Source organism: Acinetobacter sp. AR_0276 (assembly GCF_003000705.1).
Taxonomy (GTDB): Bacteria; Pseudomonadota; Gammaproteobacteria; order Pseudomonadales; family Moraxellaceae; genus Acinetobacter; species Acinetobacter nosocomialis.
In genome coordinates, this window is record NZ_PSQO01000004.1 from 403701 (window position 1) to 461371 (window position 57671).

General features: G+C 38.9%; 54 protein-coding genes and 1 pseudogene (2 of these 55 cut by a window edge). 30 read left to right on the forward strand and 25 right to left on the reverse strand.

Annotation, left to right across the window (positions count from 1 at the left end; translation table 11 throughout):
* The 8 genes from CSB87_RS02755 to CSB87_RS02790 all read right to left on the reverse strand — a co-directional run.
* Nucleotides 1-35: the beginning of a sensor histidine kinase gene (locus CSB87_RS02755; protein WP_031952799.1), read on the reverse strand. The gene continues 2620 nt to the left of window position 1, outside the view; the window shows 35 of its 2655 coding nt (coding positions 1-35); the start codon lies at nt 33-35; its stop codon lies beyond the left edge, outside the window.
* Nucleotides 36-73: 38 nt separating this feature from the next.
* Nucleotides 74-679: a potassium-transporting ATPase subunit KdpC gene (gene kdpC / locus CSB87_RS02760; RefSeq protein WP_031952801.1), complete on the reverse strand. Its 606-nt coding sequence runs from the start codon at nt 677-679 to the stop codon at nt 74-76.
* A gap of 13 nt (nt 680-692) precedes the next feature.
* Nucleotides 693-2732, reverse strand: a complete 2040-nt coding sequence (gene kdpB / locus CSB87_RS02765; protein ID WP_079377786.1) for a potassium-transporting ATPase subunit KdpB — start codon at nt 2730-2732, stop codon at nt 693-695.
* 8 nt (nt 2733-2740) lie between these two features.
* On the reverse strand, nt 2741-4450 hold the full coding sequence (kdpA, locus tag CSB87_RS02770; protein WP_106105026.1) for a potassium-transporting ATPase subunit KdpA: 1710 nt from the start codon (nt 4448-4450) through the stop codon (nt 2741-2743).
* Nucleotides 4451-4708: 258 nt separating this feature from the next.
* The gene (locus CSB87_RS02775) at nt 4709-5146 is read right to left on the reverse strand and encodes a 2-amino-4-hydroxy-6-hydroxymethyldihydropteridine diphosphokinase (RefSeq protein WP_031952805.1); all 438 of its coding nucleotides are present in this window, start codon (nt 5144-5146) and stop codon (nt 4709-4711) included.
* Nucleotides 5103-5483 (reverse strand): dihydroneopterin aldolase, encoded by a 381-nt coding sequence (folB, locus tag CSB87_RS02780; protein WP_000338781.1) that lies wholly within the window; start codon nt 5481-5483, stop codon nt 5103-5105. The genes CSB87_RS02775 and folB overlap by 44 nt, the downstream gene beginning before the upstream one ends.
* Nucleotides 5484-5498: 15 nt before the next feature.
* Nucleotides 5499-6797 (reverse strand): ABC1 kinase family protein, encoded by a 1299-nt coding sequence (locus tag CSB87_RS02785; RefSeq protein ID WP_031952806.1) that lies wholly within the window; start codon nt 6795-6797, stop codon nt 5499-5501.
* 58 nt (nt 6798-6855) lie between these two features.
* On the reverse strand, nt 6856-7632 hold the full coding sequence (locus tag CSB87_RS02790; protein WP_004708084.1) for a HesA/MoeB/ThiF family protein: 777 nt from the start codon (nt 7630-7632) through the stop codon (nt 6856-6858).
* Between the two features lie 169 nt (nt 7633-7801).
* Here CSB87_RS02790 and CSB87_RS02795 point away from each other — a divergent pair, with 169 nt between their 5' ends.
* Entirely contained in the window at nt 7802-8380 is a 579-nt protein-coding gene (locus CSB87_RS02795; protein ID WP_004708082.1) for a flavin reductase family protein, read from the forward strand.
* A 44-nt stretch (nt 8381-8424) separates the two neighbouring features.
* Here the strand turns inward: CSB87_RS02795 and CSB87_RS02800 are convergent, their stop codons facing one another.
* The 3 genes from CSB87_RS02800 to CSB87_RS02810 form a co-directional block, all read right to left on the reverse strand.
* Nucleotides 8425-10068, reverse strand: coding sequence for an AMP-binding protein (locus tag CSB87_RS02800; protein WP_031952807.1), 1644 nt, complete (start codon nt 10066-10068; stop codon nt 8425-8427).
* Nucleotides 10069-10288: 220 nt separating this feature from the next.
* On the reverse strand, nt 10289-11425 hold the full coding sequence (locus CSB87_RS02805; protein ID WP_004708077.1) for an acyl-CoA dehydrogenase family protein: 1137 nt from the start codon (nt 11423-11425) through the stop codon (nt 10289-10291).
* 18 nt (nt 11426-11443) lie between these two features.
* Complete coding sequence (locus CSB87_RS02810; protein ID WP_031952809.1) at nt 11444-12214, reverse strand: 3-hydroxyacyl-CoA dehydrogenase; 771 nt, start codon at nt 12212-12214, stop codon at nt 11444-11446.
* Nucleotides 12215-12380: 166 nt separating this feature from the next.
* Here CSB87_RS02810 and CSB87_RS02815 point away from each other — a divergent pair, with 166 nt between their 5' ends.
* From CSB87_RS02815 to CSB87_RS02825, 3 genes and pseudogenes are all read left to right on the forward strand, one after another.
* The gene (locus CSB87_RS02815) at nt 12381-13406 is read left to right on the forward strand and encodes an AraC family transcriptional regulator (RefSeq protein ID WP_031952811.1); all 1026 of its coding nucleotides are present in this window, start codon (nt 12381-12383) and stop codon (nt 13404-13406) included.
* Between the two features lie 242 nt (nt 13407-13648).
* Nucleotides 13649-14623 carry an aliphatic sulfonate ABC transporter substrate-binding protein gene (locus tag CSB87_RS02820; protein ID WP_031952813.1) on the forward strand — a complete coding sequence of 325 codons (975 nt, stop codon included), beginning with the start codon at nt 13649-13651 and terminating at the stop codon, nt 14621-14623.
* A 3-nt stretch (nt 14624-14626) separates the two neighbouring features.
* Nucleotides 14627-15466 (forward strand): annotated as a pseudogene (locus CSB87_RS02825) (ABC transporter permease).
* A 2-nt stretch (nt 15467-15468) separates the two neighbouring features.
* Here the strand turns inward: CSB87_RS02825 and prmC are convergent.
* The 3 genes from prmC to CSB87_RS02840 all read right to left on the reverse strand — a co-directional run bounded on the left by prmC (nt 15469) and on the right by CSB87_RS02840 (nt 18497).
* Nucleotides 15469-16284 carry a peptide chain release factor N(5)-glutamine methyltransferase gene (gene prmC / locus CSB87_RS02830; protein WP_031952815.1) on the reverse strand — a complete coding sequence of 272 codons (816 nt, stop codon included), beginning with the start codon at nt 16282-16284 and terminating at the stop codon, nt 15469-15471.
* Nucleotides 16284-17372 carry a peptide chain release factor 1 gene (prfA, locus tag CSB87_RS02835; protein WP_002049300.1) on the reverse strand — a complete coding sequence of 363 codons (1089 nt, stop codon included), beginning with the start codon at nt 17370-17372 and terminating at the stop codon, nt 16284-16286. The genes prmC and prfA overlap by 1 nt, the downstream gene beginning before the upstream one ends.
* 285 nt (nt 17373-17657) lie before the next feature.
* Nucleotides 17658-18497 (reverse strand): type 1 glutamine amidotransferase domain-containing protein, encoded by an 840-nt coding sequence (locus CSB87_RS02840; RefSeq protein ID WP_031952817.1) that lies wholly within the window; start codon nt 18495-18497, stop codon nt 17658-17660.
* A 119-nt stretch (nt 18498-18616) separates the two neighbouring features.
* Between CSB87_RS02840 and CSB87_RS02845 the strand changes: the two genes are divergently transcribed.
* From CSB87_RS02845 to CSB87_RS02870, 5 genes are all read left to right on the forward strand, one after another.
* A complete protein-coding gene (locus tag CSB87_RS02845; protein WP_031952819.1) occupies nt 18617-19528 on the forward strand; it encodes a LysR family transcriptional regulator in 912 nt (303 codons plus the stop codon).
* Between the two features lie 187 nt (nt 19529-19715).
* On the forward strand, nt 19716-20135 hold the full coding sequence (locus CSB87_RS02850) for a hypothetical protein (RefSeq protein WP_004708063.1): 420 nt from the start codon (nt 19716-19718) through the stop codon (nt 20133-20135).
* Between the two features lie 235 nt (nt 20136-20370).
* Nucleotides 20371-20868: a hypothetical protein gene (locus CSB87_RS02860; RefSeq protein WP_004708061.1), complete on the forward strand. Its 498-nt coding sequence runs from the start codon at nt 20371-20373 to the stop codon at nt 20866-20868.
* Between the two features lie 134 nt (nt 20869-21002).
* Nucleotides 21003-22007 (forward strand): LLM class flavin-dependent oxidoreductase, encoded by a 1005-nt coding sequence (locus CSB87_RS02865; protein ID WP_031952821.1) that lies wholly within the window; start codon nt 21003-21005, stop codon nt 22005-22007.
* A gap of 149 nt (nt 22008-22156) precedes the next feature.
* Nucleotides 22157-22720, forward strand: coding sequence for a hypothetical protein (locus tag CSB87_RS02870; RefSeq protein ID WP_031952823.1), 564 nt, complete (start codon nt 22157-22159; stop codon nt 22718-22720).
* A 35-nt stretch (nt 22721-22755) separates the two neighbouring features.
* Here the strand turns inward: CSB87_RS02870 and pgaD are convergent, their stop codons facing one another.
* The 5 genes from pgaD to CSB87_RS02895 form a co-directional block, all read right to left on the reverse strand.
* Nucleotides 22756-23220, reverse strand: a complete 465-nt coding sequence (gene pgaD, locus CSB87_RS02875) for a poly-beta-1,6-N-acetyl-D-glucosamine biosynthesis protein PgaD (RefSeq protein WP_002049238.1) — start codon at nt 23218-23220, stop codon at nt 22756-22758.
* On the reverse strand, nt 23217-24464 hold the full coding sequence (gene pgaC, locus CSB87_RS02880) for a poly-beta-1,6-N-acetyl-D-glucosamine synthase (protein ID WP_002049144.1): 1248 nt from the start codon (nt 24462-24464) through the stop codon (nt 23217-23219). Before pgaC ends, pgaD begins: the two co-directional genes overlap by 4 nt.
* Nucleotides 24464-26293 (reverse strand): poly-beta-1,6-N-acetyl-D-glucosamine N-deacetylase PgaB, encoded by a 1830-nt coding sequence (gene pgaB, locus CSB87_RS02885; RefSeq protein ID WP_031959338.1) that lies wholly within the window; start codon nt 26291-26293, stop codon nt 24464-24466. The genes pgaC and pgaB overlap by 1 nt, the downstream gene beginning before the upstream one ends.
* The gene (pgaA, locus tag CSB87_RS02890) at nt 26293-28731 is read right to left on the reverse strand and encodes a poly-beta-1,6 N-acetyl-D-glucosamine export porin PgaA (RefSeq protein ID WP_031952827.1); all 2439 of its coding nucleotides are present in this window, start codon (nt 28729-28731) and stop codon (nt 26293-26295) included. Before pgaA ends, pgaB begins: the two co-directional genes overlap by 1 nt.
* 387 nt (nt 28732-29118) lie before the next feature.
* Nucleotides 29119-29955: a pyruvate, water dikinase regulatory protein gene (locus tag CSB87_RS02895; RefSeq protein ID WP_000004354.1), complete on the reverse strand. Its 837-nt coding sequence runs from the start codon at nt 29953-29955 to the stop codon at nt 29119-29121.
* A gap of 147 nt (nt 29956-30102) precedes the next feature.
* On the opposite strand from CSB87_RS02895, the gene ppsA reads away from it, so the two are divergent.
* From ppsA to alr, 12 genes are all read left to right on the forward strand, one after another.
* On the forward strand, nt 30103-32490 hold the full coding sequence (gene ppsA / locus CSB87_RS02900; RefSeq protein ID WP_170318176.1) for a phosphoenolpyruvate synthase: 2388 nt from the start codon (nt 30103-30105) through the stop codon (nt 32488-32490).
* Between the two features lie 64 nt (nt 32491-32554).
* Nucleotides 32555-33310, forward strand: a complete 756-nt coding sequence (locus CSB87_RS02905) for an RDD family protein (RefSeq protein WP_002049111.1) — start codon at nt 32555-32557, stop codon at nt 33308-33310.
* 315 nt (nt 33311-33625) lie between these two features.
* Nucleotides 33626-34678, forward strand: coding sequence for a ubiquinol oxidase subunit II (gene cyoA / locus CSB87_RS02910; RefSeq protein ID WP_002049341.1), 1053 nt, complete (start codon nt 33626-33628; stop codon nt 34676-34678).
* 3 nt (nt 34679-34681) lie between these two features.
* Entirely contained in the window at nt 34682-36673 is a 1992-nt protein-coding gene (gene cyoB / locus CSB87_RS02915) for a cytochrome o ubiquinol oxidase subunit I (RefSeq protein WP_002049358.1), read from the forward strand.
* Nucleotides 36674-36677: 4 nt separating this feature from the next.
* On the forward strand, nt 36678-37298 hold the full coding sequence (gene cyoC / locus CSB87_RS02920) for a cytochrome o ubiquinol oxidase subunit III (protein WP_002049203.1): 621 nt from the start codon (nt 36678-36680) through the stop codon (nt 37296-37298).
* On the forward strand, nt 37298-37627 hold the full coding sequence (locus tag CSB87_RS02925; protein WP_000094534.1) for a cytochrome o ubiquinol oxidase subunit IV: 330 nt from the start codon (nt 37298-37300) through the stop codon (nt 37625-37627). Before cyoC ends, CSB87_RS02925 begins: the two co-directional genes overlap by 1 nt.
* Before the next feature lie 10 nt (nt 37628-37637).
* Nucleotides 37638-38516, forward strand: coding sequence for a heme o synthase (gene cyoE / locus CSB87_RS02930; protein ID WP_002049287.1), 879 nt, complete (start codon nt 37638-37640; stop codon nt 38514-38516).
* Nucleotides 38517-38697: 181 nt separating this feature from the next.
* Entirely contained in the window at nt 38698-39081 is a 384-nt protein-coding gene (gene rpsF, locus CSB87_RS02935; RefSeq protein WP_002049107.1) for a 30S ribosomal protein S6, read from the forward strand.
* Between the two features lie 11 nt (nt 39082-39092).
* Nucleotides 39093-39320, forward strand: coding sequence for a 30S ribosomal protein S18 (gene rpsR / locus CSB87_RS02940; RefSeq protein WP_000090661.1), 228 nt, complete (start codon nt 39093-39095; stop codon nt 39318-39320).
* A gap of 8 nt (nt 39321-39328) precedes the next feature.
* Nucleotides 39329-39775 carry a 50S ribosomal protein L9 gene (gene rplI / locus CSB87_RS02945; RefSeq protein WP_000382591.1) on the forward strand — a complete coding sequence of 149 codons (447 nt, stop codon included), beginning with the start codon at nt 39329-39331 and terminating at the stop codon, nt 39773-39775.
* A gap of 202 nt (nt 39776-39977) precedes the next feature.
* The gene (gene dnaB / locus CSB87_RS02950) at nt 39978-41423 is read left to right on the forward strand and encodes a replicative DNA helicase (RefSeq protein ID WP_002049228.1); all 1446 of its coding nucleotides are present in this window, start codon (nt 39978-39980) and stop codon (nt 41421-41423) included.
* Nucleotides 41424-41455: 32 nt separating this feature from the next.
* Nucleotides 41456-42526, forward strand: a complete 1071-nt coding sequence (gene alr / locus CSB87_RS02955; protein WP_031952831.1) for an alanine racemase — start codon at nt 41456-41458, stop codon at nt 42524-42526.
* Nucleotides 42527-42583: 57 nt separating this feature from the next.
* Here the strand turns inward: alr and CSB87_RS02960 are convergent, their stop codons facing one another.
* From CSB87_RS02960 to CSB87_RS02975, 4 genes are read right to left on the reverse strand one after another with little or no spacing between them, the layout of a single operon-like run.
* Nucleotides 42584-43318 carry a proteasome-type protease gene (locus tag CSB87_RS02960; RefSeq protein ID WP_002049189.1) on the reverse strand — a complete coding sequence of 245 codons (735 nt, stop codon included), beginning with the start codon at nt 43316-43318 and terminating at the stop codon, nt 42584-42586.
* A 16-nt stretch (nt 43319-43334) separates the two neighbouring features.
* Nucleotides 43335-44114 (reverse strand): transglutaminase family protein, encoded by a 780-nt coding sequence (locus CSB87_RS02965; protein ID WP_002049307.1) that lies wholly within the window; start codon nt 44112-44114, stop codon nt 43335-43337.
* 2 nt (nt 44115-44116) lie between these two features.
* Nucleotides 44117-44713, reverse strand: coding sequence for an alpha-E domain-containing protein (locus CSB87_RS02970; RefSeq protein ID WP_002049176.1), 597 nt, complete (start codon nt 44711-44713; stop codon nt 44117-44119).
* A gap of 22 nt (nt 44714-44735) precedes the next feature.
* Nucleotides 44736-46286 carry a circularly permuted type 2 ATP-grasp protein gene (locus tag CSB87_RS02975; protein ID WP_031952834.1) on the reverse strand — a complete coding sequence of 517 codons (1551 nt, stop codon included), beginning with the start codon at nt 46284-46286 and terminating at the stop codon, nt 44736-44738.
* 225 nt (nt 46287-46511) lie between these two features.
* Between CSB87_RS02975 and CSB87_RS19950 the strand changes: the two genes are divergently transcribed.
* Nucleotides 46512-47519, forward strand: coding sequence for a helix-turn-helix transcriptional regulator (locus CSB87_RS19950; RefSeq protein ID WP_002049181.1), 1008 nt, complete (start codon nt 46512-46514; stop codon nt 47517-47519).
* A 33-nt stretch (nt 47520-47552) separates the two neighbouring features.
* Here the strand turns inward: CSB87_RS19950 and CSB87_RS19835 are convergent, their stop codons facing one another.
* Entirely contained in the window at nt 47553-47702 is a 150-nt protein-coding gene (locus tag CSB87_RS19835; RefSeq protein ID WP_002049353.1) for a hypothetical protein, read from the reverse strand.
* 198 nt (nt 47703-47900) lie between these two features.
* Entirely contained in the window at nt 47901-49781 is a 1881-nt protein-coding gene (gene mnmG, locus CSB87_RS02985) for a tRNA uridine-5-carboxymethylaminomethyl(34) synthesis enzyme MnmG (RefSeq protein ID WP_031952836.1), read from the reverse strand.
* Nucleotides 49782-50013: 232 nt separating this feature from the next.
* On the opposite strand from mnmG, the gene CSB87_RS02990 reads away from it, so the two are divergent.
* The 8 genes from CSB87_RS02990 to CSB87_RS03030 all read left to right on the forward strand — a co-directional run.
* On the forward strand, nt 50014-50316 hold the full coding sequence (locus CSB87_RS02990; RefSeq protein ID WP_002049150.1) for a hypothetical protein: 303 nt from the start codon (nt 50014-50016) through the stop codon (nt 50314-50316).
* 155 nt (nt 50317-50471) lie between these two features.
* A complete protein-coding gene (gene prmA / locus CSB87_RS02995; RefSeq protein ID WP_017393569.1) occupies nt 50472-51377 on the forward strand; it encodes a 50S ribosomal protein L11 methyltransferase in 906 nt (301 codons plus the stop codon).
* Nucleotides 51378-51390: 13 nt separating this feature from the next.
* On the forward strand, nt 51391-52233 hold the full coding sequence (locus CSB87_RS03000; protein WP_002049309.1) for a zinc-ribbon and DUF3426 domain-containing protein: 843 nt from the start codon (nt 51391-51393) through the stop codon (nt 52231-52233).
* Between the two features lie 376 nt (nt 52234-52609).
* Nucleotides 52610-52879 carry a DNA-binding transcriptional regulator Fis gene (gene fis / locus CSB87_RS03005; RefSeq protein WP_001086304.1) on the forward strand — a complete coding sequence of 90 codons (270 nt, stop codon included), beginning with the start codon at nt 52610-52612 and terminating at the stop codon, nt 52877-52879.
* A gap of 88 nt (nt 52880-52967) precedes the next feature.
* The gene (gene purH / locus CSB87_RS03010; protein ID WP_004708032.1) at nt 52968-54542 is read left to right on the forward strand and encodes a bifunctional phosphoribosylaminoimidazolecarboxamide formyltransferase/IMP cyclohydrolase; all 1575 of its coding nucleotides are present in this window, start codon (nt 52968-52970) and stop codon (nt 54540-54542) included.
* Nucleotides 54543-54667: 125 nt separating this feature from the next.
* Nucleotides 54668-55954 (forward strand): phosphoribosylamine--glycine ligase, encoded by a 1287-nt coding sequence (gene purD, locus CSB87_RS03015; RefSeq protein WP_031952837.1) that lies wholly within the window; start codon nt 54668-54670, stop codon nt 55952-55954.
* Nucleotides 55955-56429: 475 nt separating this feature from the next.
* Nucleotides 56430-57302, forward strand: a complete 873-nt coding sequence (locus CSB87_RS03025; protein WP_017393565.1) for a MetQ/NlpA family ABC transporter substrate-binding protein — start codon at nt 56430-56432, stop codon at nt 57300-57302.
* Nucleotides 57303-57377: 75 nt separating this feature from the next.
* A protein-coding gene (locus CSB87_RS03030) for a methionine ABC transporter ATP-binding protein (RefSeq protein WP_002049347.1) crosses the window boundary here: on the forward strand, nt 57378-57671 show its 5' portion. 732 nt of this gene lie beyond the right edge of the window; the window shows 294 of its 1026 coding nt (coding positions 1-294); the start codon lies at nt 57378-57380; the stop codon falls past the right edge of the window.

The window sequence follows — 57671 nt, forward strand, 5'->3', positions numbered from 1 at the left end:
AAGGCCTCAGCCTGATTTTCGCGATTGCTTTGCACTTGATATCATCCGGTAAACTAACAATTTTATTTTCAAGTTAATGTGTAGATTGTAATTGATCTAAAGCGTTATTTAGCTCTAATACATTAACACGAGCTTGCCCTAGTACACCAAACTGAACTGGTTCAATATGCTTTTGAAGTAACTCTTCTACAACTTTAGGGTCTAAATGACGCGCTTGAGCTACTCTGGCAACCTGTATTTGAGCAGATTCAGGACTAATATGCGGATCGATACCACTACCCGATTTAGTCACTAAATCACTTGGAATAGGGTTATTACCTGTATGGTCTTGTTTTTTCACCGCAAGAATCTGCGCATCAATTTGTTTTTGCAGCTCTGGATTAGTAAGCGCTAAGTTTGTGGCCCCCATGGCCATCGGGTCATAAGCAACCGCTGAAGGGCGTGGATGAAAATAAGCTTCTCCAACAAATGGCTGAGCGACTAATTTTGACCCTAGAACTTTATGGTCTATTTCAATCAAACTACCATTTGCTTGATTGTGAAATAAAACCTGTCCCGCACCTGTAGCGATCGCACTATAAACAGCACCACAACCCACAAGAGTAAAAATTAGAAGTCCGAAAGATGCTCTTAAGGTCTGACCCAAATTTGCTTCTGAATTTTGTGCATAAGTTTTCATTTCAAACTCCAGATTACAAACCAAATAATTGAACAATAACAACATCAATCGCTTTAATGGCAATGAATGGTAGAACCACACCGCCCACCCCATAAATCAACATATTTCGACGTAGTAACTGAGTTGCAGTTGAAGGTTTAAATTTCACGCCACGTAATGCGATTGGAATTAATAGCGGGATAATAATCGCGTTAAAAATTAATGCAGATAAAATCGCGCTATTTGGACTAGCCAAATGCATCACATTCAATACTTGCATTTGTGGAATCGCAGCAGCGAACAACGCAGGCAAAATGGCAAAGTATTTAGAGACGTCATTTGCTAACGAAAATGTTGTCAAAGCACCGCGGGTAATTAGTTGCTGTTTCCCAATCTCAACCACAGCAAGAAGTTTGGTTGGATCTGAGTCTAAATCAACCATGTTGCCGGCTTCTTTTGCAGCTTGTGTACCCGAGTTCATGGCTAAGCCAATATCGGCTTGTGCTAGTGCTGGCGCATCGTTAGTTCCATCACCGACCATCGCAACTAAACGACCTTGTTGTTGTTCGGTGCGAATACAAGCGAGTTTATCTTCTGGTTTTGCTTCGGCAATATAGTCATCTACACCCGCTTCAGCAGCAATCGCAGCAGCGGTTAATGGGTTATCACCTGTGACCATGACAGTTTTAATACCCATTTCTCTTAAACGAGCAAAACGTTCTTTAATACCGTGTTTAATTACATCAGAGAGTTCAATCACACCCAATACATGATGTTGATTTGCAACAACCAACGGTGTCGCCCCTTTTTTAGCAACTTGTTCAACACGTGCTTTTAACTCTAGATCTTGAGAATAATCTTCATCTACAAATTTCAAGATTGCATCTAAAGCACCTTTACGAATTTGCTCACCATTCGGTAAATTCACACCGGAAATTCGAGTCGAAGCACTAAAAGAGATAAATTCGGCTTGCTCAGGTTCTTGCTGTTTTAAACCTTGTTCTTTTGCTAACTTAACAATCGATTTCCCTTCTGGTGTTGGGTCGGCAAGTGAACTTACCCAAGCAGCAGCTCTCAACTCCGACTCACTTACAGAAGTTAAAGGATAAAAAGAAGTCGCTTGACGGTCACCATAAGTAATGGTTCCTGTTTTATCGAGTAAAAGCACATCAATATCACCCGCAACTTCTACTGCTTTACCTGATTTCGCCAAAACATTGGCTTTGAGCGCGCGGTTCATACCCGCAATACCAATCGCAGGTAACAAGCCACCAATGGTTGTTGGAATTAAGCAGACCAACAGCGCAACGAGCACGACTGGATCAAGTTCAATATGCAAATAATGAGCAATAAACGGCAAGCTAATCACAACAATTAAGAAGGTAATTGTCATCACCATTAATAAGAAGCCAAGTGCAATCTCATTTGGTGTTTTTTGACGATTTGAACCTTCAACCAAAGCAATCATACGGTCTAAGAAGCTTTGACCAGATTCAGCAGTCACTTGCACAACAATACGATCTGTAAGAACTTTAGTCCCACCAATAACACCTGAACGGTCAGTTCCAGCTTCACGTAGCACAGGTGCAGACTCACCTGTAACAGCCGATTCATTAATGGTCGCAAAGCCTTCTACAATCTCACCATCTGCTGGAACAAGCTCACCTGCATGAACTTCAATATAATCATTTAAATGAAGTTCAGTGGCTGCAACTTGAGTTGCTTGGCGGTCTGTCAAAGAATTAAGTCTTCGAGCAGTCAAGTTTTCTCTTGCTGCACGTAATGAAGATGCCTGTCCACGACCTCTAGCCTCTGCAACCGCTTCAGCATAGTTAGCAAATAAAATCGTAATGAACAAAATTGCTGTGACAACCAAACCGAATACCAGTGTGGCATATCCCATTAAGGTACTTAGAGCAGTGATTACTGTTCCAAGCCATACAATTGCCATGACTGGATTTTTAATTGCATGCTGGGGTAGCAATTTTATAAAAGCATTTTTCCAAACTTCAAAACTTGGTACTGCCACAGTTGTTTTATGGCTATTTACATGAGTTTGTGTATTCATTTTCACTCGCCTCCTTAGCCTTTAACCAACAAAAGTTGATCGGCAATTGGCCCAAGGACAAGAACTGGCATAAATTGTAATAAGGTAAGCAATACAACAATCGTAATCAGCGTTAAGGCAAAGGTTGGCGTTTCAACCTGAAGGCTACCTGTTGTTTCGGGTGCTTTTCTTTTTGCTGCTAAACGTGTCGCAATCATTAATGGCAAAATTAATGTCGGGAAGCGTCCTAAAAGAAGAGCAAGACTACAGGTGACATTCCACCATACGGTGTTGTCTCCAAGACCTTCAAAACCTGAACCATTGTTGGCAAATGCAGAGACATATTCATAGAACACTTGGCTAATACCGTGTGGTCCAGGGTTTGTGATACCTGATAATCCCGGAATACTAAGACTCAAGGCTGTAAAAGCCAGAATAATAAGAGGCTGAATTAAGATAATAACTGCAAGTAGCTTGATCTCTGCTGCTTCAATTTTGCGTCCAAACAATTCAGGTGTACGACCTGTCATTAAGCCTGCAATAAATACAACGAGTAACAGATAAATCATAAACTGTTGCAGACCACAGCCCACACCGCCCCAAATGGCATTAATCAACATGTTAATGAGTTCAACCAGCCCAGTAAGCGGCGCAGAAGAATCGTGCATCATATTGACCGAACCGTTATTCACTTGTGTGGTCAGCGCAGCCCAAACTGCTGATGCTGCTGGTCCAAAACGTTGTTCTTTACCTTCCATTATTGCAATTTGAGATGCGGTCGATGATATACTTTCAGACCAGACAGCTGCTGCACCTGAAATAACCGACATTAAAAGCATGCTACCAAACACAAAGTAGGCAAATTTTTTACGTCGAGTAAAATGTCCCACCATAAAAACGACTGTAATTGGAATGAGTAAAATCGCTATCATTTCTAATAAATTAGATAGCGGCGTTGGATTTTCTAAAGGTACAGAACTATTTGGACCATACCAGCCACCACCGTTACTACCCAATTGCTTAACAGCAACCATGGGTGCAACTGGTCCTAAAGGAATTTTTTGAATTTCAACGCTATTGGCTTTATCAATAAGCTGTACTTCTGGCCCACCTTGGAAAGTTGCTGGCACACCTTGGCTGTTAAGCAACAATGACCAGACAAAACACAGAGGAAGCAAGAACCGGACTGTAGGGCGTATTACATCTGCCCAATAGTTACCAATTAAAATTTGATCTGGCTGTTCAGCAACATCGGCCGCAATATGGCTAGGACGTTGATAAAAGAAAGCTCTTAAGGTCGCAACAACTAAAGCTAATCCCATCATTGGTGTGATGACTTGCAAACCTACAATACCTGTCATTTGCGACAAATAAGACAATTGAGCTTGACCAGAATAATGCTGTTGGTTGGTGTTGGTTAAAAATGAAATAACCGTGTGTAATGCTAAATCCCAGCTCATATTTGGTGCATGATTTGGGTTTAATGGCAGCCATGCTTGTGTCATAAAAATAGCAAAAACGGCTACAGCTAAAAAAATACAGCTAACAACAAATGCTAAAGAATATTGTTTCCAGTTCATTTGTTGTTGCGGAGATATACCTAACAAGCGATAGACAGGATTTTCAATCCAACGAAATAATCCATCGCCCACCATCGGCTGATTTGCCATTACTTGGGATAGATATTTGCTAAGACACCATGCTAAAAAAATAGCAATAAATAAAACAAGGATAAGTTCCAACATGGCTATTCTCCTCTATACCCCTTGGCTTGATTTGCCAAAATGGAAATAAGGAGAGATGAAGAAATATCACTTTTTTTGAGTCCGCATAAGGCTATGCCAGACTGATGCAAGATGCGCATTTGAGAATTTATAAGCATCTTTATTGTCCTGAAGTAACACTAATTTAGTGGATTTCAGTATCGGTAAAATGCTCGTAAATTCTCTATTGAGGAACTCAAAGGCCGCGTAAATTTTGCGTAAAATTTAGTTTAAAAGACCTTAAAATTTAAAAGTAACAACTGGGTAAAGCGTACTATCAGCCTTTAGTCTTTCACAATGCCAAAGTTCATATAAAGGAATTTTTACATCGAGCGCCAAAGGTAATTTTTTAGAATTAAGTTGCATATGGTCGAGATCACTTCCCCATGCAATCAAATCTACATCTAAAGAAATATGATGCGATGGCCGAACACGTCCAGAATCTGACTCAAGTTTCTTTAAAAAAGATTCAATTTGTTCAGACGATAAAGTACTTCTTAACAGACATGCTGAATTCCAGTAATCATCTCCAATACCATCTCGGCATGGAATTTGATAAACAGATGAAAACTGCACTTTCCCCAAAGTTGCTAATTGCGTATACGCAAAAGTAAAGTGCTGATCTGCGTCTAAATTACTCGCTAGGGCGAGCGCAAAAATTGTTTCTGGTGCGTTCAAGACGAATTCCTACAGCATTAGCTTCTGCAATGATGGCTGGCTTACGGATGGTTATGGTAATTTTTTCAATTGTTGGAAAGGTTTCAAACAAACATTGCAAAACCAGATGAGCTGCATGCTCAATTAACTCAGGTTTGGCTTGCTGAATGGTTTGAGCCGATAACTCACAAATCTGCGCATAGTTGAGTGTATCCTCAAGCTTGTCAGACGCTGCAGCTCGGCTCAAATCATTATGGATGGTCAAATCCAACATTAAAGGTTGAATGATTTGTCTTTCCCAGTTGAAACAGCCAATCACTGTCTCAACCTTCAAGCCTTCAATAATAATGGCATCCATAAATTTAAACTGACCTTAGTGCTTTAACAACGAAGCAGGTTCCATATTTTGAACCATTTTCAAACGTTGGTCTGCATAAATATCAGTATATGGTGCGAGTACGCGCATAAAACGATCGAAATAAAGCATTTGCTTAAATAATAAGGCAAAATCTCGAGGGAATTTAATACCGTGGCGCTCACCTACACCCACCATATCCATCATAATGTCGTTTAAATCGGCAGGATTAGTAGACAAAATCTGCTGTGGATCGGCCATTAATACGCCATTAAACAAACGCTCTAAATCTTGAGCTAAAACCTGAACATCGACCTTGTTATGGGTCATACCCATTTTGAGCATGTTTTCAGCCATAGCCTGATAATCAGTCTTTTGCAAAGCATCCATAAACGCGATACACGCTGTCCAGACTTCTGGTTTTAACTGCCCCACAATACCGAAATCGATAAAACCAATTCGCCCATCTTCGAGCAGCATTAGATTTCCAGCATGTAAGTCAGCATGGAAACTCTTACAAAGCATAAGACTACCAAACCATGTATTCATGGCAGTAATGAGTACTTGTGATGGGTCTTTAGCATATTGTTTCACGACACTAAAATCTGTCAAAGACACACCATATAAACGCTGCATGGTCAAAACACGGCGTGTAGAAAACTGATGATAAACTTTAGGGGCCGTCGCAGCTTGGTTTTGAGAAATATTTAAATACTCAACAAAGTCATCTAAGTTCTGGGCTTCCTCAATGAAATCGACTTCACGCACCATACGAGTTTTGATTTCATCAACAATGTCAGAAAGAGCAGCAAACTTGATTTTAGGGACTGCACGTTCAAGCAGCTTTGCAGCCCAATGCACCACATTTAAGTCAGTGTATAAAATAGTTTCTACGCCAGGTTTTTGTACTTTGATAACGACATCTTCACCTGTCGTTAGTTTAGCTGCGTGAACCTGAGCAATTGAAGCAGAAGCTAAAGGTTTTTCATCGATATAACTAAAAATCTGGTTTAAATCACGCCCTTCAAATTCAGAGGCAAGTACGCCTTGAATATAGCTAAATGGCAGAGTTGGAGTCTGATCCAAACAACCTTGAAATTCTTCCACATATTCACGCGGAAATAGCGATGGTGTACTCGCGATAAACTGACCAAGCTTAATATATGTTGAGCCAAGCGACTCAAAAGTCTCACGCATGAGTTTGGCATTACTTGGCTTATCAGTTGCGTACTTAATACCAGCTTTAGCCGCAACTACTGCGGTTTCACCGATACGGGCAACTGAGCGCAATCCATCAAATAAAATATTTTTTTTCATATTTCTTTAGAACCAGAATATTCGTCTCAAGTTTAGCAAATTTTGCTTTATTTGCTGATTAGCTTGCCTGACAAAGTGGACAATTTATATCTTTATCAAAATTAACAATACGTTGTGACATATTTAATCCGTCCCAAAGTAACAGTTTCTGTTTCAGAGGAGTGCGATTAAGCCCTAAATAAAGTAAAGTGTGATGTGCTTGTAATGACGCTATCATTACAGGAGCCGTTGCAAGCACTCCTGACTCTGCACAGCGAAGGCCTTCATTGTCATGCTGTTCTTTTGGAAATAAACATTCATAACAAGCTGAATCACCTTCAACCATAAACATTTGCGCCTGAAAGCCAATTGCAGAAGCACTAATTAATGCGACCTGATGCTTTTTACAAGCACTATTCACTAAATAGCGAGTTGTAAAGTTATCACAACCATCTAAAACGACGTCTTGGTGTTCAACAAGTCTATCAATGTTATGTTCGTCTAAACGTTCATTAAAGTATTCAACACAGATATAAGGGTTAATTTTCTGTAACCGTTTTGCTAGAACTTCAGCTTTATAATGACCAATATCTTCATGACCAAACGCAATTTGTCGTTGTAAATTACTTATCTCAATGGTATCTACATCAATGAGTGTAATCTTCCCAACCCCTGCTCGTGCAAGTAGTTCTGCACTGCTACAGCCTATGCCACCAGCACCCACAATCAGCACATTGGCAAGTTTGAGTTTTTCCTGAGCTTCAATATCCCATCCATCAAGTAAAATCTGACGGCTATAGAGATGCATTTCTTCATCACTTAACTCTACAAAATCGATATCTTGAAGCTCGGTCACGCCTTAATCCTTTCACTTAGAAGCTAAATGATTTTATGACTAAGTTCGTCATTAGGAAAGCTATAAAATGGAAACAACTTTTTTATTCAGTTAACTCCCCATTACATTACTTCTCACACGCTTTCTGCAACAATAGAACGAACTAGTTTCTTTGTTACTTAGGCTAAATATGTCCCAATCATATATTGCACCAGTAGAGTTAGAAAAAGCTTATCGTTTGTTAAATCATGGTCCAACTGTACTAGTCTCTGCTCAGTATGGTGATGACCGTAACGTGATGGCTGCCGCATGGGCATGTGCCTTAGAGTTTAAGCCTGCCAAAGTATCCGTGGTTTTAGATAAAAGCACTAAAACCCGACAGCTTGTCGAGCAAAGTGGCTATTTCACACTGCAAGTTCCTTGCTATGCCCAGCTCAATATGACCAAACAACTTGGTACTATTAGTAAGTTGGATGACCCACAAAAACTTGAGCACTGCGGAGTTGAACTGTTTTATCAAAAAGATCTGATCAGTCCGCTTGTATCAGGTTGTATCGCATGGCTGGTTTGTAAACTTATTCCTGAACCGCATAATCAGTCAGCTCATGATTTATTTATTGGCTCTGTTGTAGGTGCGTGGGCAGATAGTCGCGTTTTTAGAGATGGGCACTGGCATTTTCAGGATGCACCAAAAGAACTTCGTAGCCTGCACTATATTGCTGGTGGAACGTTTTATTTAATTGGTGAAGAAGTGAAAGCCGACCTCTAATATAAAAAATAAAGGGAAATATTTAAATATTTCCCTTTATTGCATTAACTCGCATAAGCTTGCTGCATTTTTGCAATTTCTTGCTGCTTCAACAATCCTCTTTGAATTTTTCCACTCGTGGTTTTAGGTAGGCTATCCACAAACTCAATCTCTTTTGGATAAGCATGACGAGATAAACGGTTACGAACATATTGCTGTAACTTATCTTTTAATGTTTCACACGCTTGATAAGCAGGCTTAAGTACCACAAAGGCTTTGACTATTTCGGTTCGTTCCGGATCTGGCTTACCAATTACTGCTGACTCTAATACCGCCTCACACTCTAATAAAGTACTTTCAACATCGAATGGTCCAACTCTATAGCCCGATGTTGTAATGACATCGTCAGCACGTCCAACAAAATCAATACCGCCATGTTCATTTAAAGTGACCGTGTCACCTGTTAAATAATATTTGCCGACAAAGGCTTTGCGATTATTGCCACCATAGCCTTTAAACCACATTAATGGCGATTGCTCCGAGTCCATCGCCAAAATACCAACACCACCTGTTGGTAATTCTTGATAATTTTGGTCTAACACCGCAAAACGATGCCCAGGAATTGCAAAACCAGCTGAACCTACTTTTAATGGGTGCTCAAGCGCATGATGATTTGCAATCACCATCCCTAGCTCAGTTTGGCCATATTGATCAAAAATATTAACCTCTAAATCCTGCTTAAACCAGTTCACAACCTCAGGAGTTAATGGCTCACCTGCACTACTCACTACGCGTAAATGTTGTTTAATTGAAGGGTCAAATTTTTCCTTAAACCCAAAGAACATGCGAAATGCTGTTGGCGAACCAGTTAAATTACTTACTTTATATTTTTTTATTAACTCTATTGCCTGATCTACATTAAATGAACGCTCATCCATAATAATGCTATGCCCCAAGCTTAAAGGCCCGGTAATGCCATAATACAAGCCATACGCCCAGCCCGGATCTGCCAAATTCCAAAACATGTCATCTTCACGCAAATCGACAGCATGGGTCATATAACCTTTAAATGCCAAAATTGCTTTTAGTGGAACGGGTACAGATTTCGCAAGTCCAGTTGTACCAGAGGTAAACATCATTAAAAAGTCATCTTCAAAGCTACGATTTACTGGCTCACATTGCTCAGAATAGCGCTGTAAAGATTGCCAAAAATCGAAGTCATGCTCAGACAAAGGACCAGTCTGATGAACAGTGACAATAACCGGAACATTCAAAGTATTCAGTTTAGGGCGCTGTTCATCATTGGTCACAATCAATTTAGTTTGAGCAGTCGTAATACGGTGATCAATCGATTTTGCTTCAAAGGCAGTAAATAAAGGCTGATAAATAGCGCCTATACGCCACGTTGCCAAAATTGTAATTAATAACTCAGGCGTTCTTGGTAGAAGTCCTGCAATACAATCTCCAGCTTGAATTCCTTGTGCTTTAAAGAAGTTAGCAAGTTTTCCAGAAAGCTCAGCAAGTTGTTCGAACGTATAGTGCTCTGTCTGTCCGTTTTTTCCTTCCCAAATAAGCGCTGTTTTATTTTTTCCTACATAACGCTCACAGCACTCAACATAAGCATTTATTGCTTGGGAATGCCCAACAAGTTGCTCTTCAATGAGTTTTGCAAGATCAAATTGCTGATAAGCTTCTGCCAAAGTTTTCATGATGCTCACCTTCATTCCGTTGGATGATTGATTTTGTGTAAGACCACAAAATTTGTCCTGACTGTTATTGTTTTAGCTAAAGCTCGAAGAATATTTCTTCAACTTTTCCATCTATTTCAAATAAAACTAATAGCAAAAATGCATCATTTCAATTGCAAGAAACCGCACTTGATGTGCGGCTTCTTGCAGTTTTAAGTTTAAAAACTCAATACTTTATGACCTAAACTTGAGCCACTTCGCGAGCAATCACCAAACGTTGAATATCTGAAGCACCTTCATAAATCTGGCTTACGCGGACATCCCGATAAATTCTCTCAACAGGAAAATCACTGACGTATCCATAACCGCCATGGATCTGGATTGCATCCGAACATACTCGCTCAGCCATAGTTGATGCAAAGAGTTTCGCCATTGAGGCTTCTTTTAAACAAGGTAGCCCCGCATCTTTTAAAGTTGCCGCATGTAAAACCAGCTGATGTGCAGCTTCAATTTGGGTTGCCATATCGGCTAAGCGAAAACCAACCGCCTGATGCTGAACCAGCTCTACACCGAAGGCCTTACGCTCATTCGCGTATTGCACAGCAGCATCAAAAGCTGCTCTTGCCATACCAACAGATTGAGCCGCAATACCAATACGACCAGCCGCTAAATTAGATAGCGCAATTTTATAACCTTCACCTTCTTGTCCCACCAAATTTTCTAAAGGAATCCGGCAGTCTTCAAGCGTAATGGTTGCGGTGTCCGAAGCATGTTGACCCATTTTGTCTTCAATACGAGTGACCAAGTAACCTTGTATATTCGTAGGTACAAGAAAACACGAAATGCCTTTTTTGCCAGCCTGTTTATCTGTAACCGCAAACACCAAAGCCACTTGAGCATTTTTACCACTGGTAATAAATTGCTTTACGCCATTGAGTACCCAATGGTCGCCATCTCGCTCGGCTTTACATAAAATCGCGCTTGCATCGGAACCGACATGTGGCTCAGTTAAACAAAAGCATCCTAGCCATTCACCAGAGGCAAATTTTGGCAAATAGATTTGTTTTTGCTGATCTGAACCGTATGCCAGTGTAATACCGCAAACCAATGAATTTTGAACACTTACGATTGTCGAAATAGCACCATCACCTGCAGCAATTTCTTCAATTGCGAGTACCAAAGATACATAATCCATTCCAGCACCGCCCCATTCATCGGGCACAGTCATCCCCATAGCGCCTAGGGCGCCTAAGTCTTTTAATTCTTGAGCCGGAAATTCATGAGTCTTATCGCGATGTGCAGCAGTTGGTTTTAACTGATTTTGCGCATAGTTACGCATCATCTCCTGAACCATACTTTGTTCAGCATTTAGAATCATTTCAACATCCTTAATTTATTATTTTGCTGCCATACGAATTGCACCATCTAAACGAATGACTTCACCGTTTAAATATGAGTTTTCAGCAATATGGGCAACCAAACGAGCAAACTCTTCTGGTTTTCCTAAACGAGATGGATACGGAACCATTTGCCCCAGAGCATCTTGTACATTTTGTGGCATACCCTTAAGCATTGGAGTTTCCATAATTCCCGGTGCAATGGTCATAATACGAATGGCATGTCGCGCTAGCTCACGAGCAATCGGCAAAGTCATCGCCACAATAGCGCCTTTTGATGCAGAATAAGCTGCTTGTCCAATTTGACCGTCAAATGCTGCAACAGAAGCAGTGTTAACAATGATGCCACGGTCCTCTTCACCTTCTTCAACTGTGTTTTTGCTCATGGCATCTGCTGCAAAACGCAGCATGTTAAATGTACCTGTGACATTAATACTTAAAGTCTTTGCAAATAATCCCAAGTCATGAACACCCTCACGGCCAACTACTTTTGCAGAAGGGCCGATACCTGCACAGTTAACCAAACCATGCACATGACCATGTTTAACCAACACATCTTTAAAGAACTGTTCAGCAGCAACTTCATCGGTTACATCAAGTTTTACAAAGTCAGCTTTTGACCCTAGCTGTTTTGCTTGCTGTTCACCTGCTTCTACATTCATGTCTACTAATGTGACTGAGGCACCTTGCTTTACCAAATACTCAGCAGTTGCAGCGCCTAAACCAGAGCCGCCACCTGTAATCACGAAATGTTTTCCTTGAATTTTCATTATGTAACGTCCTATAGAAATGTTCTTTAACCTTAGTAGTGAGAGTAAAAGTTGTTTTTTTCCGATACAATTTCAAAAAACCTCAAAATGCTTGCAGCTTTTGATCAATCCAAATTTTGAATATGAAATATTTCATTTGAAATACGTAAAAAAATGAGTCTTTGACATGGTTGTCCAATCTTCTTTAAGTAAAGGAACAATTTCGATTGCACTGGTACATGAAGCATTAAGTGCGGCTTATGCCAAAGGGCTAAATACTCAAATTATTTTGAATAAAGCTGGTATTCCTACTGAATTACTCATGACATCCAAAGCGCGTGTTCCAGTAGCAACGTATGCACAATTATGGATAGAACTTGCCAATGCCATGAACGACGAATTTTTTGGGATGGATAGCCACCCTATGCGCCGTGGCAGCTATAAATTAATTACAAAACTCGTCAGTACGGCTGAAACTTTAGAAAAGGCTCTCTACGATATTTTGAATTTTTTTAATTTTGTACTTGACGATATACGAGGAGAACTCATTCGAGAACAAGAAAAAGCTTATTTGGTCATTCGTGATCGTGAACAACCTAAACGTATGTTTACTTACGCAACCTTTTTAATGTTAGTACATGGGCTTATGTGTTGGCTGGTAGATCAACGAATTGGCTTAAACCGTATTACGGTACGTTGTCCAAAACCGAACGATATTCAAGATTATTTGGTACGCTTTTGTGAAGATATACAATTTAATGCCGAGACAAATCAGATTGAATTTGATGCCCACTATTTAGATATTAAAATTAAAAAAGATAAAAAAGCGCTTTATGATTTTTTAGAGCAAACTCCACAAAATCTTTTAGTTCGCTTTAAAAATGAAAATGCCTTGAGCGTTCTTATTCGTCGTCATTTATTAAAGCTTCACCCTGCTCAATGGCCAGAACTCAAAGATGTCGCACAGCAACTCAATATTTCAGAAGCTACTGTTCAACGTCGCCTCAAACATGAAGGGGTGAGTTATCAACAAATTAAAAATGAAATTCGTTGTGATATTGCGATTGAACGCTTAAGCAAAAGTAATGATTCAATACAAGACATTAGTGAAGACCTAAATTTCCACGACCCAAGTGCTTTTCACCGTGCTTTTAAAAAATGGACAGGTGTTAGCCCCGGTGCTTATCGAGATAATTTAACTACACACAAGTAATAAAAATGGACTTAACGAAGCTTGAATTCTAGACTTAAACTTATGATATTTATGTATTTTAAATTCAATATTTCAGATAAATGCATCATTTAAAGCTTAATAATATTCACAAAAACAGAGATTTATAATTTTATTCAATCTTTTATCTTTCAAACTGATTTACAAATCAAAATAACTAAGTCTATAGACCACTCAACACGTGAAAGGATGATCCATTATTTTATTTCGGTTCTATTTTTATCATGTCTTTAAAATCAAAATTTTCTCTACCAAAGACTTTGTTGGCATCAACATTGGGGTTCGTATTTGCTTCATCTACTTTTGCAGCAATTCCGACTACACTTAAACTTGATTACGCTTACTACGCACCGACCAGTTTGGTGGTAAAAGATCAAAAACTTCTCGAAAAAGCACTACCCAATACCCAAATTAAATGGGTTTTTAGTCAAGGTAGTAATCGTTCATTAGAATATCTCAACAGTAATAGTATCGATTTTGCTTCTACTGCTGGATTGGCTGCGGTATTAAGCCGAGCGAATGGTAGTCCAATTAAAACTGTTTATGTACAAAGCCAACCGGAATGGACCGCCCTTGTTGTCGCAAAAAACTCACCAATTAAAAGCCTAAAAGATTTAAAAGGTAAGAAAATTGCAGCTACTAAAGGAACAGATCCTTTCTTATTTACACTACAAGCATTAGAAACCGTAGGCTTAAGTAAACGCGATGTACAATTGGTTCATTTACAACACCCAGACGGTAAAACTGCATTAGAGCGTGGTCAAGTAGATGCTTGGGCTGGACTTGATCCATTAATGGCTTCAGCTCAAATTCAATCGGGCGCGAAATTACTTTATCGTAATGTTGGATTTAATAGCTATAGTGTATTGAGCGTTAAAGAAGACTTTGCAAAGCAAAGCCCTGAAGCGGTAGAAGCTGTGATTAAAGCCTACGAGCAAGCTAGAAAATGGGCAAAAGCCAATCCAGATAAAGTAGCAGTACTTTTAGCACAAGAGTCCAAACTCCCTCTACCTGTGGCTAAACTACAACTGAGCCGGACCAACTTTGATCAAAGCATCCCATCAGCAACTCAAGCACAAGCACTAAAACGTTCTGGGAAAATTTTGACTGAAGAAGACTTAGTCAGAAAAGGAACCAATGTCAATCAAGTGGTTGATCAGTTATTAGATCCACGTTTTGCTCAAAAAGTCGTGAAATAGTATATGAGTGATTCACTTAACAAAGCTGAGCTAAATCATTTCCTAGCTCAGCAGGCTTTAAAATCTCAGAAAAAGCATCTAAACAACAAATTTACACGGTGGTTTAAAGCGCTACTCATTCCACTCATTTTTTTAGTGGGTTGTGAGTTTTTAGTCAGAAATGGCTATATCAATGCTTATCTGCTCCCTGCACCTTCGAGTTTATGGCAATCTTTTTTAGATTTAGCTCATAGCGACCTATTTGCCCATATTTATATTAGTACATGGCGTGTTCTATTCGGCTTTATCATAGGAAGTGGTTTAGGTTTAATTTTTGCGATTTGGGTTGGATTAAGTAAAGAGGCAGAAGCATATTTAGAACCGACCTTTTCAGCAATTAAATCGATCCCAAGTCTTGCTTGGATTCCACTGTTATTGCTTTGGTTAGGAATTGATGAAGGGTCAAAAATTACGCTTATTGCAATCGGAGCTTTTTTTCCAACCTATACCAATACAGTTGCAGCTATTCATAATGTAGATAAAAAGCTCATTTAAGTTGGAAAAGTTTATCGGCTCAATGCTTTTCAACGTGTTTTATCTATTATTTTACCGGCAGCATCTCCGGGCATTTTAACGGGTTTACGTAACAGCTTAAGCTTGTCTTGGATGTTTATGATTGCAGCTGAACTGATTGCAGCCACACAAGGGATTGGCTATTTACTCAGTGATGGCCGAGAAACGTCTCGACCTGATATTGTTATCATTGCAATTATTTTATTGGCACTATTGGGTAAAATAACCGATAGCTTAATGAAACTTACAGAAAACTGGTTATTACGTTGGCGTGATACGCTACAAAAATAACTTTAAATCCAGCGTGCCAAAGTGACTCGATCATTTTGGCCATAATCTTGAATGGTTTTTATCTCACTAAAACCATGCTCTGTGAAAATGCCTCGAACAGCTTGCCCCTGATCATAACCATGTTCAAGTACAATCCACCCTTGAGGTTTTAACCAGTTTTTCCCTTGAGCAATAATAATTTCAATATCAGCCAATCCCTGATGGTCTGCAACCAACGCACGGCGCGGTTCTGTTGCCAAAGCTTGCATGTGCTCATCTTCCGGGTCAATGTAGGGCGGATTAGAAACAATTAAATCAAATTGTTGTAGCTCTAATGCTTCAAACCAAGCACCGCAAGCAAACTTCACATGTTGCAAGCCATGTGTTTGTGCATTTTCTTTTGCAACTTCTAACGTAGGCGTATAAATATCTGTTGCTGTTACCTGCCAGTTCGGACGTTCACTTGCCAATGCAAGCGCAATTGCACCTGTCCCCGTTCCCAAATCCACAATATTTGCATTCTTTGGCAAATTTAGATTTAAAACAGTTTCAACCAAAACCTCAGTATCTGGTCGTGGCACTAAAGTATCTGACGTTACTTTTAAATCGAGCGTCCAAAATGGCTGCGAACCTGTCACATAGGCTAAAGGTTCACCATTTTGAATACGCTCAAGACCAGCCAAGTATTCTTGCTCTTGCTGAGGTGTTAACTCTTGCTCAAGTCGAAACTTTAATTCGAGTGAATTGATTTTTAGAAAATGCTCAAGCAACCAAGCATTTTCTTGTCGTTCATAACTGTCAGGCTCACCACGAATTGCAAGCGCTTGAGCAATATTCATTAGCCGCCATTTTCCTGTGCAAGCATCGCAAGCTGATCTGCCTGATATTCACGATGTAAGCTATCGAGCAATTCAGTTAAATCACCTTCCATAATGGCATCTAACTTATATAAAGTTAGGTTAATACGGTGATCCGTCATACGCCCTTGTGGGTAGTTATAAGTACGGATACGTTCAGAACGGTCGCCAGAACCGACCAAATCACGGCGCATTTCAGAAGTCGCTGCATCAGCTGCTGCGCGTTTTGCATTTTCTAAACGCGATACTAACAATGCCATCGCTTTAGCTTTGTTCTTATGCTGTGAACGTTCTTCTTGGCACTCAACGACTGTACCCGTTGGAATGTGAGTAATACGCACTGCCGAATCGGTTTTGTTAATGTGCTGACCACCCGCACCTGACGCACGGTAAGTATCAATACGCAAATCTGCTGGGTTAATTTCAACGTTAGTATCAACATCAATTTCAGGCAGAATTGCCACTGTACAAGCCGATGTATGTACACGACCCTGTGATTCAGTTGCTGGCACACGTTGTACACGATGTGCGCCACTTTCAAACTTTAAGCGGCCATACACACCATCACCATCTACACGGCAAATGACTTCCTTAAAGCCGCCATGCTCGCCTTCATTTTCAGAAAGGACTTCAATACGCCAACCTTGTGTCTCGGCATACTTGCTATACATGCGGAACAAATCGCCTGAGAAAATTGCAGCTTCATCACCGCCCGTCCCTGCACGAATTTCTAAATATGCAGCATTAGAGTCATTTGGATCTTTTGGAATCATCAAAATATTGAGCTGGCTTTCTAATTCTTCAAGCAATGCTTTATTTGCTTGAATTTCTTCTTCTGCCATATCTTTAAAGTCGGGGTCCGACTTCATCATTTCAGCAGTTTCAATATCTTCTTCTGCTTGACGGTATTTGCCCCAAACTTCGGTAATTTCAGTTAAATCACTATGTTCACGAGACAGTTTACGGAAACGTTTGTTATCGGAAATCACTTCTGCATCTGCAAGCAATGCGGTAAGTTCTTCATGACGATCACAGAGTTGATCAAGACGTAAACGGAGTGACGCTTTCATAAGAGGAAATATCTCAAAAGTCCAAAAAACTTATCTAGATAAATATAAGAAGATAAGCCAAATCATAAAAATAGCGCATAGTTTACAGTTTATGCCGATTAAATGACATATGTAATCCTTTAAATCGTTAACTTTCCAAAGCCATAAGGATGAATAAATCTAATGATTCCAGATGAGATTTATTCATCAATCTAAGATTTTCTTTTATTGAAAACAAATAACTCGCTTTTTTAAATCCATATAATAAAAGAGACTTTATTTATAAAGCCTCTTTATGTTCTATAGTTATTTTAATTTTTCTAATAAAGTTTTACCGACAAGAACAGCCGAAGCTGGATTTTGTCCAGTAATAAGCTCACGATCCACAACTACATTTGGCGACCAAGCTTTCGTATTGCTTTGATATTTTGCTCCAAGTGACTCTAAAGCAGTTTGCGGATAGAACTTCATCTCACCGCCCTTTAACAAGCTCTTCGCTTGCTCTTCTTCTTGATTGCTAATTACCGTCATCCGGTAGTTTTTATAAATCCATTCTCCAGTTTTGACTGTTCTACCTTGTTCAAGTTGCTTAATAGCTTCCGCAGCATGAGGTAAAGTTGACATCAGAGCTATAGGCCCATGACAAACCAAGGCTGTAGGCTTTCCTGCATTATGAAAAGCGTTAAGAACTTTACCAAGCTGTTTATCTTTTAACAGGTCTTGCATAGGCGCATGCCCACCCGGAATATATATGGCATCAAATTGATCTATACCAATTTGCTCAATACGCGCCAGACTTACAACTGGAGAGTCTTTAGGTGAAGTTAACTTTAGATCATGTAATAAACCAGCATACTTCTTTAATACTTTTTCATCTTGGTTAAAGTACATTGCACTATTTGAAGATTCATCTAACGTTGGAGCTTTCCCTTTTGGGGTGGCAAACGTTACGGTGTGCCCCGCATCTAAAAGCATTTTTGTAGGCTGCATCAATTCGTTAAGATAAAATCCCGTTTTAAAAACATGATTATTTTTTAGCTCTAGCTGATCTTCATCTGACAATACAATGAGTACATGAGCTGCATTTACACTTAATGCTGCCGAAGCTGTAATCACTGCAAACATTATTTGATTCAACATCTTCATTATTTAACCTTCATTCCAAGCATTTGCTGGATTTATAACTGTGATGTATATATTCTATTTTTACCCCAAAGGTAGAAAAACAACTAAGTTTGCAAATCTTTTTTGCGTTTGAGGACAAAATGTCTCGTCAATTTGATCATCTTGCCGATGTCGAAATCTTTTTAATTGTAGCTGAGAAGCTTTCAATTAGTGCTGCTGCAATTGATCTATCTACCACACCTTCGGTCGTTAGTAGAACAATTACAAGACTCGAGAAAAAACTCGGTATACAGCTTTTTAGAAGAACCACACGCCATTTAAGCCTGACTGAAGCTGGTCAGCTTTACTATGAAAAAATGCAACATGCTTTTCAGTTAATTGACCATGCAGAACGCGTGGTTCAAGGTGAACAACTACAAATTTCTGGAAAAATTAAAATAAGTGTTCCTACCACTTATGGGCATTATCGTTTACCCCCTTTATTAGAAAAATTTCTTCTGCAATATCCTGATATTCAAATTGAAGTCAGTATTTCTAATCGTAACGTTGATTTAATTGCTGAAGGTTTTGACTTAGCTATTCGTCAAGGACAACTACCTAACAGCACCCTTATTGCTAGGCCTTTAGAGCACGCACCTTTAAAACTTGTTGCCTCACCTTCTTATTTGAAACGCATGGGTATTCCAAAAAACTTGAATGAATTAAATCATCATCAATGCATTGCCTTTGAGTTACCGAGTAATGGTAAGGTCACTCCGTGGTTCTTTAAAGATATAGATCAAGAAATTCAGTGGATACCGACAAATCGAATTTTAGTAAAAGAAGATATTCTAGGAGTAGTATCTCTTGCTGAAAATGGTTTAGGAATATGCCAGAGTTACGAATTTATCGTTAATGAAAAAATTCAACAAGGAAAATTACAACCTCTACTTGAAACATACGCAGGTCATACCCGTCCCTTTTCTTTACTGTATGCGCAACATAAACATATGTCTTCTGCCACAAGAGCTTTTATTGATTTTTTATGTTCAACTCATTGTAAATATACTTAAGAATATGAAATGAGAATCACTTTTTTCTATGTGGATATTAGATATTCTATTTTAATAGAAAACATACAAAGAAGACACTAAACTCTAATAATAGGATGATGGTTCTCCACATTTGAAGAGAAGTGTTTTGTTACATTTGCTGTAACGAAAGATATAAGGTCCTGTAACTTGGGACATGGAGTAAATGATGAAATTAAATGCTTTATTATGTAGTGCTGTTTTGGCTACTTCTATGATGACTGTAGCACATGCAGACAATACAACTCATGTAGCAGCTGCTTCTGCTTTAGGTAGTGTTGCTGGTACTGCTATTGGTAAAAGCATGGGTGGTACATCTGGTGCAACAATTGGTGCTGCTTTAGGTGGTGCTGGTGGTGCAGCAGTTGCAAGTGATCGTCGTCACCGTACAGAATCTGCAATTGGCGGTGGTTTAGGCGGTGGTGCTGGCTATACTGTTGGTAAAAGCATGGGTGGTACAAATGGCGGTTATATCGGTGCTGCGTTAGGTGCTGCAGGTGGTGGTGCTTTAGGTAATAAAATTGCTAAAGACCGTGATTATGATCGATCTTCTAAACACTGGAAGAAAAAACACCGTCATCACCACTAATTTTAGTGATGTAATTAATTTGAAAACACCTTCGGGTGTTTTTTTATGATTACCCTTTTGCCAAACGCATATGCCGTGCTCATGATTTATTCACATCTTAATAGAAACAATACAAAGCAGACACAAAACTATCGTATCAGCATGAGCCTTCTCCATAATTTTCACGAAATTTTTAATTACATTTAGCTCAAGATATAAAGATTGCTCTTTAGCAAAATGAGCATGGAGTTCCAAAATGAAAATGAATATTTGGTTAGCAAGTGCATTAATCGCAACAACCTCTATGGTGTCAGTTGCACATGCAGATAATGGTACCCGTGTAGCGGCAACTTCTGCTCTAGGTAGTGTAGTAGGTACTGCAATCGGTAAAAGTATCGGTGGTACATCTGGCGCAACAATTGGTGCTGCTTTAGGTGGTGCTGGTGGTGCGGCTGCTGCAAGTGACCGTCGTAACCGTACAGAAGCGGCAATTGGTGGTGCTTTAGGTGGCGGCGCTGGTTATACCGTTGGTAAAAACATGGGTGGTACAAATGGTGGATACATCGGTGCAGCAGTGGGTGCAGCTGGTGGTTCTGCTTTAGGTCGTAAAGTTGGCCAAGATCGTAACTATGATGAACGTTATGACCGTCGATACGATCGTCGTTATGATCGTGATGACCGCCGCTATTACAATGATCGCGCTTACTATCGTCATGATAATGGCTTACACCGTGGTTGGTATAAACACCACTAATTGGTACACAGATATTAAAAAGCACCCTGGCGGTGCTTTTTTATTTGGGAGTGAAATTTATATCGAAAAAAACCGATATACATCACCCCATTTATATCGTATTATTTCGATATAACGTTTTTTGAGAATATCGCATGCGATCACTTCAAGACACCAAATTTTCAATTTTGGAACTTGCTCCCATACGTGATGATAAAACAATCGAGTTTTCATTACGTCATGCATTAGAGCTCGCCCAACATGCAGAAAAATTAGGTTATGACCGTTTTTGGCTTGCAGAACATCATAATATGGATGGAATTGCGAGTTCAGCAACAGCTGTTTTACTTGGTTTTATCGCGGCTCATACCCAGCGCATTCGTTTAGGTTCAGGTGGTATCATGCTACCAAACCATGCACCCTTAGTAGTAGCAGAACAATTCGGTACGTTAGCAACCTTATATCCAAATCGTATTGAGTTAGGTTTAGGCCGTGCCCCCGGCACAGATCAGGTCACTATGCGTGCCTTACGTCGCGGGCATCAGGAAACGGAAGATCAGTTTCCTAGAGATGTTGTTGAGATTTTGCAATATTTTAAAGCGCCTCAACCCGGCCAAAGAATTGTTGCAACTCCTGGACAAAATACTCATGTACCAGTCTGGTTATTAGGTTCAAGCTTATTTAGTGCCCAGTTGGCTGCGAGATTAGGATTGCCCTACTCATTTGCATCGCATTTTGCTCCACGTATGCTTGGTCAAGCGATTGAGCTTTATCGTGAAAATTTTGAACCTTCTGAATATCTGGACAAGCCTTATGTTTCCATGGGTGTACCTGTTGTGGTTGCCAATACAGATGAAGAAGCTCAATTCCTAGCAACAAGCGCTTACCAACGTGTCTTAGGATTAATTCGTGGTGAAAGTTTGAAACTCAAACCGCCAGTTACATCGATGCAAGGTCTATGGAACACAGCAGAACAGCTTTCTGTTGAAAATTTCTACCAGATGGCCCAAATTGGTTCAGCTGAAACAGTACGCTCAGGCTTAGAAAAGCTTTTAGCTACATATGAAGTCGATGAGTTTATTTTTACTTGTGATGTCTATGATACTAATAAACGTTTAGAGAGCTTTACTCGATTAATGCAACTAAAATCAGCCAACTAGAACATACTCTGAATATCTCATGCTTGAGTCTATAGCAGGCATGAGATAACCACCTATCTGAAAATACTTTACCCAGCCCTCTTGCTTGGTTATTTATATTAAAACGATAAAAAATCATCATAAATGAAAACCAAAAGGACTTTTGGAAAATGAGTATTGAACTTAAAAATAATGTTGCCAAATCAACTACTTTTCAAAATACAGTTCAGGATTTTGACGCCTTTACTGGTCAAATTCTTTTATCAAATACAATTAAAGAAAATGATTTTTCAAATTTAAATGTAGCGATTATTGGAACAGATCAGGAAACGGTAACGCACTTAGAAAAAATCTGCCAACAAGCAAAATTTGTAACTGTATTTCAAATTACGCCGCATTTTATTTTGCCTCATAGTCAAATCGGCATACACCGTCTCATTACCCACCCGCTTATTGCTAAAAATAGGAGGTTATTTAACAATCGTGTAAAAAGTATCTTAGCTCTACGTTTTCTTGAAACCCAAGTCAATGAAACATGGCTCAAACGTCTTTTGACACCTAATACTGCAAAAGCCAATAAAACATTTTTTAAATCTGATAGCTACTATGCTGCGCTGCAAAGACCAAATTGCAAACTACAAACTTGGCCAATTGTAAAAGTTACCGCTACAGCCATTTATAGTATGGATGGTACTCAACGCCCTGTAGATATCATTATTAGAACTACACCTTAAAAAAAAGCATGGTTGATAGACCATGCTTTTTTTACTCATTTCAAATCATATCGAGTTAAATACCCCTGATCATCATAATGTAAGATGATGCGCTGAGACTTTTGTAACTCTGATAATGATTCTGTACTGACCATAAATTGTGAAGCCAATAACTCAACAGGACTATTCGGAGCTTTGCTGCGGCGATCATCACCATGAAATCTAAGCCAGTTATAACTCGCCCATAAAATCAAGACCAAAGCACTTACGGATATTAAAAGAAGTAAATGGAGGACTGTATTAACTTCAGAAATATGATCTACCCATACATAGTCATAGATGAGATGCCCTTCATAAAACCATAAAAATAATGAAACCAGTGGGAAAAACAGCCACATTAAACAAAACCAGCCTACTGTTTGCAAAGTATAGTTTGCGGTTTTATTTTTCACATATTTAGGCTGATCAATATATTCTGGGATATCTAAAACTTCTATGTCATTATTTTCTTTATTTTTCATGAGTTATCTCCTCGAAAGCCTCGGTCAGGACTTACCCAACGAGCACGCTTTTTGGTATTAAATATAGTTTTAGGGACTGCAACTACACTAGTAAATAACGTCAGTAGCCAGAAAAATAATGGATACCAAATTACCCAAAAATAATTTCTAAAAAGACGTCCACGGTCATAACGATGATCTATCCATAAACTTACTAAAAATTGGATGAGGCATGTTCCACCCAATATCACGCCATACCATTGGGGCATGAGTGAATTAATCTGCCACTGCTGAGGTAAATCAATAAAAAGTCCGATTAAGAAAAGCAAGAAAATAAATATCATTACATACGACCAGACAATACTGACTAAAGCTTCAAGCATGACTGGCCACATACGGCGTAAACGGATTTTGAACATTTTTGGAATATATTCCAATAAGACTTCTACCCCACCTTGTGCCCAGCGTAAACGCTGCTTCCAAAGACCTTTAAAAGTTTCAGGCATATAGATATAACAAAGTGCTTGAGGAATATATTGAATATCCCAATGGTCCATCTGAAGCTTCCAAGAGATATCAATATCTTCAGTAATTTTGTCATCAGACCAAAATCCAACACGGACTAAAGCAGTTTTTCTAAATGCAACAATTACACCCGATACTGTAAAAATACGACCATACGTACGCTGCGCCCGCTTAATCAATCCAATAATTGAAGAAAACTCACCAACCTGTAATTTCCCTAATATACTTGAACGGTTGAGAATTCTAGGATTTCCAGTGACGGCTCCAATACGAGGAAATTTTAGAAATGGCTGCATAAGCCAAAGTACAGCATGAGGATGTAGTAAAGCATCTCCATCAATACAAACTAAATATTCGTATTTACTTACTAAAACTCCCGATCTTAAAGCCACTGCCTTACCTTGGTTTTCCGCTAAGTGCACGACCCTTAATCGAGTATCCTGAGCTGCCAACTCATCAAGAATTTCTGCAGTTCTATCACTGCTACCATCATTGACAGCAATCACTTCAAAATTTGGATATTTTGTTTGTAAGGCATAACGAATAGTTTGCCTTACCTGAGCTTCTTCGTTAAAACAAGGAATAATAATGCTGCACCCTTCATTTGAAGGCTCAGGTAACTGCTGTTCATGGTATTCTCTTTTAAAGAAAAACCAGAGGCCACCTACCATCCATGTCCACGCCATAAGTAGAGGATATAAAAAGGCAAAAGCAAATAGAATATCGAGTAATACTCTCATTACTTTTTCCCCTCAGTTGCTAAACCAGCGAAGGGTTGATACATCACCGAACTCGAATTCAAGCTCATTGGGTTATATAAATACTCATGAACATTTTTTGAATTTTCAAAGGTATAACCTTCAACCCCAAATTTCTGAATACCTGTTCGCTGAATATCGAAAAGACTTTGTTTCACCTCTTGCCAAGCATTTTTCTGATCATTTTCTGGTAATGTTAAAGTCAGCATAATTCGTTGCTTGTATTTCGCATCAAGTGTATTTAAAAGTTCTAAGACATGTTTAAATTGTTTCTGCTTACCCACAACATTAAATTTTAGATTCACTAAATCATGTTGGGTTAATAGTGATTTTAAAAGCGCTGGCAATTGATCGATATGCTCTAAGTCAGGCGTAAGCAGCAGACTAAACTGGGCCTGATTACTCATATTCAAATAAGGCCTTGCAGCTTTTTGAGTCAGTTGACTCAGTTGTGATAATTGCTTTACTTGTTCAACACAGTTACTTTCTTTTATCGTTGCACTTTGCATAGCACAATTTAAAGCAGTTCCGGCATTAAGTTGAATACCACTTAAATTGCTATTAAAACGTGCTATATCTTTAGCTAAATCTGCCACCAAAAACGGTTTATTTTTTTGAGGATATACAGGTAACTCTAAAATGACCGCTTGTCCTGCACGAGTCTGTGCCTGCCATAGACTACGGTTTAAGATATCTTGTTTAACTGGCATTTGAGTTGTTGGGAAATAAGCAACGTCATATTGCCCATCTCCATCTTGATCATCTAAAGGCTTCAATATCAGCGTATTGTTTTTTAAGCTATAAAGTTTGGATAACAGTGCCCCTAATTTTTCATCTGACTGAGTATTGGTTGAAGCAGCTAATTGCTTTAAATCCATACTCACAAAATGTTTTGGCTGCTTATATAAATCTTTCTCTGCCGAGTTCAAGATATTGATTAAGGTCTCAGACAACTGTTCAGCTGTAGAGTTATCCACCATAAGACTACGTTTAAAGGTAACGTCATTAATCTGATTTACCCCATCACGCCCTAAACTAAAAGAAAAAGTAAAACCTGCTTGTTGAGCTAATTTTTCTAACTGCTGATTGACCGCGCCATACGGCCATACAATTGCTTTCGGCTCTACACCCAATTCCTTTTTTAAAACATCATGAGATTTTTTTAAATCTTTTAAAATACGTTGCTGATATTCCACATCCGTTTCATAACGCGCTTGTGATTTTAAATACATATAAGAAGTTGCTGCGGGTTGTTCATTCCCTTGAGGGTTAGCGAGCACACCATGATGCAAATCATCACTATGACTCGCAAACTCAGCTAAGCCAGAAGCCTGCATTTCTCGTACTTGCTTCCAATTGACTAAGTTCCCTTGTCCATAGGCTTCATAGCCAGCTTTTGTATTACCGTTAAGCCAACTGGTTGGGAGTGCAAAAACTGCCGGAATCCGATATTGCTTGAGCAATGGAAATATACGACTGTAGCTACTTAAAGCACCATCATCAAAGGTTAACAAAATAGCATTATGAGGTAGTTCTTTACCTTGCTTACGAGCCTCTTCAATATCTTTCAGGCGAATTGGCTTCCAGTCAGATTGACTCAACCAGTCAAAGAATTGCGCTAAATTTTTAGTTTGAATTGCATAAATATCCCGATCGCCCTCTTTTAAAACATCATCTCTGACATCATGAAAAGTTAAAGAAACTGTATGATTTTTTGGTAAATCTTTTTCTATTTGGGCATATGTAAATTGCAGAGGTAACAATGTTGAAGCTAAAGCACAGCTCAACATTTTCGAAAATAAATTATTCATTAAAAACGCCCTTCAAATCCGAAAATACCATAGGTATGCTGTTCATCATGTCCATCGTAAGGATGGTATTGCCAACCAATTCCATAATTGAGTTGCCATGTACGTGATAGCTGCCATTGATGTTGATATTGCAAAGAATAGGTTGGCTTAGTGGAATAATCGGCTTGTTTATAAAGCCCCACTCCAGCCTCGAAATGCTGTTTAAATGAACGCTCATATTCACGCCAAGTCACCCAGTCATGGCTTAAGTTCAACTCCGCGCTGTAATGCGAACTTGGGCTAAAATAAGTAGTTTGATCTTGGCTATTACTGCCATAAAAACCACGAACAGTGCCATAAGTAATGTGATGCGGCGCCGCAAATAGTCTTTCACGCCAAAAAGTTGAAAATTCTTGTTGTTTATTACCATCACTGATATCAGTCAGACCGTAACTTGCGCCAATTTGACGTGATTCATCTTTTTGCCATGTCAAAGCAGCTCGGTAAGACTGGCCATCTTCTCCCGCATCAATTGCCTGTAGAGGGATGTCAGCCTGGCTGTTATATTGCAATTGATACTGCCAGTGATCGTTTAACCACTGAGACCAATCAAGACGAACACCTGCTTGTCCGCCATCTGTACTTTGCGACAAGATCGCAGACAATGCCTTACGATTAGCTTGCCATTCGGCCCCGATACCATAGCGCTGGTTATGCACGTCACCAAAATTGTATTCACCATAACGATCTTGATGCCAAGCAAATAAACGATAATTATCCTTAATCCAAGGGCTATTAAGACGTGTTTCCATTTCACGGTCTTTTAAACCATTCTGCCCACTTACAGTATCACTATTGTCGGCCTTACTTTGGCCCCAAGTAGTTGAGTGTGAAATTGTGGCTCTATTACGATCATCCAACTCTTTGCGGCTTTTTATGACACCACTATCATCAGGATAATATTGCTCTAAGTTTTGAGTGGTTTTCCGCCATGTCGGAATATCACCTAAAGCTTGAGCATTCTGCATTTCATTAATGCGAGTGTCTTTAGCAATCGGATCTATACCATTTAACCGGGAAATTGTTTTTTTTGCCTCTAGCGGTTTTTCTCTCCACCGTTCTACACGCGCAAGATTATTAATCAGGCTCTCATTCGCAGGTGCTTGCTCGACTGTTTTTTGAAAGTGCTGTTCAGCTTGATCCAGATGATTAGCGTAGGCTAAATGCATCCCTTTTAAAGCAATATAATCATCACGATCAGGATGGCTTGTTTTATCTACACCTTTCGCCTGACTATATTTATAAGTCGGAATAAGGTGATCAACTTTTGCCAAAAGCTGTTCAGCTTCCTTATATTTTTCCTGTTCAATATAGGAATAATACAATCCGGTATAGACGATCATATCCGGATAATTTTTTTCGTTTAGAAGAGTCTTATAAGCAAGTTCAGCTTGCTTCGGCTTCTGCTCCGCCAAATAACTATCAGCAATTGCATGACGTACATATGCCGGTAATTTTTCGAGTGGAATATTCAACTGGGTGAAATTCTCTATAACCGCTTTTGAACGCCCTCTAAAATCTAGCGCATACAAATAATCGTAGTGAAACCTTAAATAGTTAGGGTTGTTTGGTGACATTTGCTGTTGTATTTTTTGCCCTTGTTCTAACACAGCATCTAATTCGGCATAGCTTTCTGCATCTGATAAGCCTTGGCGATTTAAGTATTTATAGCGGGCAATTGCATTATTGACATGCTGAGAAAACTCACTGACTTGTAAAGTTTGCTGTAACTGCTCAGTTTGCTGATTTTTTTCGTTTACTTGAAGTAATTGCTGGGCTTTTTTATATGCCCCAATAGCAGCCAAGTCATAAACATACTCTTGCAAAACAGCTGAAGACTTAGAATTTTGCTGATAAGCTTGTTCAATTGTAGCTAAGGCCTCTACGGGCAAATTTATTAAACGGTAAGCATATGCAACCTGTACCAACTGATCAGTATTTAAACCTTTAATGTTGATATTTGATAACTGAGTTTTAGCATTCGTTGAGTCCTGAGCTTCAGCATATAAAACCGATAGTAAGATACGCCCATCGACTGATTTTTGAATATTAAGTTTATTTGACCAATCAATTGCTGTTTGAAAATGTTTAAAATCACGAAAATTTCGAATTAAAGGTAACTTTGCATATTCAGGAAAATTCACATAATTAATATTTTCTAAAAAATTGGAAAAATTCGTCAGATCCTTTTTTTCACTTGACATAACAATTAAATAATCAGCAAGCAATTTTTGATCATACGGATAATGTTTTAACAGTTGATCTAGTTGAGAAACAGCCTGTTGAGTTTGGCCTGCTCTATAATTTTGAACAGCTTGCTCACGCAGTACATCAACTTGAGCTGCGTATAAATGAATTGGTAAGAGATATACCAATGAAAAAACACATTTTTTTAGCATTTTGATAATCGGATAGTCCCATATCGAGATGGGAAATTATAGTTAAAAATGTGAACTGCATCACAATAACTAAATAACAAGCGATAGAGTTAACAAATGGAAAATGTGTAGAAAAAAAGTATTTGTTTATTTAAAAAATAATTAAAAACAACTATTTATTAAAATATAGATTATTATTTTATATACATTTCTTTTCAAAAAGCTTATTTTATCTCACAAACTCCCTATAAAAAATTTACACGCTGATAACTAATCAGAAACTATTTATTAACTTAGCGTTTTATATTTAAAACTTTTATTTTCAATATGTATTAAAAATAAAAACCATTCAATTCCAATATATTAATATTATTCAAATTGAATGGTTTAAATAAATGTTTGATTTAATTAACCGATACGTCGTTTTAAACCAGTCATTTGTAAAATACGAGTAGAGATTTCTTCAATCGACATTTCAGTTACATTTAAATATTTAATACCTTCTGAAATATAAATACCTTCAATCGCTCTTAATTCCATTTGGCACTGGCTAAAACTTGCGTATCGACTATTCGCTTTACGCTCACTTCGAATCGCCACTAAACGTTCTGCATCAATCATTAAACCAAAGAGCTTACTACGGTGTTCTCTTAATACTGCTGGTAAACGGTTATCATCTAAATCTTCTTCGGTTAAAGGATAGTTAGCAACACGAATACCAAACTGTAAAGATAGATAAATAGAAGTCGGAGTTTTTCCGGAACGAGACACACCAATTAAAATTAAATCAGCTTTGTCATAGTGTCGGGTGCGTGCCCCATCATCGTTATCAAGTGCAAAGTGAACAGCATCAATACGGGCTTTATAATATTCAGAGTCAGTTACCGCATGTGTTTGCCCAACCAGTGTGGTTGGTGGTGTACCGAGCTCCTGCTCTAGCTTACTAATTAATCCTTCAAACACATCCAGATTAACTGCTTTAGCCGTATTAATAATTTCTCGTACATGCGGATCAACTAAAGTATCAAATACTAATGGTAAACATCCATCTCTGGTTTGACATTTATTAATCTCAACCACAACTGCCATTGCTGCCTCTTCAGTTGTAATATAAGGCATGATGTGAATATCAAAATCTACATTAGGAAATTGGGCTAATAACGAATGTCCAAGGGTCTCGGCAGTAATCGCAGTTCCATCAGAAATAAAAAAAACACTCCGCTTAAATTGTTTACTTTCTGACATTAAAATTCTCCTTAAACATTTGTCTTAGTGCTATATAATCTTTATAGTAAACTGATCTTACATGACTGTCGCTTAGTAAAATTCTCAACTAAGCACTTTATTTTTTTAATTTCATGCCAAGATAGACATTAATACTGCAAAAGTGGAGTGAAAACTTTGGAAGCGCGCGTAATCGGTCTAGAAAAATTAGGGAAACACGATGTCGAACTCGTAGGTGGGAAAAACTCATCTTTGGGTGAAATGATCAGCCATTTATCAAATGCTGGTGTATCGGTACCTGGTGGTTTTGCAACAACTGCACAGGCCTATCGTGAGTTCTTAGACCAAAGCGGTCTTAACGCTCGAATTCAAGCAGAACTTGCACAGCTTAACGTTGATGACGTAAATGCACTTGCAGAAACAGGCGCTAAAATTCGTCAATGGATTGTAGAGACTCCACTCACTGCAACCTTAGAACAAGAAATTCGCGCCGCTTTTACAGAACTTTCTAACGGCAACCCTGATATCGCGGTTGCCGTTCGTTCATCTGCAACTGCTGAAGATTTACCAGATGCATCTTTCGCGGGTCAACAAGAAACTTTCTTGAATATTCGCGGTATTGATAACGTACTTATCGCCATCAAAGAAGTATTTGCTTCTTTATATAATGACCGTGCTATTTCTTATCGTGTACACCAAGGCTTCGATCATGATGTTGTCGCATTATCTGCGGGTGTTCAACGTATGGTCCGTTCTGAAACTGGCGCTGCGGGTGTAATGTTTACCCTAGATACCGAGTCTGGTTTCCGTGATGTCGTATTCATTACTGCATCTTACGGTTTAGGTGAAATGGTTGTGCAAGGTGCGGTTAACCCTGATGAATTCTACCTTTCTAAACCATTATTAAATGCTGGAAAACATGCGGTATTACGCCGTAATCTTGGCTCTAAGCACCAGAAAATGATTTATGGTGAAGAAGGCTCAGCAGGTAAGTCTGTGGTTGTTGTCGACGTTGAAAAACAAGAACGTCAACAATTCGCATTAAATGATCATGAATTACAAGAGTTAGCTAAACAAGCGCTTATTATTGAGCAACATTATGGCGCTCCGATGGATATTGAATGGGCAAAAGATGGTGACGATGGTCAAATCTATATTGTTCAAGCTCGTCCTGAAACCGTAAAAAGCCGCCAAAATGTTGGCACAATGGAACGTTACCTACTCAAGCAAAAAGGTACTGTACTTTGTGAAGGCCGTTCAATTGGGCAGCGTATCGGTTCTGGTAAAGTCCGTATTGTTAACTCAATTAAAGAAATGGACAAAGTACAAGACGGTGACGTACTTGTATCAGACATGACTGACCCAGATTGGGAACCAGTAATGAAACGTGCTGCGGCTATCATCACTAACCGTGGTGGTCGTACGTGTCATGCTGCAATTATTGCTCGTGAACTTGGTGTACCAGCAATTGTAGGTTGTGGTAACGCAACTGAAGTATTAACTGATGGTCAAGAAGTTACTGTTTCTTGTGCTGAAGGTGACACTGGTTTCATCTATGAAGGTGCATTAGATTTTGAAGTTCAGCGTAACTCTATTGAATCTATGCCTAAACTTTCATTCAAGATCATGATGAACGTAGGCAACCCTGACCGTGCCTTTGACTTTGCTCAAATTCCAAACGAAGGTATTGGTCTTGCTCGTTTAGAGTTCATTATTAACCGAATGATTGGGGTCCATCCTAAAGCCCTCCTTAACATTGAAAGCTTACCTCGTGAAACTCGTGCTGCTGTAATGACACGTACAGCTGGCTATGCATCACCTGTAGAATTCTATGTTGAAAAACTAGTTGAAGGCATTGCAACACTTGCAGCTGCTTTTGCTGACAAACCAGTCATTGTTCGTATGTCTGACTTTAAGTCAAATGAATATGCAAACCTTATTGGCGGTAAGTTATACGAGCCAGAAGAAGAAAACCCAATGCTTGGTTTCCGTGGTGCAAGCCGTTACGTTTCGGACAACTTCCGTGACTGTTTCGAACTTGAATGCCGCGCGCTTAAAAAAGTTCGTGATGAAATGGGTTTAACCAATATCCAAATCATGATTCCATTTGTGCGTACAGTATCTGAAGCAAAACGCGTGATTGAGTTGCTGGCTCAAAATGGCTTGAAGCGCGGCGAGAATGGCTTAAAAGTCATCATGATGTGTGAATTACCAACTAACGCATTATTAGCTGAACAATTCCTTGAACACTTCGATGGTTTCTCTATCGGCTCTAACGATTTAACTCAATTAACACTTGGTCTTGATCGTGACTCTGGTATTGTTTCTCACTTATTCGATGAGCGCGATGCTGCTGTAAAAGCTCTTCTTTCTATGGCAATTCATGCTTGTCGTAAAGCTGGTAAATATGTCGGTATTTGCGGTCAAGGACCATCTGACCACCCTGACCTTGCAAAATGGCTAATGGAACAAGGTATTGAATCAGTGTCTTTAAACCCTGACTCAGTTTTAGATACATGGTTCTTCCTTGCTGAAGAAAAAATCAAGCAAATCTAATTTGTTATAGAAAAAGACCCATCCGTGGGTCTTTTTTCATCTTTAGAATAGAGAATTTTTACTTATGCAAATTTACTTGGCACGTAATAATCAACAAGCTGGGCCTTATACCTTAGAGCAACTAAATCAGATGTTGGCAAGCCAACAAGTTTTACTTACTGATTTAGCTTGGCATGAAGGCATGACAGAATGGAAAGCTTTAGGAGAATTAACCCAAGGTAAACTTGTATATCAACCTACGGGTTATTCTGCTTTTTCGGCAAATACAAATACGCCTTATAACGAGACTATCCAGCAAATTCGAGTCGAGACTAAGACACATGAGCTTGCTTCAATTTCATCTCGTGCGCTTGCAAAAATTATTGACTTATTACTTTGGTTACCTATTGCAGCCATTCCGTCTTTTTTCTTTAACGAAGCTCAATATAAACAACTTTTTGAGTTACAAAAACAGATGCAGTCTGCTGAAGTTGCATCAACCAAAGCAGCTGAACTTCAGCAGCAGCTTTTTACACTAATTCCAGTGGAAGCGTGGCATACAATGTTACTTTATGTAGTAATAATGCTCGCTATTCAAGCATTTTTGTTGACCAAGTTTGGGCAAAGTATTGGTAAAAAAATTGTCGGAATTAAAATTGTCGATGCTGAAACTAATGGTAAAGTTAATCTAACACGTATCTTCTTACTCAGAAGTATCGTTTTCATTATATTAAACTTACTATTTATGCCAATTAGTACAATTATTGACTATGCTTTTGCATTAGGACAAAAGCGACAGGCTTTACATGACAAAATTGCAAGAACAAAAGTGATCAAATGACAGTGAATGACTGATTCATTTAATGTCTAAAAAAAAGGAGGCGCCCCGCCTCCTTTTTTCTATAGAGATTTGATATTTAAATAAAAGCTCCATCATAATTCGATACCCTACAAAAAAAATCGGGTTTTAAAACAATTATTTCAAGCTGCTTTACATGTAGCTTAGTTTGTCGATATGAGGCATAATGCCCTACAACGTAGCGGTGTCGCATCATTGAGAAGTCTAAATTTTAAGACTAGCGTTCTCAATCATGCGACACTTTAATCGCTATCCCATATTTAATTAGGGAATGGGACTCTTCACCGAGGTTGTAAAATGAGACAAACGATTTTAGCTGTATTGTCTTTATCAACGCTTGCCGCACTTTTGACTGGGTGTGGTGGTGATATGGTACTTCTAAACTCTAAAGGTCCAGTTGGTCAAGGTCAAAGTGACCTTATGATGACTGCGATCTATTTAATGTTACTCGTGGTGATTCCTTCAATCATCATGGCATTATGGTTTGGTTGGAAATATCGTGCGTCAAATAAAGATGCAGACTATAAACCTACATGGGCACACTCAACTGCAATTGAAGTTGTAGTATGGGGTATCCCTGTCATTATTATTGGTATTTTAGCTTGGTTAACTTGGTGGGGTTCCCACAAGTATGACCCATACCGTCCTTTAGAATCAGATAAAGCACCTTTAACTATTCAGGTTATTGCTGAACAGTTCAAGTGGATTTTTATTTATCCTGAACAAAACATTGCGACTGTTAACGAAGTACGTTTCCCAGAAAAAACTCCGTTAAGTTTCAAAATCACGTCTAACTTCACAATGAACTCATTCTTCATTCCACAGTTAGGTGGCCAGATTTACGCGATGGCAGGTATGCAAACTCACCTTCATTTGTTAGCAAATGAAACTGGTGTATATCGTGGTTTCTCTTCTAACTACTCAGGCTATGGTTTCTCTCAAATGCGTTTCAAAGCGCATAGCGTTACAGAGCAACAATTCAACGAATGGGTAGCAGCAGTTAAAGCTGGTAATGGTTCAACTATTAATCCAGAAGCAGTGCAAAAAGCTACGCTTGACCAAGCTGAATTGGCAACCTTACGTGATGGCGATCGTTCTAAGCACCAAATCGAGCATTTAGTCAATCGTGCTAAAGCTGCTGGTGATCAAGAAGCGCTTGCTAAAGCAGAAGCGATGAAACCGTTCCCGACTAAGCCACACCCTGTGACTTATTACTCTTCAGTTGAACCAAAACTGTTTGAAACAGTTATCAACCATTATATGAGTAACTATCATGGTGCTGACCACTCTGCTGGGCATGCAACAGCAGAAACTCATGCTGCAGCTGAACACGCTGCTCAAGGGGAATAAGACATGGATATGATTTTTGGTAAATTGGGTTGGGACTCTATCCCGACAGAGCCAATCGTACTTGTCACCATGGTCTTTATGGCACTTGGTGCAATTGCTGTGCTTGGCGGTATCACCTATTTCAAAAAATGGGGATATTTGTGGAAAGAATGGTTTACAACTGTAGACCATAAAAAAATTGGTATCATGTATATCATCGTATCTGTCGTCATGCTTTTGCGTGGTTTCGCCGATGCGATTATGATGCGTTTACAACTTTTCCTCGCTAAAGGCGGTGGTGAAGGTTATTTACATCCTGACCATTACGACCAGATCTTCACCGCACACGGTGTAATCATGATCTTCTTCGTAGCAATGGGTCTCGTTGTAGGTATGATGAACATCTCTGTTCCTTTACAGATTGGTGCTCGTGACGTTGCTTTCCCATTATTGAACTCTTTAAGCTTCTGGTTATTCGCTGGTGCTGCTGGTTTAATGATGCTTTCACTTGTATTGGGTGAATTTGCTGCGACTGGTTGGATGGCTTACCCTCCTCTGTCTGGTATTCAATATTCTCCTGGTGTAGGTGTTGACTACTATATCTGGGCACTTCAGGTTTCTGGTCTAGGTACGCTTTTATCCGGTGTTAACTTCTTCGTTACCATCATCAAGATGCGTGCACCTGGCATGAAATTAATGGACATGCCTATTTTCACGTGGACTTCACTTTGTACGGCAGTATTAATCATTGCATCATTCCCTGTATTAACAGGTACGCTTGCAATGCTTACATTAGACCGTTACTTTGGCTTCCATTTCTTCACAAATGAGCTTGGCGGTAGCCCAATGCTTTATGTGAACTTGATCTGGACATGGGGTCACCCTGAAGTATATATCTTGGTATTACCAGCATTTGGTTTATACTCAGAAATCGTTGCAACCTTCTCTCGTAAAGCGTTGTTCGGTTACAAGTCTATGGTGTATGCAACAATTGCAATTACTGTATTAGCATTCGTTGTATGGCTTCACCACTTCTTCACCATGGGTGCTGGTGCGAACGTTAACGCGTTCTTCGGTATCATGACCATGGTTATTGCGATTCCTACTGGTGTGAAAATCTTCTCTTGGTTATTCACCATGTATAAAGGTCGCATCACCTTTACTACTCCAATGTTATGGACGCTCGGCTTCCTTGTAACATTCGGTATCGGTGGTTTAACTGGTGTACTTATGGCTGTTCCTCCTGCGGACTTCTTGGTACACAACTCATTATTCTTGATCGCTCACTTCCATAACGTAATTATTGGTGGTGTGGTGTTTGGTATGTTTGCCGGCATCATTTACTACTGGCCAAAAATGTTTGGTTGGAAGCTCAATGAAGCATGGGGTAAAGCTGCATTCTGGTTCTGGTTCTTTGGTTTCTATTTTGCATTCATGCCACTTTATATCCTTGGTTTCATGGGTATGACTCGTCGTTTGAATACATATGACAACCCTGAATGGGATCCATACCTTGCGATTGCATTATTTGGTGCTGTTCTTGTTGCGATTGGTATTGCATGTTTCTTAATGCAAATCATCGTTGGTTTCTTACAACGTCACCAAAACATGGACCACACAGGCGATCCATGGGATGCTCGTACACTTGAATGGGCTACTTCTTCCCCTGCTCCATTCTACAACTTTGCGCATGAACCAGATGGTAGCGGTATTGACCGTTTCTGGACTGACAAAGAAAACGGTGTAGCATACGCACGTAATACTAAATATGAAGACATCCACATGCCGACTGATCGTGCTGCTGGTTTTGTCATTGCAATGTTCATTACACTTCTTGGCTTTGCACTTATCTGGCATATTTGGTGGCTCGTTGTTGTTTCATTCGTTTCAGCTGTTATTAGCTTGATCGTAAGCTCATTCACTAAGAATGTTGATTACTATGTTCCAGCTGCTGAAGTTGAGCGTATTGAAAACGAACGCTATGCTTTACTTGAAAAACACTTGAAGAAGGACTAAGGAAATGGCTGAAGTACTTCATCACGACAACCATGGCCACGATGGTCATCATGAACATGATGATACAGATTTAACGGTCTTTGGTTTTTGGACATACTTGATGAGTGACTTGATTCTTTTCGGATCACTCTTCATTGCGTTCGCTGTATTAAGCAGTCATGTTCCAGCAGGGACTCCAAGTGCATATGACCTGTTCCATAATTCATTAGGCTACGTGTTAACTGAAACATTTGCCTTATTGATTTCATCGGTAACTTTCGGTTTTGCTGTACTTGCCTCTTATAAAAAGAATGTAAATCAAGTTATTACTTGGTTATTTATTACATTCCTTTTTGGTGCAACCTTCATCGGTATGGAGCTCTATGAATTCCATCACCTTGTAGAGGAAGGTCATGGTCCAACTCATAGTGCATTCTTGTCATCGTTCTTTACTTTGGTTGGTACGCACGGTATCCACGTAACTTCTGGTTTAGTGTGGATGTTGGTATTGATGTATCAAATCAAAACTAAAGGTTTGACTTTACCGAATACACGTCGTCTTGCTTGCTTAAGCTTGTTCTGGCACTTCCTTGACATCGTTTGGATCTGTGTATTCAGCGTCGTTTACTTACTGGGAGTTCTCTAATGAGTAGTCATGAGCATAATGCTGCTGGTGCGTCACACGGTAACTTTAAGCAATACACTGTAGGTTTTATTCTATCTGTTATCCTTACCATCATCCCATTCGGGATGGTGATGGCAGGTGGTTTCAGCCGTGGTCTTTTAGTTACAGTGATTGCAATTACTGCCGTTGCTCAGGTTCTTGTACAACTTGTGTACTTCTTACACATGAATACATCATCTGAACAACGTTGGAATATGATTGCATTTATCTACACGATCCTATGTATCGCTGTACTGTTAATCGGTTCTGTGTGGATTATGAATTATCTTCACTACAATATGATGATCTAAACTGATTGTCATGTTGAAAAAGTATTTATTCCTGACTAAACCAGGAATTCTCTTCGGTAATTTCGTTACCACTTTGGGCGGCTTCTTCTTAGCCGCCCAAGGCTCTATAGACATCTTATTATTATTGCTCACTCTCATTGGAACAACGTTAGTCGTTGCCTCAGGTTGTGTCGTCAATAATGTTATTGATCAAGATATTGATACAAAGATGCAGCGCACTCAAAACCGCGCACTTGTTAAAAAAACTATCTCTCCTACTGTTGCGCTTATATATGCGTTTGTACTTGGGGTAATTGGTTTTAGCATTTTGTGGTTTGGAGTAAATGGTTACGCATTTTTGTTTGCAGTAATTGGTTTTGTTGTCTATGTCGGTTTTTATAGCTTGTGGACCAAACGTACCTCAATCCATCAAACCGTTATTGGTAGTATCTCCGGAGCGAGTCCTCCTGTTATTGGTTATACAGCGGTAACTCATCAATTTGATGTGGCAGCCTTGCTTTTGTTTTTAGCGTACGGTTTATGGCAAATGCCCCACTCTTGGGCAATTGCAATTTATCGTTTTGATGATTACAAAAATGCAGGAATTCCAATTTTGCCTGTAGCACGTTCTATTTATCGTACGAAAATTGAATGTGTAATATATATCCTGTTATTTGCAGCTGTTTTGAATGGGTTATATTGTTTTGGTTATACCAATGTATTCTTTTTAATTACCTTTAATGCTTTAACTGCATACTGGTTCTATTTATCGATTATTGGATTCAAAGCCGAAAACGATCAACTTTGGGCTAAACGTTTTTTCCTCTACTCGGTCATATTAATTACCCTGTTAAGTTTGAGCTTTAGCTTTACCTATCAATCCCCTGCTCCAAATCTTCCTCTCTTTTAATTAAGGGAGGATTTCCTCCTCAAAAACAACTTTTCATATTTCTTATCAAAAGATTTGTTTTTAGTCTAATTTTTACCTATAATTCAGCCTTCGCATTTTTTGCGACGTAGCTATTTATATTTTAGCTATGACTCCTTGCTTCTAATTTTTTAGGGGCTGTTTAAACCGTAAGGAGCTGACAATGCGTCATTACGAAATCGTACTTTTGGTACATCCAGACCAAAGCGATCAAGTTGTAGGTATGGTTGAACGCTATATCTCTCAGATCAAAGAAGCTGATGGTCAAATTCACCGTTTAGAAGATTGGGGCCGTCGTCAATTGGCTTACCCAATTAACAAAATTCACAAAGCGCACTACATTCTTATGAATGTTGAATGTGGTCAAACTACGCTTGATGAGTTAGAAGAATTATTCCGTTATAACGACGCGATCATTCGTAACCTTATCATCCGTCGTGAACACGCAATCACTGAAGAGTCATTGCTTGCTAAGAGTGCTGAAGAAAAGCGTGCGCGTAAAGCTCAACGCGAAGAAGCACAGCAAGTTGCTCAAGAAGCTGAATAAGGAGAACATCAATGGCACGTTTTTACCGTCGTCGCAAGTTCTGCCGCTTTACAGCTGAGAATGTTGCGTACATCGACTACAAAGATATCGACACTTTAAAACAGTACATCACTGAAAACGGCAAGATTGTTCCTAGCCGTATCACTGGTACTAAAGCTCGTTATCAACGTCAATTAGCACTTGCTATCAAACAAGCTCGCTATTTGTCTTTGATTCCGTACACTGACAACCATAAGTGAGGTGATCTGTGGACGTTATCTTATTACAACGCATTAAGAACCTTGGTAAATTAGGCGATAAAGTATCAGTTAAAGCTGGTTACGGCCGTAACTTTCTTATCCCTCAAGGTAAAGCAGTTGCAGCTACTGAAGCTAACACTGCTGCTTTTGAAGCTCGTCGTGCTGAACTTGAGAAGCAAGAAGCTGAAGTATTAGCTGCTGCTCAAGCACGTGCTGAACAATTGAATGAAGTTAACATCGTTATCACTGCTAAAGCTGGTGACGAAGGTAAACTCTTCGGTTCTATCGGTACTCGTGACATCGCTGACGCGTTAACGAATGCTGGTCTTACAGTTGACCGTGCAGAAGTTCGTTTACCAAACGGTGCGCTTCGTCACACTGGTGAATTCAACATCGCAATCCAATTGCATCATGATGTTGTTGCAGAAGTTCTCGTTACTATCGTATCTGAGTAATTTCTCATCAAAAAAAGAGCATGCTCACGCATGCTCTTTTTTTATCTCTTAAATTTATGAAATAAAATTAGATATATTAATTCCTGATCAGTTCTTCAGTTTAATTGGTTTTTTAATTAGGTAGTTTATTTATTTTTGTTTTAAGATAGTTCTCGGCTTAAAACCCTTTTTTTGTGCACACATTTTATCATCAGGTCTAATTATGTCTCAGGCGAATGCCACTTCTTTAACGCTTTCATCTCCAACAGAAAATAAGACGAGTGAATCAGGCCAACTTAAAGAGTTTCGCACTCCCCCACACAATTTAGCCATTGAACAAGCAGTGCTTGCTGCATTGATGACCGTTGCTGAATCTTTTGAACAAATCAGTGACCTACTCAAAGAAAATGATTTTTATGCCACTCGTCATAAATATATTTACCGCGCAATTGAAAAATTAGCGCAGGAAAATTCACCTTATGATGCGGTCTTAGTGAATGACTGGCTTTTAAAACAAAACTTACTTGATGCTATTGGTGGTGAAGAATACTTAATGCAGCTTATGGCTGATTCACCTTCAAGTTTCTATAACCTTGAAACCTATGCAACCAAAATTAAAGAATTCTCTACACTACGCAGTATGATCAAGGTAAGTACTGAAATTTTACAAAATGCTTATGACACAAAAGGGCGTGGTGTTAGTGAAATTTTAGATTTAGCCGAAACCAGTATTTTCTCTTTAGCTGAACAGCACAATAACAATAAAAAAGATTCTGGCCCTAAAGCAATTAGCTCTGTAACAGCCGATGTAATTAGTAAACTTGATGAACTTTCAAAACTCGATGGCAATATTACTGGTTTAACTACTGGCTTCTTAGAACTCGATAATAAAACTTCCGGTATGCAACCTGGAGACTTAATTATTGTCGCGGCACGTCCGTCTATGGGTAAAACTACCTTTGCCATGAACTTGGTTGAAAGTGTTTTGCAATACAATAAACTCCCTGCTCTCGTATTCTCTATGGAGATGCCAGCTGACTCAATTGCAATGCGTCTAATCTCTGCAATGGGTAAAGTTCACCAAGGACATTTACGTTCAGGTAATTTAGATGCAGATGAGTGGACTAAAGTTACTGGTACTATTTTGCAGCTTCAACAAATGCATTTATACATTGATGATTCGTCAGCTTTACCACCAACCGAGGTTCGTGCCCGAGCTAGACGTATTGCAAAAATGCATGATGGTAAAATCGGCTGTATCATGGTCGATTATTTACAATTGATGAAAGTTCCGGGTATGGGTGATAACCGTGTTGGCGAAATCTCGGAAATTTCACGAAGCTTAAAAGCCTTGGCAAAAGAAATGCACTGTCCTGTGATTGCACTTTCCCAGCTTAACCGAAGTCTGGAAAACCGTCCAAATAAACGCCCAGTAATGTCCGACTTACGTGAATCGGGTGCGATTGAACAGGATGCCGACTTAATCATGTTCATTTACCGTGATGAAGTCTATAACAAAGAATCTAAAGAAGCAGGCACCGCAGAAATTATCATTGGTAAACAGCGTAACGGCCCTATTGGTACTGTTCGCCTTGCCTTTGAAGGTCAATATACTCGTTTTAGTAATCTCTCTCCTGAGTATTACAGCCAATATGATGATGAAGAATAAACTCTATCTCTAGCCCAAAGGAGTAAATGAGGGTGCGTCAAGCAACAGTTTATATTGATCGCCAAGCGCTTCAATATAATTTAAACCGTGTCAAACAACTCGCAGCAAATTCAAAAATCGTAAGTATGGTAAAAGCCAATGCTTACGGACATGGAGTCAAAGACTGTTTAGCAGCTTTAAATGCCTCAGATGCCTTTGGTGTCGCCTGCCTACAAGAGGGATTAGAAATCCGTGAACTTGGTTTCGAACAACCAGTTACTTTAATTGAAGGCGTATTTTCTGAAGATGAAATGCCCGTCGCAATTGAGCAAAAATTTGAATGTGTTATTCATCATCAACAACAGTTTGAATGGTTAATTAAACACAAACAAGCATACATTGCCCAAGGCTTAAAAGTATGGGTTAAATTAAATAGCGGTATGAACCGTTTAGGTTTTAAAAACCTAGAAATTATTGAAATCATTAAAACTTTAAAATCTGAAGGATTTACCTGTGTACTTGCTATGCATTTTGCCAATGCAGATGTAGACCATCCTTTAAATGAACAACAAAAACAGCAATTTTTGCAAGTAAAACAAGCTTGTGAACCAGTTTTAGCATCTTGCTGTAATTCAGCTGCTATTTTTAAATGGCCAGAACTGAATTTTGACTATGTACGACCAGGTATTATGCTCTACGGTGCTTCACCTTTTGCGGATAAAACGGTACATGAGCTAGATTTAAAACCTGTCATGACTTTCACAGCAGAAGTTATCGCGTTAAACCATATTCAAGCTGGTGAACATGTGGGTTATGGTTCAACTTTTTGTGCCCAACAGGCTACGGATATTGCCATAGTTTCTATTGGCTATGGTGATGGTTATCCAAGAGCTTATGTTAAGCAAAACTTTGTCGCTATTGATGGCAAACTTTGTCCAGTTGTAGGACGTGTAAGTATGGATATGATAGCGATTGATGTCACAAATACTCAGGTAAAACTTGGTACCCAAGTTGAACTTTGGGGTAATCATCGTTTAGTTGATGACGTTGCTGAAGCTAACGGCACAATTGGTTATGAATTACTTTGCCGCTTAAGCACTCGTCCAGTCCGCCAAAGTACTTAATAATTTAGTAAATAAAAAAATCCAAGCTTGCTTGGATTTTTTTATTTGAAATACCTTTTAACGCCAATAATCATCTGTAGGTTTAGGCATTTCCTGTAAACCACGACGTAAAGTATCCGACCACTGACGACTAATTTGTGAAAAATACGGATCGTCTTCACTAATTCGTTTACCCATAGGAATCACAAAACTATCTCTGCTATAGACCAAGGCATCTAATGGTAAACCTACCGACACATTAGAGCGCAGTGTTGAGTCAAACGAGATTAAACTGCAGCGTAGAGCATCATCTAACGGCATTGCATAATATAAAGCACGATCTAAAATAGGCTTACCATATTTACTTTCACCAATTTGAAAGTAAGGCGTGTCGGTTGTAGCACAAATAAAATTACCTTGCGGATAAACATTATAAAGCTGCATATCACCGCCTTTAATTTGTCCACCCACCAAAATACTACAAGCATAATTCATTTGTTCTTGAGTATCTGAGCTAATATCTTCTAAAACATTTTTTAAAGTTTTACCGACTAAATCAGCCACTTCAAACATTGTGTTAATACTATATAAATTAGGCTCTTGCTGCAAAGTAAGCGCATTTTGCAAATGCCCGATAACCGCTTGTGTCGTTGCTAAATTACCTGCTGTTTGCAAGGCAATAAAACGCTCTCCCGTTACACCGAAAGTATGAAGCTTACGAAATACAGAAATATGATCGACCCCTGCATTAGTTCGAGTGTCACTTATAAACACCAAACCCTGTTCTAATCTCAGCGCACAACAATAGGTCATTTCGTTCTCTTTACATTCAACAAGCCAACACTTGAACCACAGACATCATATTTTCAATACCACCCTGTTCTCGCACACCTCTAATTGGGGCAACATCAAGATAGTCCCGTCCAACTGCGAGATAAATATGATGCTTTGGCGTAAACAATTGATTGCTTACATCAAAACAATACCACTGATTATCTAAAAATACCTCCGCCCAAGCGTGACTGGCAAGGTGCGGATAATTTTGATCAAATAAATAACCAGAGACATAACGTGCTGGTAATTGTAACGCACGACACATGGCGATTAAAACATGTGCATGATCTTGACATACTCCTTGAGCTGCATGAAAGGCTTGCGTGGCAGTCGTATGAACAGATGTACTATCTGGTTGATATGGCATCTTTTGCAGAATATTTTCACTGAGCAAAGCAATGTGTTGTCGATCTTTGACGGTTACAATTTTCTGGGCAAAATCCAACATTTCAGAATCATATTGAGTGGCCGCTGTACTTTGAAGAAATATTTTTGATGGTATAGGTACATCTACTCCACCTATCTCTGTATTTAAAAGCTCAACAATACCCTGCGCCATAAAAGTAAGATGTTGGTATTCATAACGCTGCGTAGCGGTTAACCAAATATTATTAAAAATATCTCTTTTGAGTGTCTTATCACCTGGCACACTGATTGCCCAATTCACAACATGTTGATGCAGCGATGTTTGAGGCATCATCTTAATATACTGAATACTGTTTTTAGCAGTTTCAGTATATTTATAATGCGTTTGATGATTAATCATCAATTTCATAATCATGCCTCGAACATATATTCCAGCTGCTGAGTAAAATTATAATAAGCATCCCAAGACGGATGATCTTTTAATAATTGCCAAGATTGATTTAGCTTCTCCCATCCTAAGTCATTCAGCTGTTGAAGCAATTTTTCTAGCTCCTGTAAAAGTCCCGTAAGGTCTTGCTGAAAACGTAGTTGTATATCCAATTGCTCTACTTTCTTACCTAAATTCAGAAATAAGGCTATATCTTCATTTTCAGAATCAAGTATTTGATTACATTGAGCTAAAGCTTTATTTAATGAATCAGGATGAGCTTGAAGTGACTTAATCGCATGATTCAGTTCGGCATAAGCGCTAGAAGATAGTATCCCTCTTAATTCTTGAATATTATCTTTAGCAATCATGAACTGGTTCAGTAATGAATATGTTTGTTTCGTATCCAACATATAGCAGTTCAGTAATTCTGCTTGCTCAATGACCAGTCCAAATGCCGCTGCAAATTGAGTTGCTTTTTCATCATCGGTAAATGGTAAATGTGATACAGCAAATTTAATCCGCATTAAATAACGGCCCAACCAATAAATGTGGTGTGCACTCGAATTGAGTAAAACCATAAATTTCCTCTTTAACCGACTATTAGGAATGTAGCGTTTCAACGACCCATGTATCTTTAATGCCTCCTCCTTGGGAGGAATTTACGACTAAAGATCCTGCTTGCATGGCCACTCGTGTTAAGCCTCCCGGTACAATTTCAGTGCGATATGGGGAACTCAATACAAACGGACGTAAGTCGATGTGGCGCTCAGCCACTCCTGATGTCGTTAAAGTCGGTGCAACAGATAAAGCTAATGTTGGCTGTGCAATATATTCATGCGGTGTAGCAATCAATTTTTTTCTAAATTCATCAATTTCACATGAGCTCGCCTTAGGACCAATTAACATGCCATAACCACCAGACCCTTGAGCTTCCTTAATCACTAATTGATCTAGATGAGACAATACATAGTCTAAATGTTCTTTTTCTCGGCATTGATAAGTAGGGACATTCTTCAGAATTGGTATTTCACCTAAATAATATTGAATCATCTGATCAACATACGGATAAATCGATTTATCATCGGCTACACCAGTACCAGGTGCATTTGCAATCACTACATTTTTTTGTAAATAAGCGGACATAAGACCTGCTACCCCTAGGGCACTATCAGGTCTAAAGGCAAGCGGATCTAAAAAATCATCATCTAACCGACGATAAATCACATCAACCTTTTGACGTCCACGAATTGTTTTTACAAAAACTTGATCATTTTCCACAAATAAATCTCGGTTAGTAACCAGTGGCACATCCATTTCACGAGCCAAAAAGGCATGTTCGTAATAAGCACTATTAAAACGCCCTGGTGTTAAAACTACGATAAAAGGACAATCAACCTCTGAGTTTTCTTGAAGTATTTCTTTTAATAAGCTTGGGTAATGTTCAATGCCTTGCAAATTATTAGCAGCACAAAGTTCAGGCATGAGTTGCTGACTAATATTTCTACATTCAATCATATAAGAGACGCCAGAAGGTGTTCTTAAATTATCTTCTAGTACAAAAAATTCACCTTCGCCATCTCGTATAATATCTATACCGCTAATTTGAGAATAAATTTTACCTTTAAGCTTGTGCTTGAGCATGTGTGGCTGAAAAGCCTCATGACAAATAATATGATTTTCTGGAATTAACTGTTCCTTTAAAATATGTTGTCCATGATAAATATCATCTAAAAAATAGTTTAAAGCTTTAACTCGCTGTGCACATCCAGCTGCTATTTTCTCCCACTGTTTTTTTTCAATTACTCTCGGGATTAAATCAAAGGGAATGGTTCGCTCTGCACCTTCTTTATCACCGTAAACATTAAATGTAATACCGTGATAGAGAAAATGTTGTTTGGCCTCCGCATTTAACTGCTTAAGCTCATCTAAAGTTCGAATGCTCAACCATTGCTCAATTTTTTTAGAAGCAGCACCGTTAGATGTCACATCGTCTAGCATTTCGTTAAAAAACTGCGATTTTAACTGTTCAAATAAGTTCGTTTGTACCGAAAGATTGTCCATAAACGAAGTCTGGTTAAGTAATGCGGTGGTCGCCTGCTCTTGTAAAAAATAATCAATATCGGCTTGTAGGTCTTTCTCTTGTTCTGACATAGCAACCTCGTCTTATCATTTATCTATATTTCATTTTTAAATAAGCAATTTCAGTGCCACTTATATATCTATAATGCTTATTGGCTTTCGTTGTTATAACTTTCTTTTAAATTTTAGCATTGATTGTAAAAGGTGCCATAAACCGAATCTGACAAACTTGCTAAATGTGTAAAGTTTTTTTATTGTGTTGACACCAAAGCAATTGGATATAGATGTATTACGCTTATGTCTGTAATAGAAAAAGAAACTTCAAATAGTTTATATCGCCAGTGGCAGATTCTATCTCGCCTTCCTACCGGTAAATGGATCGGGACTCGAGAATTGCAAGAAATGCTTGAGCGTGAAGGTATCGAAATCAGTTTAAGGACAATTCAGCGTGATTTAAATCAAATTGCTCAGCGTTTTCCAATTGAAAGTAATAAAGCTGTGCCTCAAGGCTGGCGATGGCAATCAGATGCACCAATTCAAAGCTTACCGCATATGACAAGCTCCCAAGCAGTAACCTTTATGATGGTTGAAGAACATCTCAAACATTTGCTCCCACCAAGTCTACTTGATGAGATGGGTCCTTGGTTTGACTTAGCAAAACGTAGTCTGTCTACACAAAATAATGTAAGACAATGGATTAATCGTGTCCGTATTGTGCCAGCAAGCCAACCACTGATTCCACCTGTAGTCGACCGTGCTGCTCAACAAGCAATTTACGAAGGCTTACTGCAAGACAAACAAATTGAGTGTGTTTATCAAGCCCGTGTAAATCAAGGCGAAGATAAAACTTATATTTTAAATCCGCTTGCATTGGTCCAAAAAGGTGCTGTTATTTATTTAATTTGCACCCGCCATGATAAAACCGAAGTACAAACCTTTGCCCTACACCGCTTCAAATCCGCTAAGGTTTTAGAAAGTCGTGCGCTCCACCCCGTTAATTTTGATATTGATCACTATATTGACTCGGGTGCTTTAGGTTTCAGGGTAGACTACAATCAACCTACTGAATTGATACAGCTCACCTTAACCATGACTGAACAAACTGCCAAAACTTTTTATGAAAGTCAGTTAAGTAAAGATCAGACAATTACTCCAATTGAAGAAAACATTGTCGAAGTTACGGCGACTGTTCCTTTTACATCTCAACTCGTCTGGTGGTTACGAAGTTTTGGTAAAAAGTTGCTCCATATTGAACCAGTTCAAGTACACAATGCAGTACGAGAAATTGAACCTGATAACAAATGACTAGATATAAAAAAGAGAACCGTCAGGTTCTCTTTAGATTTTGAATAATAATTTTCTTAATTTTATATTGGTATTTATAGTTTTATTTATTTTCAGATCATTCTGTTCTCCTCCACCAAAATGATCTGCTTCTTCTTTTGCGCTATGTTGAACATGAGCATTGGCATGCCAAATCATATCCATTATAGCGAATTGATTTCATTGTCATGTTTAAAGCCCTCTTGTTTGAACGTGAATTCAATATAACGTTCGTTTTAAAACATGTGAAATAAGAAAAAAAGGAAGTGAAATCTATTTTCTTCCTTAGGAAGTTTCCATATATTTTTTGATAAGAAAATAAAAAGCCCAGTCTTAACTGGGCTTTTTTAATGACTTAAATGATTAAGCTGTTTTTTTGATCATGTTATTTTTACGAATCGTGATCATTACAAGTTGAACAGCAGCTGGGGTAACACCAGGAATACGACTTGCTTGAGCCAATGTTTCTGGACGCACAGTTTTTAACTTCTGAGTAATTTCACGAGATAAACCTGAAACAACATCATAATCAAAATCGGCAGGAATCTTGGTTTCTTCAAGACGCTTTAACTGAGCTACATCTTCATGCTGACGGTTAATATAACCTTCATATTTAACCGCGATCTCGATTTGCTCACCCACTTGTTCTGAAACTTCTGAACCCGTAAGTTCTGCGATTTGAGCAAAACTAATATTAGGACGTTTGAGTAAATCAATCGCACTACATTCTTTACTCAAGTCAGCACCAGTCATTTCGACAAACTTTTTACCCATTGGGTTATTAGGCGCTGCCCACAAATGCTGTAGTCGAGATGTTTCACGTTCAACTGCTTCCATTTTTTCACAATAAGCAGCCCAACGAACATCATCAACTAAACCAAGCTCACGACCAATAGTTGTTAAACGTTGATCGGCATTATCTTCACGCAACATCAAACGATATTCCGCACGTGAAGTGAACATGCGGTATGGTTCTTTCGTACCCAAGGTAATCAAATCGTCAACCAATACACCCATATAAGCTTGGTCACGTTTCGGTGTCCATTCTTCTTGCTCCCACGCACGGCGAGCAGCATTTAGACCTGCAAGTAAACCTTGGGCACCAGCTTCTTCATAACCGGTAGTACCATTAATTTGACCAGCAAAATACAAGCCGTTAATTGCTTTGGTTTCTAGGGTAAATTTCAAAGCTTGCGGGTTGAAATAGTCATATTCGATTGCATAACCCGGACGTAAGATATGGGCATTTTCCATACCGCGAATCGAGCGCACAAGTTCAAACTGAACATCAAATGGTAATGAAGTCGAAATCCCATTTGGATAAAGCTCGTGTGTATCTAGGCCTTCTGGCTCTAAAAATACCTGATGCGAATCTTTATCAGAGAAACGATGAATCTTATCTTCAATTGAAGGACAGTAACGTGGACCTACCCCTTCAATGACACCGGTATACATTGGTGAACGGTCTAAGCCACCACGAATAATGTCATGAGTTTTTTCGTTAGTATGCGTGATATAGCAGTTCACTTGTTCTGGGTGCATAGACACATCGCCCATGAACGACATTACCGGAGACGGGAAGTCGCCTGGTTGTGGTGTCATAACAGAAAAATCAACTGAACGTGCATCAATACGTGGAGGTGTACCTGTTTTTAAACGGCCTACCGGTAATTTCAACTCACGAAGACGCTGAGCAAGAGCAATAGAAGGAGGATCACCAGCACGACCGCCGCTTGATTTCTCTAAACCAACGTGAATAACACCACCCAAGAATGTACCTGTAGTCAACACAACAGTTTTTGCGTCGAAGCGAATACCCATTTGGGTCACAACACCCTTAACGGTATCGCCTTCCACAATCAGGTCATCGGCCGCTTGTTGGAAAATATCAAGATTTGCTTGGTTTTCTAATGTCTCGCGAATAGCAGCTTTATAACGAACACGGTCTGCCTGAGCACGTGTTGCACGCACTGCGGCACCTTTACGCGAGTTTAAAATACGGAATTGAATACCGCCTTTATCGGCAGCTAATGCCATTGCACCACCAAGTGCATCAATTTCACGTACTAAGTGTGATTTACCAATACCGCCAATTGCTGGGTTACAGCTCATCTGACCCAAAGTCTCAATGTTATGGGTCAAAAGCAAAGTCTGTCGTCCCATACGCGCCGCAGCAAGTGCCGCTTCCGTACCTGCGTGACCGCCACCGATAACGATAACATCATAAACTTTAGGATAGTGCATGAGTACAAAAACACCAGAAAAAAAAGACGGAACATTATAGCAAAATTATCTGCTTATTGATGTACATAATTACAAAATTGTCATCACATGATTTACGCTACACCACATGTTTTGACATTTTGTTTCAGGAATTCAATACAAAGTGAATGTTTTTAAAAATTTTTCATTCTAGAATAAAAAACGTACAGCACTTCTACGACTTTAAAATTAACGCAACGAGAAGGAACACAAAATGAAAACGACCATGTTAAAAATCTTAACTGCATCTCTCCTTTGTTTTTCAGGCGTAACGTTGACCCACGCTGCGACTAATCATAATGCCAAATCGACTCATACTACTAAATCGAGTCATACTGCTAAAACAAGCAAGCATGCTGCAGAGTCAGGTACATCAGTAACGCAAAAAGAACTGAGAGCTTGTGCTAAAAAACGTCAGGGTGATTGGGTTTCTTATAGCCATAATGGTGCAACCTTCAATGGTACTTGCCAACCAAACGAAAATGGCAAACTACAATTTAAGGCCCCTGCTCCCTAATATAGTTTGAACCTAAGGTATAGAAAAAAGTTTTAATTTTTCTATAACACAGCGAAATTTTCAAAAAGCGGTCCATTAAAGATGGGCCGTTTTCTTTTTTAAACCATTCTAGTCGGCTACAATACACCTTTAAATAAAATTTTTAGGTCCTTTTCGTGAAGTGGTTACAAATACACATTACCGTTGATCAAGAACAAGTTGAATTCACAGAAACACTTTTAATGTCTCTAGGTGCGGTAAGCGTAACGCTGGATGATGCTGAAGATCAGGCTTTGCTTGAACCATTACCAGGCGAAACACCTTTATGGAATAAAGTTATTGTTACAGGTATTTATCAACAAGACGAACAAGACCCAATTGATGTTGACACTTTAGAAGCTTTCTTAAAAGCTCAACTTCCAGATGTACCTATGCGTCATGAAGAACTTGAAGACCAAGTTTGGGAACGTGCATGGATGGATTATTATGAACCGATTCAAATTGGGGAAAAATTCTGGATCGTACCTGAGTGGTTAGAACCACCAGAAGCAGATGCGACTAATATTAAACTTGATCCAGGACTTGCTTTTGGTACAGGTAACCATGCAAGTACATTCTTATGTTTACAATGGTTAGGTAAAACCGATGTAAAAGATAAAATCGTTATTGATTATGGTTGTGGTTCGGGCATTTTAGGCGTTGCAGCTTTATTATTAGGTGCTAAAAAAGTCTATGCGACAGATATTGATCCTCAAGCTGTTCTTGCGACAAAACAAAATGCAGAACTCAATGGGGTTTTAGACCGCCTATATGTGGGTCTTCCTGAAGAGTTCGATCAAGAATTCAAACCTCAACAGGCAGACGTTTTAGTTGCAAATATTTTAGCAGGACCGCTCATGGCACTTGCACCAGAGTTTGCAAAATTACTTAAATCTGATGGTGATTTCGCACTTGCTGGTGTAATTGAAGAGCAAGTAGCTGATGTTTCAGGTGTTTATTCTGAATTTTTTGATATATTAGATGTCGAAAAGCGCGAAGAAAACTGGTGCCGCATTTCAGGAAAACGTAAAACAATAAATTGAGATTATTTAACTCATGAATGAAAAACAAACCCGCTGCCCTAAGTGTTTAACAGTTTATAAAGTTTCTCTTACCCAGTTAACTGTTGCTCAGGGTATGGTTTGTTGCCCTAAATGTAATTTAAATTTTAATGCTCTTACCAACTTGGTTAACATTGAGCTCCCAGAAGCAACAAACTCATCTGTTTTAGCTGACGGCTCGATTCAAACACGATATATGACTCATTCTCATGTGTTAGATATCTTTGATCAGAAAGTTGAAAACTCTAATATTGATCTTTTAACATATTTAAATAATTTAAATTACTTCCACAATGAGCCCATCAATGCTCTTCCCAACCTCAACTTAGCTGAACAAGCAACTTCACCCGAACAGGATAATGGTAAAAAGCATAGCTGGTTGTACTATACACTTTGGAGTTCTGCGAATCTGATTCTGATTTTAGTTTTTACTTTTCAGATTCTCTGGTTCAACCCAAAACTTATGCAGCAAAGCCCTGCTATTAGCCATGCATTTAATTATGTCTGTCAAATACTGCACTGCAGTAAGTCAGCTGAACAATATCAACTTCTTTATATAGAAAAGGTAAAGCTACGTAGAATAGATATAGAACATACTCGATTTTCTGGCGTTCTAGTCAATCAAAATAATAAAAGTATTGAGTTACCAAACCTAAAATTAAGTTTTGGTCAAGAAGGCAATCAAGAAGAGATCATTTTTACTCCTCAACAATACTTGGTTGAAAATTTACGAGGCATTCAACGTATCCCAACTAATACACCGTTTAAATTTCAATTTGATTTAAATAAAAGCAAAAAAAGCCTAGTAAATTATCGATTAGAAATTGTCCACCCCTAATTTGTAAAAAAAGTGAAAAAAAAATAAAAAAAAATGCAGTTAATTTGCTCACTTTTTCCTAGACAATGGTATGATACGCGCCACGAAAGCTTTGACTCATATACTCCTCGCTCTCAATTCAAAAAATATACTGTTAAGCATGTGTGCTTTTCTAAATTAAGCGCATAGCCTAACTTTTTTTGTTTTTGAGGGGGCTGTAACAAATATTTAACTATTGTTACGCTTATTTTTTACTCAATACGAAGATTTATGGCAAGCTAATTGTTCTTATGTTTTAGAGTCACTGTTTTAGGATCTAAAACAGGACTCCGTATTTTTAGACCACATTTACATACTACTTTACCCAAGCTAGTATTTGATTTTCGGATTAACTCGCATGAATAGCAAATCTCCTATTTTTACTGCACAATCTGATGTTGCTCTTCGCATCCACGTGGATCGCGCAGTTCGTCATTATTTTGCACAATTGCAAGGTGAGCAACCATCTCAGGTATATGACATGGTGCTAGCAGAAATGGAGAAACCTCTTTTATCTGTAGTTCTTGAATATACTCGTGGCAACCAAACACGTGCCGCAGAGATTCTTGGACTAAACCGCGGCACTTTACGCAAAAAGTTAAAAGCTCACGGTTTAATGAGTGAATAAATGATAAAATGCTCACGACGTCGTGGGCATTTTTTTATGCTTCTAATTGGTTTTAATCCGTAGACTTGAAATTGTTGACTTGAACATCATGACTATTAAACGTGCTTTGATTTCTGTATCAGACAAAACAGGAATTGTCGAATTTGCTCAAAACCTTGCAGCTTTAGGGGTAGAATTATTATCTACAGGCGGCACATACAAGTTGCTTAAAGATAATAACATTGCTGTTGTTGAAGTATCTGAACATACTGGTTTCCCAGAAATGATGGATGGTCGTGTAAAAACACTACATCCAAAAATTCATGGCGGTATTTTAGCTCGTCGTGGTCTAGACGAAGCAGTTATGCAAGAACACAACATTGATCCAATCGATCTAGTTGTTGTCAACCTTTATCCATTTGCAGCTACAGTTGCTAAACCTAACTGCTCTCTTGCTGATGCTATCGAAAATATCGACATCGGTGGTCCGACAATGGTACGTGCTGCTGCTAAGAACCATGCCTCTGTAGGTATTGTTGTAAATGCTTCAGATTACGATACAGTGATTAGCGAATTAAAAGCTACAGGTTCACTTTCTTATGAAACACGCTTCGATTTAGCGGTTAAAGCATTTGAACATACAGCTCAATACGACGGTATGATCGCTTCTTACTTAGGTGCTCGCGTTGGTAAGACCGAAGGTGAAGCTGATTTATTCCCTCGTACGTTCAACACTCAATTAAATAAAGCACAAGATTTACGTTACGGTGAAAACCCACATCAATCTGCTGCTTTCTATGTTGAAGCAAACGCAAAAGAAGCTTCTGTTTCTACAGCAAAACAATTACAAGGCAAAGAATTGTCTTATAACAATATTGCTGACACAGATGCTGCACTTGAATGTGTTAAATCATTTGCTAAACCAGCTTGTGTAATCGTAAAACATGCTAACCCTTGTGGTGTTGCGGTTTCTTTAGACGGTATTAAAGCTGCTTATGATTTAGCTTATGCAACAGATCCAGAATCTGCTTTCGGTGGCATTATTGCATTTAACCGTGAGTTAGATGTTGCAACTGCTCAAGCAATTGTTGACCGTCAATTCGTCGAAGTTATTATTGCTCCAAGCATTGCTGATGGCGTACTTGAGGTAACTGGTGCGAAGAAAAATGTTCGTGTTTTAGTATGTGGCGAATTACCTGCAATTGATGCACGTGCTCCGCAACTTGACTATAAACGCGTTAACGGTGGCTTACTTGTTCAAGACCAAGACTTGGGCATGATCACTAAAGATGATCTTAAAGTAGTTACTAAACGTGCTCCTACTGAACAAGAAATTGATGACCTTATTTTCGCGTGGAAAGTTGCGAAATATGTAAAATCAAACGCTATTGTTTATGCAAAAAATCGTCAAACTATTGGTGTAGGCGCGGGTCAAATGAGCCGTGTTAACTCAGCGCGTATTGCTGCAATTAAAGCAGAGCATGCTGGTTTAGTTGTTGAAGGCGCTGTTATGGCATCTGATGCATTCTTCCCGTTCCGTGACGGTATTGATAATGCAGCTAAAGCTGGCATTAAATGTATCATTCAACCGGGTGGTTCTATGCGTGATGAAGAAGTCATTGCGGCAGCTGATGAAGCTGGTATTGCAATGGTCTTCACTGGTATGCGCCATTTCCGCCACTAATTTAAATTTAGTCCTCCCTAACCCTCCTTTTATTCAGGAGGGTTTTCCACAATAATGGAACTATCTCTCCACTTCGAGAAATAGAGGGGGATGAAAAAGGATTAAAGTTAAGGAACAAATTAAAAATGAATATTTTAGTTTTAGGTAGTGGTGGTCGTGAGCATGCTTTAGCATGGAAAATCGCGCAAGATACCAAAGTTACTCAAGTTTTTGTTGCGCCTGGTAATGCCGGAACGGCAACAGAAGCAAAATGCGTTAACGTCCAACTTGATATTTTGGACAACCCTGCAATTATTGCTTTTGCTAAAGAAAATAATGTTGAGCTGATTGTTGTTGGTCCAGAAGCACCATTAGTAAATGGTGTAGTAGATGCTGCACGTGAAGCTGGTTTAAAAATTTGGGGTCCTACTCAATATGCAGCGCAGCTTGAAGGCTCAAAAGCGTTTGCTAAACATTTTTTAAAACGCCATAACATTCCAACTGCTTTTTACGAAGTATTTACTGAAGTTGATGCAGCGAAAGCTTACGTTGAAAAAAATGGCGCACCAATTGTAATTAAAGCTGACGGTCTAGCGGCAGGTAAAGGTGTCATCGTTGCAATGACCAACGAAGAAGCTTTTGCAGCAATTGATGACATGCTTGCAGGCAACAAATTTGGTGATGCAGGTTCACGTGTCGTAATTGAACAATTCCTCGCTGGTGAAGAAGCCTCTTTCATTTGTATGATTGATGGTAAAAATATTTTACCAATGGCAACTTCACAAGATCACAAACGTATTTTTGAAGGCGACCAAGGACCAAACACTGGCGGTATGGGTGCCTACTCTCCTGCTCCAGTTGTAACTCCAGACGTATTTGAACGTGTGATGACTGAAATTATGCGTCCAACTGTTGATGGTATGGCTGCTGACGGTCATGTTTACACTGGTTTCTTATATGCTGGTTTAATGATTGATGAACAAGGTCAACCACGCGTAATCGAATTTAACTGCCGTTTCGGTGATCCTGAAACTCAACCAATCATGATGCGTTTAAAGTCATCTCTTGTTGATTTGGTTGAAGCAGGTATCGCGGGTAACTTACCAAGGGAAGCAGAGTGGGATGAGCGTAAGTCAATCGGTATTGTACTTGCAGCAGAAGGCTACCCAGACAGCGTGCGTAAAGGCGATGTGATTTCAGGTATTGGTCAATCACCAGAAGATACTAAAATCTTCCATGCAGGTACTGCTACTCGTGAAGATGGCCACATTGTGACTTCTGGCGGACGTGTGCTTTGCGTAACTGCTCTAGGTGACAGCGTTCTTGAAGCACAAATTAATGCTTTAGAAGTTTGTGGACAAGTGACCTTCACAGGTATGCAATACCGCAGCGACATCGGTTACCGTGCTATTGCTCGTGAAAAAGCTGAGTAAAAGTTAAAAAATGAAAAGACTCCCTAATTAGGGAGTTTTTCATTTCGTACCTACTATAAGAAAAATACATAAATTTTTATGAGATTTCTTAAGATATCAACAAATAGAAAAAAGTCCTCTATATCAATCACATTTTTATTGTTATCATTAGCGCAACGTTGTGACTGTCAACAAACACTGCTGTTTTAATAATTTCCATAGAGACTTGCTCTACAAATTATGCCTGTAGAGAGTTTTTTAATGTTCTAGATTTATGAACGCTCGTTTGGCTACCGTTGGGGATTAACTGTTTGGGGAAACAGTTTTTGTTTATTAAACAATTACCCTTTGGAATAGCCAAAGTATGCAAGCAAATTATGGAACCCCAGAAAAAGATAACAGAGTTTAGACTAGTTGTAATTCCAACTCCTCCCTTTTCATGTGGATATAGAGCAATAAATATTGTTCTGTATCTTCTCAATCAGGACTTTTTTAAATGAAAAAGCTGATCAGTCTTTTTTTAAGTATGTCAGTAGTATTATTGACAGCATGTGGTAAACAAGAAAGTACTCCACAATCCGAACAAAACAATGATAGTTCTAAAGTACAAAAGGTAGTAATTGCCTCTACAGGTTCGGATGCTGATATTTGGCGTTATATTGCAACTCTACCTGAAACTCAAGCTGCTGGTTTGAAGTTAGAAGTAAAAAACTTCACAGACTACGTTTCAATGAATACAGCGATTGCAAATAAAGAAGTAGATTTGAACGCGTTCCAGTCTTATTCTTATCTTGTTGCATTTAACAACTCAAACCCAGATAAGATTGCGGCAGTTTCTACCACTTATCTTGAGCCAATGGGTATTTATTCAAGTAAATACAAAAAAGTTGAAGAGCTTCCAGAAGGTGCAATTATTGCAATCCCAAATGATGCTGCCAACGAAGCCCGTGCTTTACTTCTATTACAAACTGCTGGCTTAATCAAACTTAAAGCTGACTTTAACCCTGCTCAAGGTAGTCCAATTGATGTTATCGAAAATCCTAAAAAGATCGATATCAAACCAATTCAAATGGCTACTGCAATGCGTCTTAAAGACGAAGTTGATGCCGTTGCATTAGGTAACACCCTAGCAATGGAAGGTGGTTTAAACGTCCTCAAAGATTCTATTTTCTTTGAACCTGTTGACCAAAGTACAAAACTCAATGTTAACGTTTTAGCAACTGCTGAATCACGTAAAAATGATCCTGTTCTGCAAAAAGTTGGTAAGCTTTACCACACTCCAGCTGTTAAAAAATACGTTGAAGAGCACTTTGGTGGAACAAAAGTTGACGTAGATCAACCAATCAGCTATCTCTCAGAAGCTAAATAGTAATATAATAGCCCCAACGTGAAACAGGCAAATTCTCTTTGCCTGTTTTTTCTTTCAAGCATAGTTTCTGACGATATGATTCAATTTAAAAACATTTCAAAGCACTATCAGCTCAAAAGCCAAACCATACGCGCACTTGATCAAATCAATTTAGAGATTCCAGAGGGCAGTATTTTCGGCATTATTGGCTATAGTGGTGCAGGTAAAAGTACCTTAATTCGCCTGATTAATTTACTTGAACGACCAAACGAAGGTCAGGTTATCATTAATCAAAAGGACTTCACTGCTTTGGATGCGCGTTCATTACGTCAGGAGCGTGCAAATATTGGTATGATTTTTCAGCATTTTAATTTGCTTCAAACCAAAACC

What these genes read in the sequence shown, in the direction of transcription:
- CSB87_RS02820 (WP_031952813.1), top strand. Translation starts at nt 13,649, where the DNA reads ATGTCTTTAAAATCAAAATTTTCTCTACCAAAGACTTTGTTGGCATCA.
- fis (WP_001086304.1), top strand. Translation starts at nt 52,610, where the DNA reads ATGAATAGCAAATCTCCTATTTTTACTGCACAATCTGATGTTGCTCTT.
- CSB87_RS02970 (WP_002049176.1), bottom strand. Translation starts at nt 44,713, where the DNA reads ATGGTTTTACTCAATTCGAGTGCACACCACATTTATTGGTTGGGCCGT.
- CSB87_RS02850 (WP_004708063.1), top strand. Translation starts at nt 19,716, where the DNA reads ATGAAATTAAATGCTTTATTATGTAGTGCTGTTTTGGCTACTTCTATG.
- purD (WP_031952837.1), top strand. Translation starts at nt 54,668, where the DNA reads ATGAATATTTTAGTTTTAGGTAGTGGTGGTCGTGAGCATGCTTTAGCA.
- mnmG (WP_031952836.1), bottom strand. Translation starts at nt 49,781, where the DNA reads ATGCACTATCCTAAAGTTTATGATGTTATCGTTATCGGTGGCGGTCAC.
- rpsR (WP_000090661.1), top strand. Translation starts at nt 39,093, where the DNA reads ATGGCACGTTTTTACCGTCGTCGCAAGTTCTGCCGCTTTACAGCTGAG.
- pgaD (WP_002049238.1), bottom strand. Translation starts at nt 23,220, where the DNA reads ATGAAAAATAAAGAAAATAATGACATAGAAGTTTTAGATATCCCAGAA.
- cyoA (WP_002049341.1), top strand. Translation starts at nt 33,626, where the DNA reads ATGAGACAAACGATTTTAGCTGTATTGTCTTTATCAACGCTTGCCGCA.
- kdpA (WP_106105026.1), bottom strand. Translation starts at nt 4,450, where the DNA reads ATGTTGGAACTTATCCTTGTTTTATTTATTGCTATTTTTTTAGCATGG.
- CSB87_RS02905 (WP_002049111.1), top strand. Translation starts at nt 32,555, where the DNA reads ATGCAAATTTACTTGGCACGTAATAATCAACAAGCTGGGCCTTATACC.
- CSB87_RS02870 (WP_031952823.1), top strand. Translation starts at nt 22,157, where the DNA reads ATGAGTATTGAACTTAAAAATAATGTTGCCAAATCAACTACTTTTCAA.
- CSB87_RS02990 (WP_002049150.1), top strand. Translation starts at nt 50,014, where the DNA reads ATGAAAACGACCATGTTAAAAATCTTAACTGCATCTCTCCTTTGTTTT.
- CSB87_RS02965 (WP_002049307.1), bottom strand. Translation starts at nt 44,114, where the DNA reads ATGAAATTGATGATTAATCATCAAACGCATTATAAATATACTGAAACT.
- dnaB (WP_002049228.1), top strand. Translation starts at nt 39,978, where the DNA reads ATGTCTCAGGCGAATGCCACTTCTTTAACGCTTTCATCTCCAACAGAA.
- cyoC (WP_002049203.1), top strand. Translation starts at nt 36,678, where the DNA reads ATGGCTGAAGTACTTCATCACGACAACCATGGCCACGATGGTCATCAT.
- pgaB (WP_031959338.1), bottom strand. Translation starts at nt 26,293, where the DNA reads ATGAATAATTTATTTTCGAAAATGTTGAGCTGTGCTTTAGCTTCAACA.
- CSB87_RS02800 (WP_031952807.1), bottom strand. Translation starts at nt 10,068, where the DNA reads ATGAAAACTTTGGCAGAAGCTTATCAGCAATTTGATCTTGCAAAACTC.
- cyoE (WP_002049287.1), top strand. Translation starts at nt 37,638, where the DNA reads ATGTTGAAAAAGTATTTATTCCTGACTAAACCAGGAATTCTCTTCGGT.
- CSB87_RS03025 (WP_017393565.1), top strand. Translation starts at nt 56,430, where the DNA reads ATGAAAAAGCTGATCAGTCTTTTTTTAAGTATGTCAGTAGTATTATTG.
- CSB87_RS02895 (WP_000004354.1), bottom strand. Translation starts at nt 29,955, where the DNA reads ATGTCAGAAAGTAAACAATTTAAGCGGAGTGTTTTTTTTATTTCTGAT.
- CSB87_RS19950 (WP_002049181.1), top strand. Translation starts at nt 46,512, where the DNA reads ATGTCTGTAATAGAAAAAGAAACTTCAAATAGTTTATATCGCCAGTGG.
- cyoB (WP_002049358.1), top strand. Translation starts at nt 34,682, where the DNA reads ATGGATATGATTTTTGGTAAATTGGGTTGGGACTCTATCCCGACAGAG.
- CSB87_RS19835 (WP_002049353.1), bottom strand. Translation starts at nt 47,702, where the DNA reads ATGGATATGATTTGGCATGCCAATGCTCATGTTCAACATAGCGCAAAA.
- CSB87_RS02925 (WP_000094534.1), top strand. Translation starts at nt 37,298, where the DNA reads ATGAGTAGTCATGAGCATAATGCTGCTGGTGCGTCACACGGTAACTTT.
- folB (WP_000338781.1), bottom strand. Translation starts at nt 5,483, where the DNA reads ATGGATGCCATTATTATTGAAGGCTTGAAGGTTGAGACAGTGATTGGC.
- CSB87_RS02860 (WP_004708061.1), top strand. Translation starts at nt 20,371, where the DNA reads ATGAAAATGAATATTTGGTTAGCAAGTGCATTAATCGCAACAACCTCT.
- kdpC (WP_031952801.1), bottom strand. Translation starts at nt 679, where the DNA reads ATGAAAACTTATGCACAAAATTCAGAAGCAAATTTGGGTCAGACCTTA.
- CSB87_RS02845 (WP_031952819.1), top strand. Translation starts at nt 18,617, where the DNA reads ATGTCTCGTCAATTTGATCATCTTGCCGATGTCGAAATCTTTTTAATT.
- CSB87_RS02785 (WP_031952806.1), bottom strand. Translation starts at nt 6,797, where the DNA reads ATGAAAAAAAATATTTTATTTGATGGATTGCGCTCAGTTGCCCGTATC.
- CSB87_RS02840 (WP_031952817.1), bottom strand. Translation starts at nt 18,497, where the DNA reads ATGAAGATGTTGAATCAAATAATGTTTGCAGTGATTACAGCTTCGGCA.
- rpsF (WP_002049107.1), top strand. Translation starts at nt 38,698, where the DNA reads ATGCGTCATTACGAAATCGTACTTTTGGTACATCCAGACCAAAGCGAT.
- prfA (WP_002049300.1), bottom strand. Translation starts at nt 17,372, where the DNA reads ATGAAAGCGTCACTCCGTTTACGTCTTGATCAACTCTGTGATCGTCAT.
- CSB87_RS02975 (WP_031952834.1), bottom strand. Translation starts at nt 46,286, where the DNA reads ATGTCAGAACAAGAGAAAGACCTACAAGCCGATATTGATTATTTTTTA.
- pgaA (WP_031952827.1), bottom strand. Translation starts at nt 28,731, where the DNA reads ATGCTAAAAAAATGTGTTTTTTCATTGGTATATCTCTTACCAATTCAT.
- CSB87_RS02960 (WP_002049189.1), bottom strand. Translation starts at nt 43,318, where the DNA reads ATGACCTATTGTTGTGCGCTGAGATTAGAACAGGGTTTGGTGTTTATA.
- CSB87_RS02810 (WP_031952809.1), bottom strand. Translation starts at nt 12,214, where the DNA reads ATGAAAATTCAAGGAAAACATTTCGTGATTACAGGTGGCGGCTCTGGT.
- CSB87_RS02815 (WP_031952811.1), top strand. Translation starts at nt 12,381, where the DNA reads ATGGTTGTCCAATCTTCTTTAAGTAAAGGAACAATTTCGATTGCACTG.
- pgaC (WP_002049144.1), bottom strand. Translation starts at nt 24,464, where the DNA reads ATGAGAGTATTACTCGATATTCTATTTGCTTTTGCCTTTTTATATCCT.
- CSB87_RS02865 (WP_031952821.1), top strand. Translation starts at nt 21,003, where the DNA reads ATGCGATCACTTCAAGACACCAAATTTTCAATTTTGGAACTTGCTCCC.
- CSB87_RS02795 (WP_004708082.1), top strand. Translation starts at nt 7,802, where the DNA reads ATGTCCCAATCATATATTGCACCAGTAGAGTTAGAAAAAGCTTATCGT.
- CSB87_RS02805 (WP_004708077.1), bottom strand. Translation starts at nt 11,425, where the DNA reads ATGATTCTAAATGCTGAACAAAGTATGGTTCAGGAGATGATGCGTAAC.
- CSB87_RS03000 (WP_002049309.1), top strand. Translation starts at nt 51,391, where the DNA reads ATGAATGAAAAACAAACCCGCTGCCCTAAGTGTTTAACAGTTTATAAA.
- prmC (WP_031952815.1), bottom strand. Translation starts at nt 16,284, where the DNA reads ATGAATATTGCTCAAGCGCTTGCAATTCGTGGTGAGCCTGACAGTTAT.
- purH (WP_004708032.1), top strand. Translation starts at nt 52,968, where the DNA reads ATGACTATTAAACGTGCTTTGATTTCTGTATCAGACAAAACAGGAATT.